Genomic DNA, 55,323 nt, shown 5'->3' with positions numbered 1-55,323 from the left:
ACCTTGTCGGTCTCACTGGCAGCGGCAAGAGCCTCGGCTAGCTTGTTGGAATACATGGACTTATCCTCCGATCGCGAAACGGGCCCAGAAACCGCCCAGCACCTCATAGCGGGCCAGAATGGCGACCAGCACCACCCAACCCAGCGACAGGGGCAGGAACACCTTCCAGCCGATCCGCATCAGCTGGTCATAGCGATAGCGCGGCACGATCGCCTTCACCATCGAGAACATGTAGAACCAGAACCACATCTTGATGACCATCCACCACCAGCCATCGGCGATGAACGGGACCGGCGACAGCCAGCCGCCAAAGAACAAAAGCGACAGCAGCGCGCACATCAGATAGATGGCGATATATTCGCCGGCCATATAAAGCAGATAGGGCGTCGAGGAATATTCGACCATGTGGCCCGCGACCAGTTCCGATTCCGCCTCGGCAAGGTCAAAGGGCGGGCGGTTGGTTTCCGCCAGCGCGCTGACAAAGAACAGCACCACCATCGGCAGATGCGGCAGCCAGTACCAGTTCAGCAGCCCGTAATCACCCTTTTGGGCATGCACGATCTCGGTCAGGTTCATCGACCCGGTCGAGATGATGATGCCGATGATGATCAGCCCCATCGACACCTCATACGAGATCATCTGCGAGGCCGAGCGCAGCGAGGCCAGGAACGGATATTTCGAGTTCGAGGCCCAGCCGCCCATGATCGCGCCATATACCTCGAGCGAGGAGGCGGCAAAGATGAACAGGATGCCTACGTTGATATTGGCCATGACCCAGCCTTCGTCGAAGGGGATCGCGACAAAGGCAAAGAGCGCCAGCATCATCGACAGAAACGGGGCCAGGAAAAAGATGAACTTGTCCGCGCCCGCCGGAACGACGATTTCCTTGAGGATGTATTTCAACGCATCGGCAAAGGTCTGAAGCAAGCCCCAGGGTCCGACGACGTTCGGCCCGCGGCGCATCTGCACCGCCGCCCAGATCTTGCGGTCAGCGTAAACCATGAAGATCAGCGACCCCATGACAAAGGCGATGATCGCCAGCCCCTGCAACAGCAGAATCAGCGCGAAACCATAGGCCGAGGCCCAGAATTCAGCCATGATCTTTCGTCCCCCTAATCACGCCGCGGGAATGCCGCGTGTCTTGCATTCCTGCAAGGTGTCTTGCGTTGTCATCACCGTCAGTCCCAAAGGCCGTTTCCCCGACAGGGTAAAGACCGAACCGACGGTCATCTTGCCGTCTCGTTCATTGCGTATGGTGCGGATGTGGCGCGCATATGGCGTTCCCTTGGCATCGGCCCAACTGGCCAGCGCGCATGTGGCATAGGCGAAGGCGGTGTCGGCGTCCACCCCGCCCTTGAGGTTCGCGGTCACCTCGACCAGGCTGTCGCCACCCTTGCGGTTGCTTTCATAGCTTTTGACCTCTGCCCCCTGAAAATCCTTGGGATTGGCCTCAAAGCTCGTGGGCAGGTTCAGCCGCAGGGGGCGGGTGCGGGCGGCGAAATCGGCCAGCGCCTTTTCCTGTGCCGTGGGCTCGCGTGGCTTGACCGGGGCCATGTCCGGCATGCCCGACAGATCCAGCCCCAGATTGGCGTTCAGCGCCATCAGATCGGCCTCGGTCACGGCGAATGCGTCGCGCCCCTCGGGGCTGTCCAGTTCCATCTCGGTGACCGAGCCGTCGGGTTCCAGAATCAGAATGTCGCCGGATTTGGTGGAAATGCGACCTCGCGTCAAAACCTGTTTGCCAGGCGCGCCGGCATCACTTTGCAGCACCGCAAAGCGCAACTCTTCGGGCTTGGCGGGCGGGCGCGAATCGCGCGCGCTGCCGCAGCCGGTCAGCATCGCGGCCGCGATGCCCAGTCTTGCCAGCGTGACGACGAAACGCTTTTGCATCGGGTCTACTCCGCCGCCATGGCATGCGCCTTGCGCGCCGCCGCCATTGCCGAAAGCTCCCCCATCAGCGGCGAGGACCGCGCAATGGGGTTGGTCAGGTAGAAATCCTTGATCGCATAGCGGAAGCTCGCATGCCCCAGATCGAACCGGGTCAGCGGCTGCCAGGCGTTTTCCGGCACATGGTCGACCTGTGCCAGATGCGGCACCGCCTCGACCAGCTTGCGGCGCAGCCCGGCGAGGCTGTCCCAGGGCTGGGTCTGGCCCAGTTCCGCCGAGAGCGCCCGCAGGATCGCCCAGTTTTCCTTGCCCTCGCCCGGGGCGAAATTCGCCCGCAGTGCCAGTTGCGGCCGGCCTTCGGTATTAACGAAAAGGCCGTTTTCTTCGGTATAGCAGGCGCCGGGCAGGATCAGGTCGGCGCGATGCGCGCCGCGGTCGCCATGGCTGCCCTGATAGATCACGAAAGCACCGGCCGCGATGTCCACCTCGTCCGCGCCAAGGTTATAGACCACCTCGGCGCCGTCGATGGCGGCATCCAGCCCGCCCTCGGTCACCGCGCCCACATCCATCGCGCCAACGCGGGCGGCGGCGGTGTGCAGGACCAAAAGCTTGGAATTGCTGTTTTCGCAAAGCCGCATCGCATGGGCCAGCACGGCCTCGCCATCGGCTTCGCGGATCGCGCCCTGCCCGACGATCACGATGGTCGGCTTGGCGCGGGTTTCGTCGGTGATCTCTTGCGCGGACAGCTTTGCCAGCGCCGCGCGGTCATTGCCCAGATGCGCGTAATCATAGGTCAGATCGACCGGCTCGCCGATCAGCCCGACCCGCGCCCCCTTGAGCCACGCCTTGCGGATGCGGGCGTTCAGCACCGGCGCCTCTTCGCGCGGGTTGGTGCCGATAAGCTGGATCATCGCGGCATTGTCGATATCCTCGATCCGCGCGGTGCCGACATAGGCCGAACGATTGCCGATCGGCAGGCGGGCATTGTCGACGCGGCATTCGACCTTGCCGCCCAGTCCCTCGATCAGCTGTTTCAGGCTGAAGGCGGCCTCGACCGGGACCAGATCGCCGATCAGGCCGGCCACTTTCTTGCCTTTGATCGCGCGGGCGGCGGTTTCCAGCGCCTCGGACCAGCTGGCCGAGCGCAGCTTGCCGTTTTCTCGGATATAGGGCCGGTCCAGACGCTGGCGGCGCAGCCCGTCCCAGACGAAACGGGTCTTGTCGTTGATCCATTCCTCGTTCACCGCGTCATTGTTGCGCGGCAGGATGCGCATGACTTCGCGGCCCTTGGTGTCGACACGGATGTTCGACCCCAGCGCGTCCATCACATCGACGGTTTCGGTCTTGGTCAGCTCCCACGGACGGGCGGTAAAGGCATAGGGTTTCGACACCAGCGCCCCCACCGGGCACAGGTCGATGATATTGCCTTGCAGGTTCGAGTTCAGCGTCTGGTCCAGATAGCTGGTGATCTCGCTGTCCTCGCCACGGCCGGTCTGGCCCATCTGGGTGATGCCGGCGACCTCGGTGGTAAAGCGCACGCAGCGGGTGCAGCTGATGCAGCGGGTCATGTGGGTTTCGACCAGCGGGCCAAGGTTCAGATCCTCGCTGGCGCGCTTGGGTTCGCGATAGCGGCTGAAATCGACGCCGTAGGCCATGGCCTGATCCTGAAGGTCGCATTCGCCGCCCTGGTCACAGATCGGGCAATCCAGCGGGTGGTTGATCAGCAGGAATTCCATGACCCCTTCGCGGGCCTTGCGGACCATGGGGCTGTTGGTGCGGATCTCGGAGGGCGCGCCATCGGGGCCGGGGCGCAGGTCCTTGACCTGCATGGCGCAGGATGCGGCGGGCTTGGGCGGGCCGCCGACGACCTCGACCAGACACATCCGGCAATTGCCTGCAATCGACAGCCGTTCGTGATAGCAGAAACGCGGCACCTCGACCCCGGCCTGCTCACAGGCCTGGATCAGGGTCAGGTTCGGATCGACTTCGATCACCTTGTCGTCGATCTTGATCTTGCGAAGATCTGCCATCACTTCACCTTTTTTGTCTTGCCCGACGTGCCGGTCCGGTCGCGCCGCATTGTCTAATCGCCACTCAGCCTGGGTGCGTCTTTGGCGCCGTCATTCATCCCGCCCAGCGAGCTGAGCGAGCTATCCATCGTCCCCGTTCCCGCCGCCACGCGCCGGAACGACCGGGGCACGACCTCGACGATATCGTTGATATCGTCGCCACGGGTCAGCACCACGGTCATCGCATCGCGGTCGCGGCTAAAGGTCACCGTCGCGCGCAAAGGCTCGGCGGTGTTGTAGAATTGTTCGCGATTGGCGTCGGTCACATAGCGGCTGCCATCGGGGCGCCAGCAGGTGATCTGCGCATCCCGCGCATTGCCGGTCAGACGCAGCACCGGCTTGCCGGCGATATCGCGCATCTGCTTGACCCGCACGCCCGGCCCGTCCGCATCGCAGGACAGATCGGCCGGCGCGAGCATGTCAAAGCCAAGATAGAATTTCTGCCCGGTCGGCGCGAAGGGGCGCGAGGGATCGCCGGCAAACGCATCGCCCGCGATCATCGCAGCCGCGGCCGCAGCCATCAGCGCCAGTCCGATCCTGTTCATCCAACCGCTCATTTCGCCACCAGAAGGCTGCCGATGATGGTCTTTTTCTGGATCTCGGCGCGGCCGATCCTGCAAAAGCTCTCGGGGTTGTCCTTTTTCGCACCGTTGCGGACAAGATAATCCTCGGCCACGGCATAGATGCGTTTCTTTTCCTGTTTATTGTCCAGGAATTCGTCGATCTGCTTGCTGGAATAGCCCTTTTGCTCGGCATAGCGCTTGAGCTTGCGGGCCTCGCCATAGGCGTAAAAGATGCGCGCATTGATCGTGGGGCAGCTGCGGCGCACACGGTCGGCGATGCGCGCGGCGATCAGCCGGTCGTTGATGTATTTTTCCTGCGACAGCGGTTCAAGCGCGGCGGCGGGCGCGGCAAGCGCCGTGACGGCCAGCGCCGCGACAGTCAGGGCTTTCAGGGTGTTCATGGCAAAGACCTTCTGCATGTTATGAAGCGGCTTCATAACATGGCGGGTTTGCCGGCTTTCGACACAGACTGGTGTGCGTTTCGTGAGGTCGCTCATGCGCATCCCCCGAAATACCAGACATGCGCCGTGCCGCCTTGCAGCCCATTCAGCCGCAGCTTGCCTGGCGCTTTGCCCTCTGCGGCGCAGAAATGCTGCGCGGCCTCTTGTGCGCGGCCCTCGTCCGTCTCGGTCGTGGGTTTGCCGTCGTTGCGCATCACGGCATAGCCACTGGTCAGGGGGATGGGCATGATCTGTACCCCCTCGCCCGTCGCGGGGTTCCGGTCAACGATCTCGACGTAATCCAGAACGTCATCGGCGTAATAGATCTTCATCGGGACGCCATCGACCGAAACGAACCTTGTCGGATGCTCGGCATCGGGCGCGGCGCAGCCCGCCAGACCGGCAAGGCACAGCAGTGCAAGGGCCTTGCGCCCCTGCCCCGCCATGATCCCATATGCCAGCCCGTGTTCCATCATCCCGGTCCTGCTGCCCTGTTCTTATTCGGCCGCCATGGCGCCCATGCGCCCGGTGCGCTTGGCCTTGATGCGGTCCTCGATTTCCTCGCGGAAGTTGCGGATCAGACCCTGAATCGGCCATGCCGCCGCGTCGCCAAGCGCGCAGATGGTGTGTCCTTCGACCTGCTTGGTCACATCAAACAGCATGTCGATTTCCTCGACCTCGGCCTCGCCCTTCACCAGACGGTCCATGACCCGCATCATCCAGCCGGTGCCTTCGCGGCAGGGCGTGCACTGGCCGCAGGACTCGTGCTTGAAGAATTTCGACAGCCGCCAGATCGCTTTCACGACATCGGTGGACTGATCCATCACGATCATGCAGGCGGTGCCAAAGCTGGATTTCAGCTCGCGCATGCCATCGTAATCCATGATGGCGTTTTCGCACATCTCGGCGGTCAGGACCGGACAGGACGCGCCGCCGGGGATCACCGCTTTCAGGTTCTTCCAGCCGCCGCGCACGCCGCCGCCATGCTTTTCGATCAGCTCGCGCATGGGGATCGACATGGCCTCTTCGACCACGCAGGGGCTGTTGATATGCCCGGTCATGCCGAACAGCTTGACGCCCGCGTTGTTCGGGCGACCAAAGCTTGCGAACCATTCCGGGCCACGGCGCAGGATGGTGGGCACCACGGCGATGGATTCGACGTTGTTGACGGTGGTCGGGCAGCCGTAAAGCCCGGCACCGGCCGGGAACGGCGGCTTCATCCGGGGCATGCCCTTCTTGCCCTCAAGGCTTTCCAGCAGCGCGGTTTCCTCGCCGCAGATATAGGCGCCGGCGCCGTGATGCAGGTAAAGATCGAAATCCCAGCCCGAGCCGGCGGCGTTCTTGCCCAGAAGGCCCGCGTCATAGCATTCGTCGATGGCCGCCTGCAGCGCCTCTTTCTCGCGGATGAATTCGCCACGGATATAGATATAGGCGGCATGCGCGCCCATGGCGAAGCTGGCGATCAGCGCCCCCTCGATCAGGGTGTGCGGATCATGGCGCATGATCTCGCGGTCCTTGCAGGTCGCGGGTTCGGATTCGTCGGCATTGATGACCAGATATGAGGGACGGCCATCCGATTCCTTGGGCATGAAGGACCATTTCATGCCGGTGGGGAAACCCGCGCCGCCCCGGCCGCGCAGGCCCGAGGCCTTCATCTCGTCGACGATCTTGTCGCGGCCGCGCTGGATGATGGCGGCGGTTCCGTCCCAGCAGCCGCGCTTTTTCGCGCCGGCCAGGCTGCGGTCGCCCATCCCGTAGATATTCGTAAAGATCCGGTCCTGATCGTTCAGCATCGTCTTATCCTTGTCCCTGCGACGGCCCGTTGCGCCGCCGCCAGATCCGCCAGGTCACCAACAGCGACCAGATCATCGCCCCGATCGCCGCAAGATCGGCGAGAAAGACGTATTTCCCGGGCCAGCCCATCTGGCCCCCAATCCATTGCACGCCCAGCCACAGCACCATGGTCGCGGCAATCACCACCGCCACCAGCCGCATCTGCCGCGCATCCGCCGCCTGTCCGGGCGACGCCATATCCTGTCTTGCCGGCGCGGGCATCAATACACCTCGCCGTCATCGACGCGGTGCGAAAACTCGGTCTCACCCCCCGCCGCCAGAAGCTTTGCCTGACCGACCCAGTCGTCGGCCTCGATCCGGCCCCCCATACGGCCCAGCCGTTCGGCATAATCCGCGATGGCGGCCCGATCCCATTCGGCGATCTGCGCGTAACGGGTCACGCCGTTCTCATGCAGCCATTCCGACAGTTTCGGACCGATGCCCTTGATCCGCTTCAGATCGTCGGGCGCGGTATCCGCCTTGGGCTTGCGCGTCGCGGCCTTGGGTTTGGCCCCGGCTTCCGTCCCGGTCTCGGCGCTGGTCTCGGCGCTGGTCTCGGCGCTGGTCTCGACGGGGGCCTTGGCTTTCGCCTTGGCCTTGGCCGGGGCTTCGGGTGTCGCCTGAACGGCGTCCCGGGCGGGGCTCATGGCGCCGGCAACGATCGGGATCGGCGGCGCCATCAAGGCCGGCTCGGGCCCAAGCGAGCCGCTGACCAACAGACTGCCGGGCTGGCTGTCGGCCGCCTCGCGCGCCCAGTCGGTCACCGTCTGGCTGTCGGCATCGCCGAAAAGCTCGGGCCGGTCGCTGCACGCCAGCCAGACCAGCAGCGCCCCCAGAAGCAGGGTCGCGATCACACCCAGAAACAGCCCAGCGAAAAAGCTCAGATCCCCGACGCCCCAGGTGAACAGCAAGACAAGAACGCCGGCGATGCCCGCCGCGATCCAGCAATTCCCGTTGCACTCCGCGTTCTTCATGGTGACCTGCCTTTCCGCCTGTTGTCAGTCGGCCAGCTTCCCCTTCATCTTGATCACGCGCCGTTTCCGTTGCCAAGCCAAGGCGTCGTCACCGGAACCTCGGTCCCGTCGATGCGCTTGATCGTATCATGCAGGCTCACTGCGCGCGCGACACTGCCATTATGCGCCTCGCCGCCCTTCAGATCGGCCAGCGCGGTCGGCCCGCCCAGAGCCTCGGACGAAAACCGGCCATTCTGCGGCCCCGGCACCGGCACCTCGCCGGCGGCAAAGCTGTCGATCAGCGCGGCCAGCTTTTCGGTGGTCAGATCCTCGTAGAAATCCTTGCCGATCTGGGCCATGGGCGCGTTGGTGCAGGCGCCAAGGCATTCCACCTCTTCCCAGCTGAAGCGGCCATCGGCCGACAGCGTATGCGGGGCTGCCGCGATCTTGTCCTTGCAGACGCGGATCAGATCCTCGGCCCCGCAGATCATGCAGGTCGTGGTGCCGCAGATCTGGATATGGGCAACCGATCCAACCGGATAAAGCTGGAACATGAAGTAGAAGGTCGCGACCTCGAGCGCCCGGATATAGGGCATGCCCAAAAGGTCGGCGACATATTCGATGGCGGGCCGGGTCAGCCAGCCTTCCTGTTCCTGCGCCCGCCACAGGACCGGGATGATCGCCGATTGCTGGCGACCCTCGGGATATTTGGTCATCTGGGCGCGCGCCCATTCCAGATTGGCGGGCGTGAATTCAAAGGATGCGGGCTGATCGGGGGACAGACGGCGAAGCATGAGTTATTCCCCATAAATCTTGCTGGAAAACCAGTAGGAAACCTGTCCGACGGGCAGGACATTTCTGGCGAAAGCGATCAGGCCCACAGGAATGCCCACGGCCATGCCGTGCACAGATGCCTGAACCCTGAACATGTCGAACGGCATCAGCGGTCAACCTCTCCGAACACGATGTCGAGCGTGGCGATGATGGCCGGCACGTCGGCCAGCATATGGCCCTTGGACATCCAGTCGATGGATTGCAGATGCGCAAATCCGGGCGCGCGCAGCTTGGCCCGCCACGGCTTGTTGGTGCCGTCCGAAACCATATAGACGCCGAATTCGCCCTTGGGCGCCTCGACGGCGGCATAAACTTCGCCCGCGGGAACCTTGAAGCCCTCGGTATAAAGCTTGAAGTGGTGGATCAGGCTTTCCATGTCGCGCTTCATGTCGGCGCGGCGCGGCGGCGTCAGCTTGCCGCGCGCCAGCACGTCACCGGCCGGCTCTGCGCGCAGTTTCTTGATCGCCTGCTGCATGATCTTGCAGCTTTCGCGCATCTCGGCCATGCGGACAAGGAAACGGTCATAACAGTCGCCGTTCTTGCCGACCGGGATCTGAAAGTCGAATTCGTCATAGCATTCATAGGGTTGCGAACGCCGCAGATCCCATGCAAGCCCCGAGCCGCGCACCATGACGCCCGAATAGCCCCAATCCAGCGCATCCTGTTCGGTGACGATGCCGATATCGACCAGACGCTGCTTGAAGATACGGTTTTCGGTCAGCAGCGTGTCCAGATCGTCGACCAGACGCGGGAAACGCTCGCACCATTCCTCGATATCGTCCAGAAGCTCGGGCGGCAGGTCCTGATGCACGCCGCCGGGACGGAAATAGGCGGCATGCAGCCGCGCCCCGCTGGCGCGTTCGTAAAAGATCATCAGCTCTTCGCGGGCCTCAAAGCCCCAAAGCGGCGGCGTCAGCGCGCCCACGTCCAGCGCCCCGGTGGTCAGCCCCAGCAGGTGGTTCAGAATGCGGCCGATTTCCGAAAACAGCACCCGGATCAGGCTGGCGCGGCGCGGAATCGTGGTCCCGGTCAGCCGCTCGATCGCCATGCACCAGGCATGTTCCTGATTCATCGGCGCCACATAATCGAGGCGGTCCAGATAAGGCAGGTTTTGCAGATAGGTGCGGCTTTCCATCAGCTTTTCGGTGCCGCGATGCAACAGACCGATATGGGGGTCCGCACGCTCGACGATCTCGCCGTCCAGTTCCAGCACCATCCGCAACACGCCATGCGCCGCCGGGTGCTGGGGACCGAAGTTGATGTTGAAGTTGCGAATGCTCTGTTCGCCCGTGAGGGTATCAACCGAGCCATCGTCATAGCTGTTCTTGCGGATGTCGCCGTCCATGGTCATCCCTCCAGCGCGGCCTTGGCGCGCTTTAGCTCTAGCCGGTCGTTGAATTTCGTGCTGTCGATCACCGCGCGGCGGTGACGACCGGCGCCGATCTGGTCGATGCCGTCATGGGCGACGACGCGGAACCACAGGAAACGGCCGTCGATTTCCTCGACCTCGGTTTCGACGGTCACCACCTGTCCGGGCAGGGTCGGCGCGCTGTGATCGACATCGACATGGATGCCCAGCGAATCCTCGCCATCCTCGTAATAGGGGCGCAGCTGTTCGACACAGGCCCATTCCATCAGCCCGACCATCTTGGCCGTGGCAAAGACGTCGGGCATGTCCAGAAATGCGCGGCGGTCGGCAAAGAGCGCCGGCACCGTGTCGCCGGCGGTGACCCGCATGCTGAAACTGGCCCGGTCGCCCGGTTTCAGGCCCGGCTTCATTTCTTGGCCTCCGCCGCCTTTTCGTCGCCGGGCAGCACATATTTCGCACCTTCCCAGGGGGACAGGAAATCGAACTGGCGATATTCCTGAACCAGGTTCACCGGCTCATAGACGACGCGTTTCTCGGCATCGTTCCAACGCACCTCGACATAGCCGGTGGTGGGGAAATCCTTGCGCAGCGGATGACCACGGAAACCGTAATCGGTCAGAATGCGGCGCAGATCCGGGTGGCCCGAGAAAAAGACCCCGAACATGTCGAAAATCTCGCGCTCGTACCAGTTCGCGGCGGGATAGACGCCGATCAGGCTGGGCACCAGCTCATCCTCGCGGGCCTTGGCCTTCACGCGAACGCGCTGGTTCTGGTACATCGACAACAGGTGATAGACCACGTCAAAGCGCGCCGGGCGCGCCGGATGGTCGACGGCGGTAATGTCGATCAGCGTCGAAAAGCGACAATTCGGATCGCTGCGCAGAAATTCCAGCAGCGGCACCAGACCCGAAAGCGTCGCCTCGACCGTCAGCTCGCCAAAGGCGACCGAGGTGCCGACGACCTCATTTGGGCGGCGCAGCGCGATATGTTCGGCCAGTTCCAGCAGGGCGTCATCAGACATGGCTTACCTCACCAGCGTGCCGGTGCGCCGGATCCGGCGCTGAAGTTGCAGGATGCCGTAAAGCAGCGCCTCGGCGGTCGGCGGGCAGCCGGGAACATAGATGTCCACCGGCACGATGCGGTCGCAGCCGCGCACCACCGAATAGCTGTAATGGTAATAGCCGCCGCCATTGGCGCAGCTGCCCATGCTGATCACATAGCGCGGCTCGGGCATCTGGTCATAGACCTTGCGCAGGGCGGGCGCCATCTTGTTGGTCAGGGTGCCGGCGACGATCATCAGGTCCGACTGGCGCGGGCTGGCGCGCGGCGCGGTGCCGAAGCGCTCAAGGTCATAGCGCGGCATCGAGCTTTGCATCATCTCGACCGCGCAACAGGCCAGGCCGAAGGTCATCCAGTGCAGGCTGCCGTTGCGGGCCCAGTTGATGATGTCTTCGGTCGTGGTCAGCAGGAAACCCTTGTCCTGCAATTCCCGGTTCAGCTCGGCGGTCGCGACCTCGCGATCCGCGCCGGCGGTATTGGCGCCGGTCTGGACGCCCCCGGTTTGCAGGCCGCTTTTCTCAGGCAGGATCAGGCCCATTCCAGCGCCCCCTTCTTCCATTCATAGGCAAAGCCCACGGTCAGCACGCCCAGAAACAGCATCATGCCCCAGAAGGCGGTATCGCTGAGCCCGGCGAAATTGACCGCCCAGGGGAACAGGAACGCGACTTCGAGGTCGAAGATGATGAACAGGATCGACACCAGATAGAAGCGCACATCGAATTTCATCCGCGCATCGTCAAAGGCGTTGAAGCCGCATTCATAGGCGCTGACTTTTTCCGGGTCCGGGTTGCGCACGGCGACAAGCGCGGCGGCCAGAATCAGGATAATGGCCAGAGCCGAGGCCATTCCCAGAAAGATCAGGATCGGCAGGTATTCTTGCAGCAGATATTCCACTGGGTGGGCTCCCTATCGTTCGCGGGAACCCTGGTGGCGCCCGCGATGGGTTTGGCTAAGGTTCGTTTAGTCCCGGCGCGCGGCAGGGTCAACGGTGCGCCCCGCTTTCGCCACCCGTTTCCGGCGAGGTCGCGGATGCCGTGCCACAGGTATCGCGATGCGGGACCGGCCTAGTCCCCGCGCCCGATCCGGCCCAGATGGGTGTCGCGAAAGCCGCTGTTTTCCTTGAGCCCGGACCCAAATAGCCGATCACAGCCCAGATGCACCAGCCACAGCCCGCCCCCGGCGATCGGCCCGGTCGCGCCAAGTGCGACGCCCAGCACGATCAAGAGCAGCGGCAGGGCGTAAATATGCCCGCAATTATAGATGAATGCCCCGATGCGCGGCCCGGCCAGATAGCCCAGCATGGTCAGATCCGGCGCAAGAAGAATGGCGATCCAGATCGGCGCACCCCATCCCGGCGCGGCCAGAATCGCGATCAAAAGCCCAGCCAGCGCAAGCCCGGCCCCCTCGACGCGCTGCCAGCGCACCGGGTTCATGCGTCCAGCCCCAGCATCCGGGCGGCGGCGGCAACCAACGCGCCATTTCCGGCGGCACGGCCATCGGGCAGGTACAGGCAATCTTCAAGCCCGATCCGGGTGTCGCAGCCCAGATCCCGCGCCGCCGCGACAAAATCCCATGCCGTTGCGTCAAAACCATGCAGCAGAATCGGCAGGTCCGGCGCCTCATGGCGCAGCCGGTCCAGAATCCGGCGCGCGACCGGCATCGCCCGATCCAGCGTGCCGGCATTCATTTCGATCATGATCCGCACCGCGCCGTGCCACAATGTCGCAGGCAGGGACAGCAGCCGGTCCAGATCGGCCCCGGTCGCCAGCCCAAGCTCGATCCCGATGCCCAACCGCCCCATAAGCGCAAGGACTTCGGGTGCATCGGCTTCTTCAAGATTGACCGAAACGTAATCCGGCAGCACCGTCCAACCGTGCATGTCCTCCAGCCGGCCGGCGTGGGGCAGGATCCAGTCGCCGGTCGAGATGCCGACCGCCATACCCGGCACCGCCGTCCGCACGGCGCTCAGATGGGCGGCCACATCCGGCGGCGCCAGCGATTCCCGCCCCATGGCGTCGCGCGGATGGATATGCAGGCAGGCCGCCCCGGCGGCACGGCTGGCCCGCGCATCGCCGGCGACGGCATCGGGCGTCAGCGGCAGGCCGGGCGTATCCGCAGCACGCGCTCCGTTCAGACAGGCCTGCAACATCATTCGGCGGCGCGACGGCGCGCCGCCGCAAGCATCGGGGCCAGATACCGTCCGGTATGGCTTTCCGCGACCTCTGCCACATCCTCGGGCGTGCCGGTGGCAACGATGCGCCCGCCGCCATCGCCACCTTCGGGGCCGATATCGATGATCCAGTCGGCGGTCTTGATCACATCGAGATTATGCTCGATCACCACCACGGTATTGCCCTGTTCGACAAGGGAATGAAGCACTTCCAGCAGTTTCCGCACATCCTCGAAATGCAGGCCGGTGGTCGGCTCGTCGAGAATATAAAGCGTCTTGCCGGTCGCGCGCCGCGACAGTTCCTTGGATAGCTTGACCCGCTGCGCCTCGCCGCCCGAAAGCGTCGTCGCCTGCTGGCCGACCTTGATATAGCCAAGCCCCACCTCGACCAGCGCATCCATCTTTTCGCGGATCGAGGGCACGGCGCGGAAAAATTCCTGCGCGTCCTCAACGGTCATGTCCAGCACGTCGGCAATGGATTTGCCCTTGAAATGCACCTCAAGCGTTTCGCGGTTATAGCGTTTGCCCTTGCAGGTTTCGCATTCGACATAGACGTCGGGCAGGAAATGCATCTCGATCTTGATGACGCCGTCGCCCTGACAGGCCTCGCAGCGGCCGCCCTTGACGTTGAAGCTGAAGCGGCCGGGTTTGTATCCGCGCGCCTTGGCCTCGGGCAGGCCCGCGAACCAGTCGCGGATCGGGGTAAAGGCGCCGGTATAGGTCGCGGGGTTGGAACGCGGCGTGCGCCCGATGGGGCGCTGGTCGATGTCGATGACCTTGTCCAAGAGCTCAAGCCCCTTGATCGTCTCGCAGGGCGCGGGGGTCTGGCGGGCGCCGTTCAGCCGCAGGCTGGCGGTCTTGAACAGCGTCTCGATGGTAAGGGTCGATTTGCCGCCCCCCGACACCCCGGTCACACAGACGAATTTGCCCAAGGGAAACTCGGCGGTCACGTTTTTCAGGTTGTTGCCGGTCGCGCCGACGACCTTGACCGCCTTGCCATTGCCCTTGCGCCGGGTCTCGGGCACGGCAATTTCGCGCGCGCCCGACAGATATTGCCCGGTCAGGCTGGAGGGATCGGCGGCGATTTCGGCCGGCGTGCCGCGCGCCACCACCTGCCCGCCATGGACCCCCGCCCCCGGCCCCATGTCAAAGACATAATCGGCATGGCGGATCGCATCCTCGTCATGTTCGACCACGATGACGGAATTGCCCTGATCGCGCAGGCCCTTCAGCGTCGCAAGCAGGCGGTCGTTATCCCGCTGATGCAGCCCGATCGAGGGCTCGTCGAGCACATATAGCACGCCCGTCAGCCCCGACCCGATCTGGCTGGCCAGCCGGATCCGCTGTGACTCACCGCCCGAAAGCGTACCCGCCGCCCGCGACAGCGTCAGATAATCAAGACCGACATTCACAAGGAAACCAAGCCTTTCGCGGATCTCCTTGAGGATCGCGGCAGCGATTTCGTTCTTTTGTTTCGTCAGATGATCGGGCGCGGCCTCGATCCAGGCCAGCGCCTCGCGGATCGACAGCTCGGTCACCTGCCCGATATGATGGCCTGCGATCTTGACCGCCAGCGCCTCGGGCTTGAGCCGGTATCCCTCGCAGGCGCCGCAGGGGCGGTTGTTCTGATATTTTTCGAACTCTTCGCGCACCCAGGTGCTGTCGCTTTCGCGCAAGCGGCGTTCCATGTTCGGGATCACGCCCTCAAACTGACGGGTGACCTCATAGACGCGGCCGGCATCGTCAAAGCGGAACGGGATTTCATCCGCGCCCGAGCCGCGCATGAACATGTCGCGCACCGATTGCGGCAGATCCTTCCACGGGGTTTTCCGGTCAAAACCATAGAATTTGGCCAGCGCGTTGATGGTCTGGGTCAGATAGGCCGATTTCGACTTGGCCCATGGCGCAATGGCCCCCTGCGCCACCGACAGGGCGCTGTCGGGCACCACCAGCCGCTCGTCAAAGAAGAGCTCGACCCCCAGCCCGTCACAGACCGGACAGGCGCCGAAAGGCGCGTTGAATGAAAACAGCCGCGGCTCGATTTCCGGGATGGTGAAGCCGCTGACCGGACAGGCAAAGTTTTCGCTGAACGTGATGCGCTCGGCCTCGCCCTCGCCCTCGGCAGGCGCGGTTTCAAGGACGGCGATACCGTCGGCCAGATCCAGCGCGGTCCGAAAACTATCGGCCAGCCGCGTCTCCATGCCCGCGCGCACCACGATCCGGTCAACGACCACATCGATATTGTGGCGGAATTTCTTGTCGAGCGTCGGCGGCTCGTCCAGTTCATGGAACTGACCGTTGACCTTGACGCGCTGAAAGCCCTGCTTGCGCAGTTCAAGGAACTCTTTCTTGTACTCGCCCTTGCGGTCGCGGACGATGGGGGCCAGCAGATAGGCGCGGGTGCCCTCGGGCATCTCCATCACCCGGTCGACCATGTCCTGAACCTGCTGCGCCTCGATGGGCAGGCCGGTGGCGGGGCTATAGGGCGTGCCCGCGCGCGCGAACAAAAGCCGCAGATAGTCGTAAATCTCGGTCACCGTGCCGACGGTCGAGCGCGGGTTCTTCGAGGTGGTTTTCTGCTCGATGGAAATCGCCGGGGAAAGACCGCTGATATGGTCCACATCCGGCTTGCCCATCATGTCCAGAAACTGACGCGCATAGGCCGACAGGCTTTCGACATAGCGCCGCTGCCCCTCGGCATAGATGGTGTCAAAGGCCAGGCTGGATTTGCCGCTGCCCGACAGGCCGGTGATCACCACCAGCTGGTCGCGCGGAATGTCCATGTCCACGCCCTTGAGGTTATGCTCGCGCGCGCCGCGCACCTCGATGAACTTCTGTTCCATCGTCACATCCCGATTCCGCCAAGCGCATGAGATAGGCATGACACGCGAAATGGCAACCGCTAATGAACATAACGCGAACATTTACCCGGTAAGGAAGGGATTGTCGAGCGTCGCGCGGGCTGATATCGCTTCGATATGCACAACCGTATATATCGAATCACCCCCCTTGCCCTGTCCCTGATCGCGCTCTTGGCGGCGGGCGGTGCGGTGGCGGCGGAAAAGGCGGCGATGAACGGCCCCGACGGGGTGACCGTCACGCTGGATGCCGCACGGCTTTCGGCCCTGCCGGCGACCGAGGCGGTGACCAGCTATCGCAGCTCAAAGGGCATCGAGACCGGCATCTACAAGGGGGTCCTGCTCTGGGATCTGTTGCAGGCCGAGGGGTTCGTCGATCAGGATCACAAATCCGCGCTGCGCCACACATTGCTGGCGACGGCCGGGGACGGTCATCAGGTCGCCTATTCGATCGGCGAGATCGCGCCCGATTTCGGCAACCGGCCGATCATGCTGGCCTATGAGATGAACGGCGAACCCATCGCCGACGGATTGCGCATGGTCGTTCCGGGCGATCTGCGCGGGGCGCGTCACATCAAGGATATCGTGACGCTGGACTATCGCTGATCAGCCGCCGGTATGGCTCATATGGCGGCTGACCTGACCCGAGACCTGGCGGCGCGAATAGTCGAAATCGTGGCCCTTGGGCTTGCGGGCGATGGCGTCGCGGATCGCCTGTCGGACCAGCGCGTCATCGGGGCTGTCGCGCAGGGGCGCGCGCAGATCGGCGCGATCCTCCTGTCCCAGACACATGAACAATTCCCCCGTACAGGTCAGCCGGACCCGGTTGCAACTTTCGCAGAAATTATGGCTGAGCGGGGTGATAAAGCCGATCTTCTGGCCGGTTTCCTCGATGCGGACATAGCGGGCGGGACCGCCGGTCCGCTCGGTCAGCGGGGTCAGGGTCAAGCGCTCGTCCAGACGGCGGCGCAGCTCGGTCAGCGGCCAGTACTGGTCAAGGCGTTGTTCCTCGCCCATCTCGCCCATGGGCATGACCTCGATGAATGTCAGGTCGTGACCTTCGCGCGCGCACCAGTCCAGCAGCGGGAACAGCTCGTCCTCGTTGAAGCCCTTCAACGCGACGGTGTTGATCTTGACCCGCATGCCGGCGGCGCGGGCGGCGGCGATCCCCTCAAGCACCTGCGGCAATCGGCCCCAGCGGGTGATCTCGGCAAAGCGCGCCACGTCCAGCGTGTCGAGCGAGACATTGACCCGCCGCACCCCGCATTCGGCCAGTTCGTCGGCGAAACGGGCCAGCTGGCTGCCATTGGTGGTCAGGGTCAGCTCGTCGAGACCGGGGCCGCCATCCTGGCCCAGATGGCGTGACATGGCGCGAAAGAACTGCATGATATTGCGCCGGACCAAAGGCTCGCCCCCGGTCACGCGCAGCTTGCGCACCCCCAGCCCGACAAAGGCCGAACACAGCCGGTCCAGTTCCTCAAGCGTCAGAAGATCGCGCTTGGGCAGGAACTGCATATGCTCGGACATGCAATAGGTGCAGCGGAAATCACAGCGATCCGTGACCGAGACCCGCAGATAGCTGATCGGCCGGGCAAAAGGATCGACAAGGGGCATGGGCGGCGTCATGCCCGATAGATATGGTCAGCGCGCCCTCGGCACAAGCCGGCCGATGGTAACGATACCCTAACCAATTCCCCAGCTTGCGGTGGACAGCGCCGCATCCCAGCCGCTAGCCTGCCCCAAACAGATGACGAGGCTCTTCATGACGAAGCCCATTTTCCGCATTGCATTCACGCTGTCCCTGCTGATCCTTGCGGCCTGTACCCAGACCGCCAAGACAACGGCCACGGCGCCGCCGCAGCAACTTGAAACCATGACCGATCCGGCCACCGGTCAACCGGTGATCAAGGGGCCAGTGCTGACCGGGACCGCGCCGCGCACGCCGGGCAAGACCATCGGCGCATCCTCGATCCCCGCCCCAACGGCCAGCACCGCGGCCGATTTCGACACCACCAGCAACGCCCAGAAGGCGGCGGCCGCGGCGCCGCCCGCCTCGGCCGAGCGGCGGCTGGGCACGACTGTCGCCTCGCTGGGCGACCCCTCGCAGCCGGGGTTCTGGATCAAGACGCCATTGGCGAAATCCGAAACCGGGGGCCGGATCGTCAATCCGGCCAATGGCAAATCCGCCAAGGTGCGGCTGATCCCGCTGGGCGGCCCGGCCAGCGGCGGCAGCCAGGTCTCGCTGCCTGCGCTGCAACTGATCGGGGTCAGCCTGACCGACCTGCCCACGCTTGAGGTTTATGAGGGCTGATCCCCTCGGACAGCAAAAGGTCCATTCTGCGAACGCATCATGTCGGCGTATCGCATCGGGCATTGCGCGGATTCGCCGCACTCACCCGTCGCGCTCGCTCCACCTTGCCCGCCCGACATACTTGCCCGCTGCATCGGCCCGCTGCGCAACACCCGTCGCACAGAACCCCGGTGTCGCCCCCTCGCGCCGGTCCTGAAACCACCCCGAAACCATGGGTCAATTCCGACCCATTTTATGCATTCCAGCATGTTCGTTAGCCTTTGCCGGAAACCGTGATACGGTCCCGCCCATGCGCGGATATCTTGCCCATTTCACGGCCATTCTGCTGGCGACGCTGCTGCCGGCCAAGGCTCAGGACCTGGCCATCCTGACCTCGTTTCCCGAACGGTTCTCGGCCGAATTCGTGGATCTTTTCGCCGACGAGTTTTCCGGCCGGGAGGCGGCTGGCGGTCGCGCGGGCGACGAAAGCACGGCGGAATCCGGCCATGACCCGGGGCGCGGGATCCGGGTGCTGAACAAGAACACCGTCGCGGCGCTGGACGAGATCCTGCGCGGCAATCCCCGCCGGTTTCAGGTCTTCTGGTCCTCATCCCCCGAAGCTTTCGAGATATTGCGCCGCGAAAACGCTTTTGCCCCCGAGGGGGTCTGCGGTGCGGACGGCCCGCCCTCGGTCGCGCCCTTTGCCATTTCGGCGGTCGGCTGGGCGCGCCGCCGCGACGCCGAGGTGTTCATGCCCGCCGAATGGAACGACCTTCTGGATCCCAGCTATGGCGGCAAGATCGCGATGGCGCGGCCGTCGCGATCCGGCACGACCCATCTGATGGTCGAGGAAATCCTTCAGGTGCGCGGCTGGGATGCGGGCTGGGCCTATTTTCTGGAACTGGCGGGCAATCTCTCGACGCTGACGGCGCGCAGCTTCGGCGTGCCCGAAGGCGTGATCGACCGCCGTTTCGACATCGGTTTCACCGTCGACTTTCTGGCGCAATCGCGGGCCGAGCTGCTGGATTTCCGCTATGGCCGCCCGCTGGTCCTGGCCCCGGCCCAGATCGGCATCCTCAAAGAGGTGGGCGACCCGGCGCAGGCCTGCGCATTCCTTCGCCTGATCCTGTCGCGCGAGGGGCAACTGATGCTGGTCCAGCCCGATATCGGCCGCGTGCCCTATGACCCCGCCATCCGGGAAGAGGTCCGAAACCAGCTGCCCGACGGCATCATTCAGGCGCTGCGCCTGCCCTGGCTGGATTACGACGCCCGCGCCTCGGCGGATCGGTTCTGGGCGGTGAACACGCTGTTCGACCTGACCATCACCGAGGTTCTGACCGAGCGGCGCGATCTGTGGCGCCGCCATCACGAGCTGCGCGGGCGCGTCCCGCCCGAGCGGCTGAACCGGGTCCGGCGCATCCTGACCGAGGTCCCGGTCAGCTGGGACGAGGCGCGCGACGCATCGCTGCGGATCGCGGGCGGGATGCGGGGGACCGCGCTGGTGACGCTGGGCGCGGCGGAACGCGAGATCGTCGCCAATTGGCGCGCCCGCGTCGCCGCGCAACTGGTCGCCGCCGAACGCGCGCTGGCCGCGCTGGAACGACCGGGCGGGCGATGAGGGCGATCTGGAACCATATCGCGCCGACGATCTGGACGCGGCTGTTTCTGCTGATCCTGACGGCGGTATTGTTGACATGGGCGGTGGTGGGGGTGGCGTTTTTATGGTTCGGCACCGCCCGCACCGTGGTCGACGAGCTGAGCGCAAGGCAGGTGCCGCGGCTGATGAATGCGACGCGGCTTTCCTCGCGCGCGGCCGAGCTTGCGATGCTCAGCAACCGCATCCTGACCGCCGAGGCCCCCGATCCGACCCTGCAAGAGGCCGAGCTGCGCCGCAGTGTCGCCGATCTTGAGGCGCTGCTGCGCAGCGGCGACGACACCGGTCTGGATGCCGATCTGTCGCAAAAGCTGCTGGCCAACCTGACCGGCGTCATCCACGCACTCGAGGAAACCCGCCGGATCGAGACCCAGCTGATCAGCCATGTTGAACGGCTGCGCTGGCTGAACGTGGATTTTCAGGACGAGATCACCGCCTTCAAGGCCGACACCGCCTATAATATCGAAACCATGACCCTGGCCCTGCAACAGGAACAGGGCGCGACCGGGCGGCGCTTGCAGGTGCGCAGCCTGCTGGATGAACAGGCCCGCAACGCCATGTTCGCCGATCTGGGCGATGCGGTGTCGGTCGCGACCACGCTGGGCATTCAAAGCGCATCCAGCCAGACCGCGCAGCAGCTGGACCAGTTCGCGGCGCTGCTGGCGGATGCGCAGCTGCGCGCCTCGGGGCATCTTGCGGCGTTGCAGGACAGGGCCGACGCGGTATCGCTGGTCCAGGGGCTGGCGACGCTGGACGAACAGGCGCTTGGCGAAAGCGGGGTCATCGCCAAGCGCCGGCATTGGCTGGAAACCCGCGACAGGCTGCGGCGGCTTCTGGAATCGAGCTTTGCCATCCTGAACGACGTTCAGCGGCATATGGGCCAGCTGACCGAGGATCAGCGCGACGAGATGATCGCCATCAGCGACGCGTTTTCGGCCCGCTCGGCCACCTCGGCGCGGTTCCTGATCGTGCTGACGGTTTTTGGCGCCGTGGCGGGGATCGCGATCCTGTTTCTCTATGTGCGCCCCTCGATCATCCGGCCGATGCAGCGTCTGACCAGCCAGATGCGCCAGATCGCGGCGGGCGAGACGGTGACCGTTCAGGCGCCCCCCGCCCGCAATGACGAAATCGCCGAGCTGTCGCGCGCGGTGCGCGCCTTTCAGCTGTCGGTCACCGAACGCGATCAGGCCATCGAGCGGCTGCGCCAGACGCAATCGGAACTGGTGCAGGCCGGCAAGATCGCGGCGCTGGGAACGCTGTCGGCAGGGATCAGCCACGAATTGAACCAGCCGCTGGGCGCCATCCGCCAGCGTCTGCATCTGGCCGAAAAGGCGCTGAACGGGCCCGATATCCCGGCGGCGTCGCGCCAGATCACCAAGATCGACGAGCTGATCGCCCGCATCGAACGCATCATCGAGCATCTGCGCCGCTTTGCCCGCCGCTCGGAATACACGCGCGAGCCGGTCGAACTGGCGCCGCTGATCGCCGAGATCGGCGAGCTGCTGCACGCAAAACTGGGCGACAGCCATGCCCGGCTGACGGTCGAGCCGGCGATCGCACAGCTGGTCTTTATGGGCGACGCGGTGCTGACGGCGCAGGTGCTGGTCAATCTGATCTCGAACGCAGCCGATGCCATCGCCGAAACCGGCCAGCCCGGCGAAATCCGCATCCGCCCCGAAGAGGCCCCGCCCGGCATGGTCGCCTTTAGCGTGGTCGATACCGGCGTGGGCTTTGGCGCGCTGTCGCCCGACCGCGCGGTCGATCCCTTTGTCACCACCAAGGATCCCGGCAAGGGCATGGGGCTGGGCCTGTCGATATCGCTGAACATCCTGACCGGGATGGGCGGCGGGCTGGCGCTGGCGCGGCGCGTGAACGGCCCGGGTGCGCGCGCCACCATCACCTTGCCCCGGGGGGAGAAGCTGCCGTGAAACGCGAAGCCGCCATCTATCTTGTCGATGACGATACCGATTTCCGCGAGGCCACGACCGAGTTTCTGGAAAGCGAAGGTTTCGCCACCCGCGCATTCGAAAACGGCGCGCGCATGCTGGAACGGCTGGACCCGGAATGGGACGGGCTGATCCTGTGCGATGTGCGCATGCAGGGCATGGACGGGTTCGCGGTGCTCAAGGCCGTGCGCGCCGCCGCCGCCAAGGTGCCCTTCATCATGATGACCGGGCATGGCGACATCCGCATGGCGATCACCGCGATCCGGGGCGGGGCCTATGATTTTCTGGAAAAGCCGGTTCAGCCCGACATGCTGCTTGGGCTGGTGCGGCGCACGCTGAACGCACGCAAGATGGTGATCGAGAACATGCGCCTGCGCCGCCGGGTGGCGCGTTACGGCGATCTGCGCGGGCGGCTGATCGGGACATCGGCCGCGATCCGGGAATGCCGCCGGCAATTGCTGGAAATCGCGCCCCTGCCGATAACCATCCTGTTGCATGGCGAGGCCGGCACCGGCAAAGAGGTGACCGCCCGCGCGATCCACGATTTTTCCGAGGTGGCGGGCGAATTTCATCCCATCAACTGTGCCAATCTGGACGATGCCACGCTGCGCGCCGAATTGCGCGCCATCCCCGATCAGGACACGGTGCATTTCCGCGCCCTGCACCGGCTGGGCGCGACCGGGCAAAGCATCGTCGCCGAATATCTGCGCCAGCCCCGGCGCGCGCGGGTGCTGGTTTCGGTCACCGGCGATCCGGCGAAATGCCACGCCTCGGGCCAGATCACGGACGAACTTTACTATCTGGTCGCGGTGGCGCCGATCCGGTTGCCGCCGCTGCGCGAGCGCGAAAAGGACGTCTTCACGCTGCTTGAGCTGTTCCTGCGCGACGCCGCCGGCCGGTTCGGCAAGCCCCTGCCTCCGGTCACGCGCGAAACGCTGGCCAGCTTTCGCAAATATCCGTGGCCCGGCAATCTGCGGCAATTGCGCGGGGTCGCGGAACGCATGGTTCTTGGCCTACCGCTGGGCCTGGATCACGTTCCGGCCGGCGATGGCGCCCCCGTCGCCAGCTATGACGAGGCCATGCAAAGCCACGAACGCGCCATTATTGAACGCGCGCTGATGGAGGCCGGCGGCCAAAAGGGCGCCGCCGCCGATCTTTTGCAGATTCCCCGCAAGCGGCTTTACCTGCGCATGAAGGCGACCGGGCTTCTGGAATAAGTCAAAACCGACCCAAAAGCCGTGTCAATACTGACCCAAAACATATATAAATACATGAAAAATCAGGAAATTTGACACAAGCCGAATCTGTCCCGGATAGTTCATCCAGCGCATTGAGGAGTGCGTGGCTCAACGGGAGGATAACATGAAACTGAAAACATCGCTTTGCGGCTCCATCGCCGCGCTGGCCCTGATGGCGGGCATGGCCCATGCCGACGGCAAGGTGACGGTGATCACCTCATTCCCCGATTCCATGACCGGGCCGATCGAAAAGGCCTTTGAGGCCGCGAATCCCGGCTATGATCTGGAAGTGCTGAACAAAAGCACCTCGTCGGCGGTGAAGTTTCTTGAGGAAACCACCGGCTCGAACACGTCGGACGTGTTCTGGGCCTCTGCGCCCGACGCGTTCGAGGTGCTGAAATCGGAAAAGCTGCTGACCAAGATCGAACCCAAAAGCGAGGGGATCCCCGACAAGATCGGCACCTATCCGATGAACGACCCCGACGGCACCTATTTCGGCTTTGCCGCCTCGGGCTACGGGATCATGTGGAACGAACGCTATATCAAGGCCAACAACCTTGAGCCGGCCAAGGAATGGAGCGATCTGGCCAAGCCCGAATATTACGGCCATGTCGGCATCTCGTCGCCCTCGCGTTCGGGGACCACGCACCTGACCGTCGAGACGCTGCTGCAAGGCGACGGCTGGGAAAAGGGCTGGTCGGAATGGAAATGGATGGCGGGCAATTTCGCCACCGTGACCGAACGCAGCTTTGGCGTGCCGGATGGCGTGAACACCGGCAATTTCGGCTTTGGCATCGTCATCGACTTTTTCGGCTTTTCGTCGCGGGCCTCGGGCTTTCCGGTCGATTTCGTCTATCCGACGGTCACCGCCCTGGTTCCGGCCAATGTCGGCGTGATCACCAATGCCCCGAACCATGACGGCGCCGTCGCCTTTGTCGAATTCCTGCTGTCGCTGGAAGGTCAGAAGGTGCTCTTCGAGCCCGAGATCATGCGTCTTCCGGTCAATCCGGCCGCCTATGCCGACGCCCCCGAGGGCTTTCCGAACCCGTTCGAGGACAGCTCGATCGGCGCGGCGGTCAAGTTCGACGTCGACGTCTCGGGCAAGCGCTATAATCTGGTCAACTCGCTGTTTGACGTGATGATCACCTATCGTCTGGACGATCTGCGCGCCGCCGTGCGTGCCGTGCAGCTGGCCGAGGAAAAGCACACCGCCGGCGACAATGCCGAAGCCAAGGCCATGATCGCCGAGGCCCGCGCCCTGATCGACGCCACCCCTGTCGATGACGCGCAAAGCCTTGATCCGGAATTCAACGCGATCTTCACCGCCAAGCGCGAAAAAGAGACCGACGAGATCGGCGAGCGTCAGGCCGAGGTGGAATCGCGCTGGGATGCCACCATCGTCGAAAACTACCGCAAGGCCAAGGAACTGGCCGATAAAGCGGCTGCCATGTAGTCCCCTTTGCGGCCGGGCCTTCGCGCCCGTCGCAAGCTGCCATCGCCCGCCCCCCCTTCCTCTCCGCGGGCGATGGCAGCACTTGTGAAAGAATCGAACATGTCGAACACACAGGAACCGCCCGTCGCGACGGGCCTTGCAGATCGTATGCCCGGATGGCTGTTTCCGCGGCTGAGCGGGCTGCACATGGTCGCGCTGTTCATCGCGCTGCTGCTGATCGGGCTGTTGCTGGTCCCGGTGGCGCAGGTCGTCTATGTGGCCTTTCAGAATCCGGCCACCGGGGCGCTGACGCTTCAGAACTTCGTCGACTTCTTCAACACATCGCTGTTCCGGGAAAGCTTCTGGAACTCGTTTTACGTTTCGGCCATGTCGGTGGTGGTGGCGACGCTGATCGCGCTGCCGCTGGCCTATATCACCACGCGGTTCCACTTCTCGGGCTCGCTGATCATTCAGAGCCTGGGTTTCATCCCGCTGATCATGCCGCCCTTTGTCGGCGCGGTCGCGATGCAGCTGATTTTCGGCCGCAACGGCACGGTGAACCTGCTCATGTCCGAGCATCTGGGCTTTACCATCCCCTTCATGGAGGGGCTGAACGGCGTGATCCTGGTCCAGTCGATCCACTATTTCCCGTTCATCCTGATCAACCTGTCGGCATCACTGCGCAATATCGACCGCTCGATGGAAGAGGCCGCGCAGAACCTCGGCTCGCACGGGATGCGGCTGTTTCGCAAGATCGTCTTCCCGCTGGCCATGCCGGGCTATGTCGCGGGCGCGGCGCTGGTCTTTATCAAGGTCTTCGACGATCTGGGCACGCCGCTTTTGCTCAACGTCAACAACATGCTGGCGCCCCAGGCCTATCTGCGCATCTCGGGCGTCGGGATCAGCGACCCGATGGGCTATGTGATTTCCGTCATTCTGGTCGCGTTTTCGGTGCTGTCGCTCTGGGCCTCGTTCCTGGTGATGCGCGGCAAGGATTACGCCACCGTGCAGAAAGGCGGCGGCGGCATGGCCAAGCGCGACCTCAAGCCCGCCGAAAAGGTGCTGGCCTACGGGGTGGTGATCTTCATCCTGCTTTGCGTGCTTTCGCCCCATATCGGGCTTGCGCTCTTGTCCTTTGGCACGATCTGGAGCTTTGCCCCCCTGCCCGACGCCTATACGCTGCAAAACTATGTCACCATGTGGGAAGGGTCCAAGACCTTCATCCTGAACACGGTGATCTATGCCGGCATCGCGGCCACGCTGGACGTGATCATCGGCACCGCCATCGCCTATATCGTGATCCGCACCAAGATTTTCGGGCGCAAGGCGCTGGACTATCTGGCGACCGCCGCGCTTGCGGTGCCGGGGGTGGTGCTGGGCATCGGCTATCTGCGCACCTTCCATTCCATCGAGCTGCCTTTCGTGGGTGAGCCGCTGGCAAGCTGGTGGGTGATCATCGCGCTTGCGCTGATGATCCGGCGCCTGCCCTATGCGCTGCGCGCCTGCATGGCGGCGCTGCAACAGGTCAGCCTTGCGCTGGAAGAGGCCGCCGAAAGCCTTGGCGCCACCAAGCGCCGCACCATCCAGAAGATCGTGGTGCCGCTCATGACCGGGGGCATTCTGGCCGGTTTCGTCACCAGCTTTGCCACCGCCGCGGTCGAGCTTTCGGCGACGATCATGCTGGTCAGTTCGAACAGCGACGCGCCGCTGGCCTATGGGATCTATCTGTTCATGCAGACGCCCTCGGGGCGCGGTGCGGGGGCAGCCCTTGGGATCGTGGCGGTTCTGGTGGTGGCGCTTGGCACCATCGCCTCGCAGATCATCATCGAGCGCGACAAGAAACTCAAAGCCTCTGGCGACGTCCATTAAGGAACAGACCAATGAAGAAAGCTGGCATCAAGATCGAAGACCTGCACCTGTCTTTCGGACCGACCGAGGTGCTCAAGGGTGTCAATCTGGACATCCAACCGGGCGAGTTCTTCGCCTTTCTGGGCCCGTCGGGCTCGGGCAAATCCACGCTGTTGCGGTCGATCGCGGGCTTTGGCCCGCAGCCGCGCGGCCGGATCATGATCGGCGACCGGGATGTGGTCGGGCTGGACCCGTGGCGGCGCAATGTGGGCATGGTGTTCCAATCCTATGCGCTTTGGCCGCATATGAGCGTGCGCGACAACGTGGCCTTTGGCCTGCGCGAAAGGCGGCTGCCCGCCTCCACCATCGGCCCCAAAGTCATGGAGGGGCTGGAACTGGTCGGGCTTGCGCATCTGGCCGACCGCATGCCCAACCAGCTGTCGGGCGGCCAGCAACAGCGGGTCGCGCTTGCGCGGACGGTGGTGACGGAACCGACCGTGCTGCTTCTGGACGAGCCCTTGTCGAACCTCGACGCCTCGCTGCGCGTGCAGATGCGGCGCGAGCTGCTGCGCCTGCAACGCAAGCTGGGCCTGACGACCATCTTCGTCACCCATGACCAGGAAGAGGCGAACACCACCTCGGACCGGATGGCGGTTCTGGATGGCGGCGTCATCCAGCAGATCGGCTCGCCCCAGGAATTGTATGACCGGCCGGCAAACCTGTTCGTCGCGCGCTTTCTGGGCACGGCCAATATCCTTGAAGGCCGGGTCGAAAGCGATGCCTCGGGCGCGCGGTTCCGCACCGCGACCGGCGACATGCTGGCACTGCCGGGCGGTCGCAATGCCGCGGGCAGCAACATCGTGCTGCGTCCGCAGAACATCTCGATCCAGCGCGAGGCCGGGGCGAACGCGCTCAGCGGAAAGGTGCTGCATCGCGAGTTTCTGGGCAGCCAGATCCGCTATCTGGTGGCGGCCGGCGGCACCGAAATCGTGGTCGACCAAAGCCACAGCGCTGGCCGGGACTGGTTCGAAACCGGCGCCGAGGTGCATCTGCAAGCCAATACCGAAAATGCCGTCGTGCTCTGACACGCGGCCGGGATCCCTTGCAGATGCCGCATGAGCTGTACCTGTTGCGCCATGGCGAAACCGAATGGAACCGCGAGGGGCGCATTCAGGGCAGCCAGGACTCGCCCCTGACCGCGCGGGGGCGGGCGCAGGCCACGGCTCAGGCGGATATCCTTGCGCGCGAGGTGCCGCAGATGTGGCAGCTTGCGCGCTATTGCAGCCCCTTGCGGCGGGCGCGGGACACGGCGCGCATCGCGCTGGACGGGCTGGTGCCGGTGATCGACCGGCGCCTGCGCGAGGTGGATTTCGGCGCCTGGGAGGGGCTGACCCCCGCCGAGCGCGGGGCCCGCGATCCGCAACTTGTGGCGGGCTGCGCCGGCGATCTCGACCTGTGCCGCAGCGCGCCGGGCGGCGAGGGGCTGATCGGGCTGGAAACGCGGTTGCGCGGCTTTCTGGCCGATCTCAGAGCGCCCAGCATCATCGTCAGCCACAAGATCGTGCTGATGGTGCTGCGCGGCGTGCTGACCGACAGGCCCGCCATGGAATGGGACCGGATCGATGTCCCGCAAGGCGTCGTCTTTCGCATCGGAAACGGCCGGGAAACCGTCCTGCACTAGGCCATTTTCCCCTTTGCGGCCCACCTCTTGCGACAAGGAAAAGCCCTGCGGTCACCCGCAGGGCTTTCGCTTTGGGGAACCGGGAACCGGCTATTTGATCTGGCCCAGACGGCCCGCCGCGATGGCGGCCATGTTCAGGATGTCGTTGACCGTCGAGCTGGTCGAACAGATCTGAATGGGCAGCGGCACCCCGGTCAGGATCGGCCCGATCACCGTCGCGCCCGCCATTTCCTGCAAGAGCTTGACCGAGATCGAGGCCGAATGCCGCGCCGGCACCACCAGCACATTCGCCGGCCCCGTCAGCCGCGAGAACGGATATTTCGCCGCCTGAACGGGGTTCAGCGCAACGTCCACGGTCATCTCGCCCTCATATTCGAAATCCGCGCCGCGCGCGTCCAGCACCTCGGTCGCATGGGCCATCTTCACCGCGCGTTCGCTCAGCGGATAGCCGAAGTTCGAAAACGACAGGAAGGCCACGCGCGGCTCAAGCCCAAGCCCGCGCGCGACATGGGCGCCGCGCGTCGCGATATCGGCCAGATCCTCGGCATCGGGCCATTCATGGACCAGCGTATCGCCGATGACGATGATGCGGCCATTGTGCAGCACCGCCGTAAGACCGACCGCGCCGTCATCGGGGGTCACGTCGAAAACCTTGCCGATCTGCGACAGCGTGGGCGCGTTCTTGCGCGTGGCCCCGGTCACCAACCCGTCGCCATGACCATGCATCAGCATCAGGGCGGCAAAGACATGGCGGTCGCGCGCTGCCAGCTTGAAGGCGTCCTCGCGGTCGAAACCCTTGCGTTGCAGGCGCGCATAAAGCGCGTTCTGATAGGTTTCCAGATGCCGGGTATTGGCGGAGTTGACCACGGTCAGTTCGCGCACCGCATCGCCCAGACCGGCGGATTCCAGGGCTTCCTTGACCTCGGCTTCGCGACCCACCACCAGCGACTGGCCCATGCCGCCGCGTTGCCAGGCCACGGCGGCACGCAAGACGCGCAGATCGTCGCCTTCGGCAAAGATCATCCGCGCCTGTGCCTGTCGGGCGCGGGCATGAATGCCTTGCAGGATCGCGGCGGTTGGGTCCATGCGTGCGCGCAGCGACTGGACATAGCCCTCCATGTCGATGATCGGGCGGCGGGCGACGCCGGTATCCATGCCCGCCTGGGCCACGGCCGGCGGCACGACATGGATCAGCCGGGGATCAAAGGGCGTCGGGATGATATAATCGCGGCCGAATTGCAACTTGCGGCCATAAGCCACCGCGACCTCGTCGGGCACATCCTCGCGCGCGAGTTCCGCCAAAGCATGCGCGCAGGCGATCTTCATCTCGTCGTTGATGGCCCGGGCATGGATGTCCAGCGCACCCCGGAACAGATAGGGAAAGCCAAGGACGTTATTGACCTGATTTGGATAATCGCTGCGGCCGGTGGCGACGATGGCGTCGGGACGGACGGCATGGGCATCCTCGGGGGTGATTTCGGGGTCCGGGTTCGCCATGGCGAAAATGACCGGATTTTCGGCCATCGACTGGACCATGGCCTGCGTCACCGCACCCTTGGCCGACACCCCAAGGAACACGTCGCAGCCCCGCATCGCCTCTTCCAGGGTGCGCAGGTCGGTTTTCACCGCATGGGCCGATTTCCACTGGTTCATGCCCTCGGTGCGGCCCTGCCAGATCACGCCCTTGGTGTCGCACATGATGCAGTTGTCATGCCGCGCGCCCATGGATTTCAACAGCTCCAGACAGGCGATCCCGGCCGCGCCCGCACCGTTCAGAACGATCTTGACGTCCTCGATCTTCTTGCCCGACAGCTCCAGCGCGTTGATCAGGCCCGCGGCACAGATCACCGCCGTGCCGTGCTGGTCGTCGTGAAAGACCGGGATATCCATCAGCTCTTTCAGCCGCTGCTCGATAATAAAGCATTCCGGCGCCTTGATGTCCTCAAGGTTGATGCCGCCAAAGGTCGGCCCCATCAGCCGGACGGCATTGATGATTTCGTCCGGGTCCTCGGTATCGAGCTCGATATCGATGGCGTTCACATCGGCAAAGCGCTTGAAGAGCACCGCCTTGCCCTCCATCACCGGCTTCGATGCCAGCGCCCCCAGATTGCCAAGGCCAAGGATCGCGGTGCCGTTCGAGATGACGGCGACCATATTCCCTTTGACCGTATAGTCGTAAGCGGTTTCGGGCTTTTCGGCGATGGCCTCGACCGGCACCGCGACGCCCGGCGAATAGGCCAGCGAAAGGTCGCGCTGCGTCGCCATGGGGGTCGAGGCCACGATGTCGTATTTGCCCGGTCGCGGCTCAAGATGATAGGCCAGCGCCTCTTCGCGGGTAATGCGGGATTTGTGGGGGGTGTGATCGTCGCTCATCGGGCTGTTCCTCCGCTCATCCTACATGGATAGAGCGGAGGCGTGCGGAACCGAAAGGGCAAAAACGCAAGCCCGCGCCGCGCTAGGGCAAGAGGGCCGCCCGGATCGCCTCTTCATGCAGGCTAAAAGACAGCGCCGCCGCAGCCAGCGCCAGAACGATCGCGATCAGATCGTGGCGCGGATCCCATGCATTGTGCTTGCGCGCCAGCCAGACCGTGACCGGATAGCACAGGACCTGTGACAGCGCCTGCCCGGCCAGCAACCCGGCCAGACCGAAGAGATAGGCCCCGCCCGCGACCAGCGCGAAATAGATCACCGCGCGCGTCGATTGCATGACGAAAAAGCCCCGCGAATCCGCCGCAGCCAGCGCCGAATATTCATAGCTGATCGGGATCACCTGAATCATCTGAATGCAGGCGATGGCGACCAGAATGCCGCCCGCCGTCGCATAGCGCGGATCGTAAAGCAGTTCGACCAGCCGCGGCCCCAGCCAGGCCAGCGTCACCGCCACGACCAGCAAAAGCGCTGTCAGCCCCGCGCGGGTGCGCGACAAAAGCCGCGCATCCTCGGCGCTTTCGCCGGGCGGGTGCTGGCGATACATCGGGATGAACAGCCGGCTTGCAATCGAGGATCCCAGCATCATCGGCACCGTGGCCAGAAACAGCCCGATATTATAGACCCCCAACTGATCCAGCGTCAGCACCCGGCCCAGCACGATCCGGTCGCCCTGAAACAGCAAAAAGCCGCAGATGGTGCTGAAAAAGATCCATTTGCCGAATTTCATCACCTCGGCGCGGGCCTCGGGTTCCATGCGCAGGCGGTTGCGATGGCCCGGCAGAAACAGCCGGAATGTGAGCAATTGCGCGAACGCGCCCAGCACATTGCCCCAGACCAGCGCCCAGACCGATTGCAGGATCAGCGCGGCCGCGATGGTGATCAGGATGCCGATCAGCTGGTTGCCCAGTTCGATCACCGTCAGCCGGCCCAGTTGCAGATGCCGCGCCGCCGAATCGATCCGCGTCGGAAAGAACCCGCCCACCAGCAGCGAACTGGCCGCGACCGGGAACACCCAGGCGAATTGCGGCGCGTCATAGAACCATGCCAGCGGCCAGGACATGGCCAGCGCGGCCAGAAAGATCACCAGTCCACGAATGATCTTGAGCGTCCAGATCGTGTCCAGAAAATCGGGATCGTCGCCCCGTTTGCTTTGCATGATCGAGGGGCCAAAGCCCATGTCGCTGAACATCGCAAGCCCGATCAGAAAGCTGGTGACCAGCGCCATCAGGCCGAAATCCTCGGGGCTGAGGATCCGCGTCAGGATCAGGTTCGAGCCAAGCCGCATGATCTGGCCCAGGCCGAAATTGGCCATCGACCAGGCACCACTGCCCAAAGCGCGCGAAGCAAGGCTTTTGCGCGGCGTGTCGGCGGCGTCCTGCCCGCTCATCACCCCATCCCGTCGGTGGGTGCCGGGGCCACGCCCGGCGAAGGCAGGCCGGGTATCGCGCCCACGATCCACAAAGCCAGCAGCGCCCCCACCACCAAAAGCACCACCAGATAGATATTGCGGCGGTGCCAGGCGACGATATCGGCCTCGGATTTGCGATAGGGCAGCGAGACGACGGGCCGGGTGCCGGTGACGCGCTCGAATTGTTTGCTGCGGCGCAGGACCGGGTTCATCACCTCAAGGATAAAGGCCGCAAGCAGGGCCAGCGCACCGCTGGCGCCGACGCTCATCACCGCACTTTTCTTGCGGTTCGACAGCACCGGATATTCCGGCGGCACCGCGTTTTCCAGCACCACGAAACGTTCGGCCTGATCGCTGTCCATCAGCATCTGCTGGGTTTCGACCTGCGCCAGCTGGCGCGAGATTTCCGCATAGCGATCCTGAAGGCGACGCTGTTCGCGGGTCATCGCCTCAAGCTCGCGCGCGACCTGGGGCGCGCGGGCGCGGGCGGCGTCGATTTCCTGTCGCCGCGTATCCAGCGCGACCTTTTGCTGGTTCAGCTGCGTCAACTGCGTATCGATCAGCTCGGCCTGACGGCGGGCGACATCCGAATCGGTTTCGGTCGCACCGCTGTTCAGCCGCGTAAGGTTTTCCTCCAGCCGCTTGATTTCCGGGTGGTCGGCGGCCAGCGTCCGGCGCGCCTGCGACAGCTCGACCTCGGCGGCGCGGATCTGTTGGACCAGCGAGGCCGAGGGCCGCGCCCCCGCCGTCAGATTGCCCGCCTCAAGCGCAAGGCGTTCGCGCTGCAAGGTCATGATATCGCGGTCCAGAACGCTTTCCGTCTCGTCCTGCCGGGCCAGTTCGGTTTGCAGGAATTCCTGCGCGGTGGGCAACGAATCCTCGTTGCGCGAGCTGAAGTCGATGATCTCGCGTTCCTGCGCGGCAAGCTGGTCGTTCAGACGCCGCTCTTCGGCGGTCAGAAAGTCGCGCGATTCCCCGATCCGCAGCCTGCGGTTGTCGCGGTCGCGGTTCACGACGCTGTCGGCGAAATCATTGGCGATCGCCGCCGCCGTGACCGCCGTTTCCGCGCGCGAGGTGATCACGATGGCGGCCAGCGACATCCGCGAATCCACCGAAACCCCCGGCGCCGAAATGCTTTCGATGCGGGTCGAGCTGCGCAGCGCCGTCAGCTTTTCGGCCTCGCTCAGCTGGGGGGTGTTGGAAAAGAGGTCCAGCCGCTCGATCACCTCGCGCAGGTTGGCGCGCGCCATCAGGCGCTGTTCGATCAGCTGCACCCGGCGTGCCGCCGGCAGCGAGCTGTCGGTGCCCTGGTCGATGGCGGCGGGCATGTCCAGCTGAATCACCGCCGACGCCTCATAGATGCGGGGCGAGGACACGATCAGATAGAATGAGGTCAGCACCCCCACGATCGAGATCGTCAGGACCAGCGGCAGCCGCCGCCAGATCATCGAAATCAGATCCTGCAAGGATTGTATCGGTCCCAAAGCTCGTCCTATCCTGCGATGTTCAAATCCGGGCTCAATCTTCGGCCTTGTTCAGGACGATGCCCATCACCGGCGGCATGCCGACCAGCAGGCGCTCGGCCTCGGCCATGTCGGCGGCGGTGCCCTTTTGCCCGTCCGCGACCAGAAGCAGCGCATCGGCCAGCGGCAAGGATGCCAGCGCCGCATCCGCCCCCAGCAGCGGCGCGGTGTCGAGAACCGAAATCTCGCTGGGATGACGGTGGTGCAGGCTGTTCATCGCCTCGATCAGCATATGATCCTGCAACAGCTCGGCCGCCTCGGCCTCGGGGCGGTCGGGCGCCAGCACCGACAGGTTGGGGACTTCGTGGATATTGAAGACCAGCCGTTCCAGCCCCTGCACGTCGCGCAGCGCCGCCGAAATCGCGCTGCATCCCGGCACGCCCATCAATTCGGCCACGCCCGGATTGCCCAGATTGAGGTCGATCAGCGCGACCTGGGTATGGGGCTGGCGGGCGATGGCCAGCGACAGGTTCAGCGCGACATAGGTGCCGCCGGCATCCGCGGTGACCGGCACCACGGCAAGCCGGGTCCAGCCGCGATTGCGCATTTCGCGCAGGATCCGCGTGCGCAGCAGCGAAAACCGCTCGGCGATGATTCTGGCGTGGTGGGCATCCGAGGCCGCCAGCGCCGCCTCGCGGCGGACGAATTTGCTGGATACCTTGCGGCGCACGATTTCAAGGGCGGTCGCCTGTGCCGGAAGCTTGTCCGGGCCTTGTCCTTTCACGGGCTTCAAAACCTTGGCCCCTCTACCTTTCATGACGGCAGGCCATGACAAGGCCGGCCTCTAGCCGGTGACATGCCCGGCCGGCGCATGGTAACGTCGCGGACATGGCCGCCACAACTGAAAACAGCCATGATCCGAAGAATGCCGCACATTTCCTTGCGCGTCACGGTGCCGGCACTAAATTACAGCAATTGCTTTACAAATCCAGACCCTGACAGATGACCCCCTGCACCATCATCCTGCCCGCCCATGACGAGGCCGACTATATCGGGGCCTGTCTGGCAAGCATCCTTGATCAGGACCATACCGGCCCGGTCGAGGTGATCGTCGCCGCCAATGGCTGTCGCGACGATACCGTCGGGCGCGCCGGCGCCATGGCCCCGGCCTTTGCGGATCGCGGCTGGCTTCTGCGGGTCGAGGATCTGCCCCGGGGCGGCAAGATCGGCGCGCTGAACCATGCCGATGGCTGCGCCCGGCCCGACGGGATCCGGCTTTATCTGGATGCCGATATCCGCATGGGTCGGCGCCTGCTTTCGGGCATCGTGGCGGTGCTCGATGTGGACATGCCGCGCTATGCCGGCGGCCGGCTGGTCGTCGCCCCGGCGAAAAGCGCCGTCTCGCGCGCCTATGCGCGGTTCTGGCAAAAGCTGCCCTTTGTCGCGCAGGGCGTCACCGGCGCGGGGCTGTTCGCGGTGAACGCCGCCGGGCGCGCCCGCTGGGGCGCATTTCCCCAGATCATTTCCGACGACACCTTCGCGCGCCTGCAATTCACCGAGGCCGAGCGTTTTCTGGTCGACGAACCCTATGAATGGCCGCTGGTCGAGGGGTTTTCGCCACTGGTCCGCGTGCGCCGGCGTCAGGATCGGGGCGTTGCCCAGATCGCGCAGATGTTCCCCGACCTGCCCGCGCGTCAGGGGCATGTCCGCCCCGGCCGGGCCGAGCTGATGCGGCTGGCGGCGGCCGATCCGCTGGGCTTTGCGACCTATGCCGCCGTCGCGCTGGCCGTCCGCACCGGGCGCAACAATCAGGAATGGGCGCGCGGCAGATAGCCGGCCCAATCGCCCGGCCCGTGCGGGTCAGGTCGCGCCCATCCCCGGTCCCGGCCCCGTTCCCGCACCTTGGATCAGCACCCCGTTCAGAAAAGTCGCAAGCGCGACCTCGACCGCATCCTCGCCGACCTTTTCGGGACGCAGCAGCCCATCCATTTCAAGCATGGTCAGCCCGTGCAGCTGTGCCCAACAGGCCCCGGCCAGACCGGGCACCGGGCCCGCGATGATCCGCCCCGCTGCCTGACCGCGCCGCAACAGATCGCCCAGCAGGTCAAAGGCGGCCATGGCGCGCGGCTCGCGATGCAGGCCATTGGCGCGCGCCACCTCGGCCCCGAACATCAGCCGGTAAAGCGCGGGATTGGCCAGACCAAAGCCCAGATAGGCCCGCGCCATCGCCGCAAACGCGCCCCCGATCCCGCCATCGCCGCCGGTCGCGGCCAGCCTCAGCGCCTGTTCCAGCCGCTCGAACCCCATCAGCGCCAGCTCGGTCAACAGCGCGGTCTTGTCGGCGAAATGCTTATAGGGGGCGGCATGACTGACCCCGGCCCGCCGCGCCACCTCGCGCAGGGTGAACTGCCAGTTGCCGTCCTGGACCAGCATGTCCATGGCCGTGTCCAGCACGGCACGGCGCAGGTCGCCATGGTGATAGGATCGCTCTGACTTGCCCTGCATGGCCCCCGGCCCGTCATGTGATGGATGCTGCATCATTCATGTTGACATCGTCTACTTTCATGATTTAGTCAAGGGTATGTTTCCACTGTCAACATTGGATCACGCCATGAACATGCCCGCCACAGCCCCTGATCCCGCCCCTGCCCCCGCTGAAATCCTGGCCCGACAGCGCGCGGCCTTTCTGCGCGACGGCGCGCCCGGCATCGCCGAACGCAAGGCCGATCTGAAACGGCTGCGCCGGACGCTGATCGCGTGGCGGCCGCGCATCGAGGCGGCGGTCAGCGCCGATTTCGGCCATCGCTCGCGCCACGAAACCGCGGTGATGGAGATCGTGCCCACGGTTCAGGGCATCGACTATCTGATCCGCAATCTGCGCCGCTTCATGCGGCCCCGGCGCCGGCATGTCGCGGTGACCATGCAACCGGGCCGCGCCCGCGTCGAATATCAGCCGCTGGGGGTGATCGGGGTGGTCGCACCGTGGAACTATCCGGTGTCGCTGGCCATCATGCCCATCGCCACGGCGATCGCGGCCGGCAACCGGGTCATGGTCAAGCCGTCGGAATATACCCCCGAAACCAGCGCGTTGCTGGTACAGATGCTTGGGACGGTGTTTCCCCCCGATCAGGTCGCGGTGATCCTTGGGGATGCGGCGGTCGGGGCGGCGTTTTCGGGGCTGGCCTTTGACCATCTGCTGTTTACGGGCAGCACGGCGGTGGGTCGGGCGGTCATGCGCGCGGCCTCGGAAAACCTGGTGCCGGTCACGCTTGAACTGGGCGGCAAATCGCCGGTGATCATGGCGCCCGGCACGGTCAACCCGGGCAATGCCGGCAAGATCGCCTTTGGCAAGATCGCCAATGCCGGCCAGACCTGCATCGCCCCTGATTACGCGCTGATCCATGAAAGCGACCTGGACGCCTTTTGCGCGACCTATGATCGGGCGGTGGCGGCGCTTTACCCCGATGGCCCCTCGGGCGCGGATTACAGTTCGGTCGTGAATGACCGCCATTTCGACCGCCTGACCGGGCTTTTGCGCGATGCCGAGGCCAAGGGCGCGCGCATCGTCCCCGTCGGCGCGACATCGGCGCAGCCGCGGCCAAGGGCGATGCCCCCGGTGCTGGTTCTGGACGCGACCGATGACATGGCGGTGATGCAACAGGAAATCTTTGGCCCGATCCTGCCGGTAATCGGCTATCGCGACATCGATGCGGCGATTGCCTATGTGAACGCCCGTCCCCGGCCGCTGGCGCTTTATTATTTCGGGGATGACGACGCCCAATGCCGCAAGGTGCTTGCCGGCACGACCTCGGGCAATGTGGGGATCAACAACACGCTGATGCATTACGCCCAGGACGATCTGCCCTTTGGCGGTGTCGGACCCAGCGGCATGGGCGCCTATCACGGCATCGAGGGGTTCCGCGCCATGAGCCACGCCAAGGGCATCTATCGGCAGGGCCGCTGGAACGGCGCGAACCTGCTGCGCGCGCCCTTTGGCCGGCTGGCCGATACCGTGCTGCGGGCGCTGCTGCGTTAGGATGCGCCCATCAGCCGGCGATAGGCGCGGATGACCTGGCTGTCGTCCAGCGCCCCGTCCCCCGCCGAAGCCGCCGCCAGAAACATCTGCAAGGCGGCCGCCGCCACCGGCAGGGGCGCGCGCGCATCGCGCCCGGTTTCCGCCACGATGCCCAGATCCTTGACAAAAATGTCGACGGTACTGGTAACCGCGCCCGGCTCGCGGATCATGCGCGGGCCACGGTCGCGGATCATCCAGCTTGCCGCCGCCGAGCCGGACACGATCTCAAGCATGACCCCGGTGTCGAGGCCCAGCTTTCCAGCCAGCGCCAGCGCCTCGGCGGCGGCGGCGATATGAACCCCGCAAAGCAGCTGGTTCACCGCCTTGGCGACCGCGCCCTGACCGGGTTCGGTGCCCACGACAAAGGTCCGCGCGCCCAGCACCTCAAGGACCGGCCCCAGCCGCGCCAGCGCATCGGCATCGCCGGCCGCCATGATCGACAGCGTGCCCGCCTCGGCGCCCACGACGCCGCCGGAAACCGGCGCATCGACCAGCACCCGGCCGGTCGCCGCCACCTCGCGACCCAGCGCCGCCACCTCATCGGCCAGACAGGTCGACATCAACACGACGATCCCGCCCGGCAACAACGCGCGGGCCGCACCCTGCGCGATCAGCACCTCGCGCGCCTGTGCGGCATCGACCACCATCAGGATCAGGATCCCGGCATCGCGCGCGGCATCGCATGCGGTGGCGGCCGCCTGTCCGCCCGCCGCGCACAGCGCGGCCATCGGCGTGGGGCGGATGTCATGACCCGCGACCTCATGCCCGGCCGCGACCAGATTGCGGGCCATCGGCAGGCCCATGGACCCAAGTCCGACGAAACCGATCCTTGCCTTGTCATGCATCGCAGGTACCTCAATAGATCGTCAAAGCGGGGATGAAAGTGAACAGCATCAACACGGTAAAGGCGACAAGGTAAAAGGGCCAAAGCTCGCGCACCACCGCGCCGATGGGTTGGCGCGCGATCGAGGACGAGATGAAAAGCGTCGTCCCGATGGGGGGCGTGAACAGCCCGATCGACAGGTTCACCGCAACGATGATGCCCAGCTGCACCGGATCGATGCCGATGGCCTGACCGATGCCCACGAGCGTCGGACCCAAAAGCAGGATCGCGGCGGGCAGGTCGAGAAACATCCCCACCACCAGCAACAGTGCGTTCATGACCAGCAGGATCAGCGCGGGCGAGCCCAGCGTATTCAGCGCCCATTGCGCGATGGTGTCGGGGATGCGTTCGCTGGTCAGCACATAGCCCACAAGGTTCGACCCCATGATCACCATCATCACCACGCCCGTGGCGATCCCGGTTTCCTTCAGCGCCGCCATCAGCCGATGGATCGTCATGTCGCGGTAAAGCACACTGCTGATCACCAGCGCATAGGCGACGGCGACGACGCTGACCTCGGTCGGCGTGGCGATGCCCGCACGCAAAAGGATCAGGATGAAGACCGGCATCAACAGCGCCGGCAGCGCCGCCCAGAAATTGTCCCGGATCAGCCCCGCCTGTTCGCGCGAGATGACCGGAAAGCCGCGCCGCTTGGCCGAGACATAGCAGACCACCATCAGCCCCAGCGCCAGCATCAGCCCCGGCAGAATCCCCGCGATGAACAGCGACGCGATCGAGGTATTCGAGACGGTCGCATAGATGATCAGCGGGATCGAGGGCGGGATCAGCCCCGCGATCACCGAGGACGAGGCGGTGACGGCGGCGGCAAAGGCCGGCGGATAGCCCTCGCGCTTTTGCCAGGGGATCAGCATCGAGCCCAGAGCCGAGGCCTCGGCCACCGCCGAACCCGACACGCCCCCGAAAACGGTCGAGCCCACGACCGACACCTGCCCCAGCCCGCCGGGATAGCGCCCGACCAATGCTGCGGCAAAGCCGACCAGCTTTCGGCCCAGAGATCCCGACATCATCAGGCTGCCCGCCAGGATGAAGAAGGGGATCGCCAGCAAGGGATAGCTTTGCGTCGGCGTGAACAGCTTGACGATCACCAGCGGCGCTTGCGCCATGTTTTCCGACAGCACCGCCACGCTGCCCGCGATGATCAGCGCATAGGCCACCGGGACCGATGCGAACATCAGGATGAAGAAGGTCACGGTCATCAGGATGGACATCAGATTTCCTCCGCCACATCGCGCGGGATCGCAGGTTTCTCGGCGCGGTAAATCAACGGCAGCGTCGTCAGCGCGGTCAGCGACAGCCCGACGAAGCCCGCGATCAGTGCGGCATAGGGGATATTCGCGGTCAGCCCGGTCACGGGATAGACCTCGCCGCCGGCGATTTTCATCACCTTCAGCCCGTGCCAGGTCAGAAAGGCGAATGTCGCCGCCGCCAGCAGCGCGCCGACAGCCATCAGCAGCCGCGCCACCGGCGAGGGCAGCGCATCGGCCAGGATCTGGACGGCGATATGGCGGCCATATTGCGCCGCCAGCACCGCGCCCGCCATGGTCAGCCATGGAAACAGCAGTGCCGGCGCCTCGTTGGGCCAGCCCAACCCCGCATTGGTGGCATAGCGGACGACCACCTCTGCCATCAGCGACAGAAACAGCCCGCCCAGCGTGGCAAGGATGACCGCCGTCGCCGCATTCGACAAAATGGCATCGATCAGCCGGGCAAGACGAAAGTCGCCTTGGGGTTCAGGGGTTGCGCTGACCATGGATCATTTCCCGGCGGCAGTGGTGATGGCCTCGACCATCTCGGGATATTTGCCGCGCCAGGCCTCGACGATGCCCGCCGTGGCCTCGATGAAGGGGGCCTTGTCGACCTCGTTGAACTGGACGCCGGCGGCCTCAAGCTTGGGGCGCAATTCGGCATCGGCCTTTTGCGACAATTCGCGATTATAGGCGCCGGCCTCTTTCGCGGCCTCCAAAAGGGCGGCCTGATCCTCGGGCGAGAGCCCGTCCCAGACGGCCTTGGATGCCAGAACCGGGGTGCTTTCATACTTATGCCCGGTCAGGCTGATATATTTCTGCACCTCGTACAGCTTCGAGCTGTCGATATTCATCAGCGGGTTTTCCTGCCCGTCGACCACGCCCTGTTGCAGCGCGACGTAAAGTTCGGAAAAGGCCATCGGCGTCGGATTGGCGCCCAGCGCGGTGAAAATCTCCAGCGTCATCGGGTCGGGCGGGGTGCGGATCTTGAGACCGGCCAGATCGGCAGGCGCGGCGATGGGGCGGGTGTTGTTCGAGATCTGGCGAATGCCGTTATCCCAGAAGGCCAGCACCTTCAGCCCCTGTTTCTGCGCCGCCTCGTCCAGTTTCGCGCCGACCTCGCCATCCAGCACCGTCCAGGCCTGGGTCAGGTCATCGAACAGGAAAGGCAGCCCGATCAGCGCGAATTCCTCGACCGCGCCCGAGGTCGAGCCCTGCGAATTCGCCGCCAGCGCCAGCGTGCCAAGCCGCATCTGGGTGATCGCCTCGACATCGTCGCCATATTGGGCCGAACCGCCCACATCGACGGTGATGCGGCCTTCGGTCTTTTCCGCGACCAGTTCGGCGAAACGCTTGGATGCCAGGTCCTTGGGGTTTCCGGGGGCGGCGTTATGCGCCATTTTCAGCACCTCGGCCGAGGCGCTGCCGGCCAGCAGGGCCAATGCGGTCAGGGCACCCGTGAACAGGTGTTTCATGTCTTTCCTCCTCTGCGATCGGACCGCTCGCCTCCTCTGGGGCGATCCTTGGGGCATAGCTTTGCACCGCGAGGCTTGAAAAAACAGAAACATCGCTTAACAGTCAATGAAGTTGAGCTAATGTTTCAGGTGCGGCCCGATGCTGAACGATATCAACCTGAACTCGATGGCCTATTTCGAGGCCGTGGCGCGGCTGGGTCAGGTGGCCAAGGCGGCGGCGGAACTGGGCGTCTCGCCGTCGGCGGTCAGCCAGCAGGTCCGCGCCATCGAACAGCAATTCGGGGTGAAACTGTTCCGCCGCGAGGGCCGCCGCCTGATCCTGACGATGGAGGGCGAACGGCTGTACCGCGCCGCCACCCAGGCCTTCCACACCCTGCGCGATGCCCGCGCCACGATCCTGCGCCAGCGCGAGCAGCGCCAGCTGATCCTGCGGGTCAGCCCCAGCTTCGGCTCGATCTGGCTGGCGCCACGGCTGACGGATTTCCTTGGCCGGCATGACGGCTGGGACATGCGCATCGACGCCACGCCCGACCTGTCGGATTTCCAGACCGAGGCGGTGGATTTCGACCTGCGCTATGGCACCGGTGATTGGGCCGGGCTCTATGTCGAGGCGATCATCGATGATCACGTCCTGCCGCTCTGCAGCCCCGGTTATCGCGACTGGCTGCGCGGGCTGACGCCCGATCCGCTGCAACAGGTGTCGCATGCGCGGCTGATCGACAATGTGAAGGGCGTGGTTCGTTGGGATCAATGGATCGCCGAACGCGATATCAGCCGGCCCGCCGATGCCACGCGGACCTTGCTGGACCGGTCGCAGATGTCGCTGCAACTGGCGCGCGACGGGCTGGGGCTGACGATGGATTCGATCACGCTGGCCTATGACGACCTGATGACGGGGCGGCTGGTGCCGCTGGACCCAAACCTTGGGGCGGTGCGCTTTCCGGCCTATTGGCTGGTCTGTCCGCCGCGCCACACCAATCGCCGGGTGGTGCGGCTGTTCTTTGACTGGATCAAGGCCGAGGCGGCGGTTTTCGAGGAAAAGACCGCCGCCCTGATGAAGGATCTGGGCCTGACCATCCAGGCCCGTCCCAAGCTTAGTGAATAAGCGAACCGCCGTTCACATCGACCTCGGAGCCGGTGACATAGGCCGACAGATCGGATGCCAGAAACAGCGCGCATCCGGCCACGTCGCCCGGCGTGCCCGCGCGACCCATGGGAATGCCGGCCAGGATCTGTTCCTTCATCGCGGGCGTCAGCTTTCCGGCGGTGATATCGGTGCCGATAAAGCCCGGACAGATCGCGTTGACGCGGATGCCGTCGGGCGCCAGTTCCCGCGCCATCGCCTTGGTCAGGCCCAGAATGCCCGCCTTGGCCGCCGAATAATGCGGCCCGCCAAAAATGCCGCCGCCACGCTGTGCCGACACGGACGAGATATTGACGATGCTGCCCGCGCCCTGCGCCCGCATCTGCGGGATCGCCGCCTGACTGGCGTAAAGCGTGCCGCGCAGGTTCACGTCCAGCACGGCGTCATAATTCGCCGCCGCGATCTCCATCAGTTTCAGGGGCTGGGTGATGCCCGCATTATTGACCAGAATGTCGATCCGGCCCCACCGCGCGATCAGATCGCCGATGGCGGCATCGCAAGCCGCCTTGTCGGTGACGTCGCAGGCAAGGCCCACATGATCCGGCCCTAGTTCGGCGGCCACCGCCTGCGCCTCGGCCGCATTCAGATCCAGAATGGCGACCGTCGCGCCATGTTCGGCAAAGATCTGCGCCATGGCCCGGCCCAGACCGCGCGGCCCGGCGGCGCCGGTGATGGCGGCAAAGCGCCCGTTCAGAAGTCCCATCGTTTCCTCCCTCGCTGGCGTCAGAGCCAGCCCTTGATCTGTTGCGCCACGCCGTCCACGGAAATGCCGTACATGTCATGCAGCGTCGGCAAGGCTCCGGCCTCAAGGAACTGATCGGGCAGGCCGATCATGCGGAAGGCCGGATGCACGCCCTCGCGCATCAGGATGCCCGCCACGGCCTCGCCCAACCCGCCGATGACGGTGTGGTTTTCCGCCGTCACGACCAGCCGGCCCCCCTTGCGCGCCTGCGCCAGGATCGCCTCGCGGTCCAGGGGCTTGACGGTCGGGCAATGCAGCACCGCCACATCGACGCCGTCGCGCGCCAGCTTTTCGGCGGCATCCAGCGCCCGCATGGTCATCAGCCCGGTCGAGACGACCAGCACGTCGCGCCCGTCGCGCAACAGCGCCGCCTTGCCAATCTGGAACTGGTAGTCGGGCTTGTAGCGGGTGATGACGCTTGGCACCTTGCCGCGCAGCAGGCGCGAATAGACCGGGCCGGGGTGATCCGCGATCACCGGCACCATCTGTTCGATATCGACCGCGTCGCAGGGGTCAATGATGGTCAGGTTGGGCAGGCCGCGAAAGATCGCCAGATCCTCGAAGGCCTGATGGCTGGGGCCATAGCCGGTGGTCAGGCCCGGCAGGGCGCAGACGATCTTGACCGGCAGGTTTTCCTCGGCGATCGCCATGCAGATGAAGTCATAGGCCCGGCGCGAGGCAAAGACGGCATAGGTCGTGGCAAAGGGAATGAAGCCCTCGCGCGCCATGCCGGCGGCGGCGGAAATCATCACCTGTTCGGCCATGCCCATCTGGAAGAACCGATCCGGGAAGGCCTTCGCAAACACATGCAGGTCGGTATATTTCGACAGATCGGCGGTCAGGCCGACGATCTCGGGCCGATCCTTGGCCAGCCGGGTCAGCGCATGGCCAAAGGGCGCATCGACCGTGTCATAGCCTTCGGCCGCCAGCGAGGCGATCATCGCCGAGGTGGCGACGCGTTCCGATTTCGGGATGACCCGGCGGGCCTGATATTTGCGGGCGATGGAATCGGCGGTCATTGCGGTTTTCCCTGTTCCAGAACGTCCAGCGCGCGCGCCCATTCATCGGGCTCGACACGGACGAAATGGGTGATTTCGCGGTTTTCCAGAAAGGGCACGCCCTTGCACATGCGGGTGTCGCAGATGATCACGCGCGGCTTGGCATCGGGCAGCGCGCGGGCGGCGTCAAAGGCCGCGACCAGCGCCGGAATGTCATTGCCGTCGACGCGCTGCGCATGCCAGCCGAATGCCTGCCATTTTTCCGTCAGCGGCTCCGAGCACAGCATCTTGGTCGATGGCCCGTCGGCTTGCTGATCGTTGAAATCGACGATGCAGATCAGATTGCCCAGATCGTGATGCGCGGCACTCATCGCCGCCTCCCAGGTCGAGCCCTCGCCCAATTCGCCATCCGACATCAGGTTGTAGACAAAGGATTTCGACCCCTTCTGCCGCAGCCCCAAGGCCATGCCGACGCCGATCCCCAGCCCATGGCCAAGGCTGCCGCCGGTGATCTCCATCCCCGGCGTATAGGCGGCCATGCCCGACATGGGCATGCGGCTGTCATCCATGCCATAAGTTTCCAGTTCCTCCTCGGGCAGGATCCCGGCCTCCATCAGCGCGGCATAAAGCGCGATGGCGTAATGGCCGATCGACAGCAGGAACCGGTCGCGGCCTTCCCATTCGGGATCATGGGGGCGGTGGTTCAGCGCGTGGAAATAGGACACGGCCAGCACATCGGCCACGCCAAGCGCCTGGCCGATATAGCCTTGCCCCTGAACCTCGCCCATCAACAGCGCCTTGCGCCGGATGTTCCATGCGCGCCGGTCCAGCGAAACATTGGACAGCGGCGCAGTTGCGGCATCGGACATCTTCCCCATCTCCTCCTGCGTCGGTTGCGAAGGTGAAGATGCCGATGCGCCGGCGATCAATAAATCATCTTTACTTTAGAGTTTATGAAGCAGGGCTTCACTATTGGCGCTGATCTTAGAGGCATATTGCCTGTGACGCGGGTGCTATCCGCGTCAGCGTCTTCGAAAGAAGGGGAGGCCCATAAAGTAGTGATCGTGGCCATCGCCAGACGCTTCATGACGATCACAAACGCGATCCTCAAATCAAGGCAGAACTGATGCGGTGAGAGATACAGTTGCTCGCCAGAGGCAAGGCTCAGAACTGCTGCTTTGCTCCCGAGGAGGCGTCGCGAGTCACGCTTTCCTTGATCAGCCAGGAGGTAACTCGTGCGAGCTTTGCGTTTCGCGCCGTGCTCATCGGGGTCGTGACGTAATAGCCGCGATGAGATTTCGCGGCGTGCTCGGATATGCGCAAGAGAGAGCCGGTCTCGAGATATTGGTCGAGAAGCCCCGACCAGCATAGCGCGATGCCATGCCCCGCAAGCGCCGCGCTGACCAATGTGCTGTAGCTGTCGAATTCAAGCGTATTGAGCTTTCCGGCCGGGGCTTGCTTGAGAGCGGCGAGCCATGTCGACCAGCGATACCAGCGACTGAGCGGGTCCGAGAGATCGAGGAGCGGGCCCTCCAGAATGGTCGCAATCTCGAGCGGCGCGGTTCGCGACGCAAGGAAAAGCGGGCTGCATACGGCAAAGACCGTCTCGCTCAGAATGATGTGCGATTGCCGTCCCGGCCAGTTTCCGTCCCCAAACCGAATATCGATATCGGACAGGATCTCGCCGCTGCCTTGATCGCCGGTCATCAGGCTGAATTCGAAATCCGGAAATGCGCTGCGCAGGGCGGTCAGGCGGGGCACCAGCCAGAAGGACAGAAAGCCGGGCGCGGCCGAGATTGAGATTCGCCCCGAATCACTTTGCCGCCGCAGCTCAAGAATGGTCGCTTCGATCTGCGAAAGGCTCAGACGCAGCGTCTCCATCAGCTGGCGTCCCTCGGGCGTCAATCTCGTGGGTTTCGTCGCCCGATCGAACAGTTTCAGACGCAGATCCGCCTCTAATGCTGCGATGCGGCGACTGATTGCAGGCTGGGTCACATTCAGCTCGCGCGCCGCGCGTGTGAAGGATCCATGACGCGCTGCAGCATCGAAAGCGAGCAGGTCGGCGAAGGGCGGCAAAGCGGCCATAATCATAACCTCAGCGAATGATAGCATGCTTTTAATCGGGCTTAACGAAAACCCCTTTCATCAGCAATCATTAAGCCAAGAGCCGAGAAAGGGAGATGGATCGAAGTGCCTGCTCATGCCAAAGTCTTATCTTTTCAAGACACAGATCATCATCGGCTGACGCCTCTGTTGGCGCCGCGGTCCATAGCCCTGGTCGGCGCCTCGCGCAAACGCAATACCGTCGGCAATGACATGATGCGCAACATCATAACCAGCGGCTATGCGGGCTCGGTCTATCCGGTGAACCCCGGCTATGCGACGCTTTACGGCTTTCCCTGCTATGCCGGGTTCAAGCAACTGCCAGAGGCGGTGGATCTTGCAATCCTCTCGGTTCCGAACCGTGTGCTGGAAGCGGTGGTGGACGAGGCAATCGCGGCAGGCACGCGCGCTTTGGTTATCTTTGCCAGCGCCGAGCTTGAGGGAGAGAGCGAAAGCGACTTCCCCCTGCGCGAGCGGATCGCACGCAAGGCCCGCGATGCCGGGGTGCCGTTATGTGGTGCGAATGGCATGGGTTTTTTCAACCTTGCCCATCCGGTTCGGGCCTTTTCGGCCTTTCACGCCGAGCCGCTGACGGCGGGCGGGCTGACCTGTATCGCGCAATCGGGGTCGTTGTTGCAGGCGCTTTTGTTCAATGACGAACGGCTGAAGTTCAACCTTGCCGTCTCTGCCGGGCAAGAGCTGGTGACGACCGCCGCGGACTTTATGGACTATGCGCTGGATCAGCCTGAAACCAAATGCGTCGCTTTGGTGCTTGAGGCGATCCGCGACCCGCAAGGCTTTGTTACCGCACTGGAAAAGACCAATCGCCGCAATATTCCCGTCATCGTTCTCAAGCTTGGCCGTACCGAGGCGGGCGCGCAGTTCGCGCTAAGCCATACGGGCGCGATCGCCGGAAACGCCGAGGTTTATGAGGCGCTTTTCAGGCGCTATGGGGTCATCAGCGTGCGCGATCTGAATGAGCTGGCGCAGACCGCCATTCTGCTCAGCACGATCCGCAAACCGCTTCGCCCCGGGGGATTGGCCGCCATTCTCGATTCCGGCGGTGAGCGTGAGCTGATCGTTGATGTCGCCTCGGATATGAATGTGCCCTTTGCACAGATCGGCCCGGCCACGACGCAGGTTCTGGTCGACAATCTCGACCTTGGCCTTAGCCCGGTCAATCCGGTCGACGCTTGGGGAACGGGCAAGGATTTCGAGGCGATCTTTGAGAAATGCCTGACGGCGCTGATGGCGGACCCGGATACGGGGATCGGGATGTTCGTGGCCGATCTGGCAGAAGAGCTGGATTTGCATGCCGCCTATATCGACATCTGCCAATCCGTTGCCAGAACCAGCGACAAGCCTTTGGTCATAATGACGAATTACAGCGCGTGGAGCCACCGCAAGCACGCGCTTCGCCTGTCGCGCGAGGGGGTTGCGGTGCTGGACGGCACCACGACCGCTTTGCGCGCACTGCGCCATGCGATGGATTACCGCGACTTTGCCGCCCGCGCCCCGGTCACCGAGGATGACCACCGGGAAAACCCACGCGCCGGCCATTGGCGCGCGCTTCTTGCCAGCCGGAGCGCCGCGCTGAGCGAAGACGAAGGATATGCCCTGCTTTCCGATTATGGCATTCCCGTCCCGGCCCACCGCATCGTCAACACACGTGCCGAGGCGATTGCGGCTGCCGCCGAGATTGGCTTTCCCTTGGTCGCCAAGACGGCGATGCCGGGTATCTTGCACAAAAGCGATGTCGGCGGCGTTGTGCTTGGGATTGCGGATGGCGAGGCCGCAGGCCGCGCCTATGACGATCTGGCACGCCGCCTTGGTCCGCGGGTTCTGCTTTCGGCAATGGCGCGCGGTCAGGCGGAAATGGCCTTTGGTCTTGTCCGGGATGCGCAATTCGGCAGCTTTGTGATGATCGCCTTTGGTGGCGCCTGGATCGAGATCCTCAAGGATAGCCAGCTTGCAATGGCGCCGGTTGACCGCGAGGTTGCGGCGCGCCGCATCGCCAGTCTCAAGATGGGCGATGTGCTCAAGGGTGTGCGCGGCGCGCCGCCCTGCGACATCACCGCGCTGATCGACGCCTATGTCAATCTGGGCGCGCTTGCCCGCGATCTGGGCGAGGTCATCGCCGAACTCGATATCAATCCGGTTCTGGTCAGCGAAAATGGCGTGATCGCCGTGGACAGCCTCATCCTTCCCGCTCAGTCCCAAGAGGTCAAATATGTCCACTGATCATGTCCTGTACGTCGTCAACGGCTCTATCGCGGAGATCACGCTGAACCGGCCGGACAAGCTGAACTCGATCACGGCAGAGATGGTCGGCGCGCTTCATCTGGCGCTGGATCAGGCCGAGGGCGATCCCGGGGTCCGCGCCATCGTGCTGCGCGCCGAAGGCAAATCCTTTTCGGCCGGGTTCGATCTGGGCGAGATGAACCCCAATCCCACGCGGCCCGCCATGCGCGCGGTATTGCAGGCCGATTACGACATCATCATGCGCTTTTGGCAGTCCCCGAAACCCACGATTTCGGCAATTCAGGGCTATGCGCTTGGCGGCGGTTTCGAGCTGGCCATGGCCTGCGATGTCAGCGTCGCGGCCGATGATGCGCGGTTTGGGGAACCAGAGCCCAAGTTTGGTTCGGGCATTGTCGCGCTGCTCTTGCCGTGGCTGACGGGGCCGAAACAGGCCAAGGAAATGCTGCTCTGTGGCAATGACCGGATCGACGCGCAGCGCGCGCTTTCATGGGGGCTGGTCAATGCGGTCGTCCCGCGCGCCAAGCTTGATGACGAAGTCAGGGCCATGGCCCGCAATGTCACGCTTTTGGATGCAAGCGCGGTGCGCCTGACCAAACAGGCGATCAATCGCAGCTATTACGCCATGGGGATGGAAGGCGCGCTCAGGCAGGCGCTGGAACTCGATCTGGAAATCGAGATGTCCCGGGACGAGGAATCCGTAACCTTCCGCCGCATCCTTGCCGAAGAGGGCGTCAAGCCCGCCATCGCCTGGCGTGAGGCCCGCTTTACGTCCCCAAAACCCCAAAGGAGCCAATCATGACCATTTCCGCTCTGGTCGTTCGCAAGGACGAAAACACCATCTCTCAAGCCATTGAGACGATTGATGAAAGCCAGCTTCCCGAAGGCGATGTCACCGTTGATATCGACTATTCCACCATTAATTACAAAGACGGGCTGTGCCTGACCGGCCAGGGCGGCCTCGTGCGCAGCTATCCGCATGTGCCCGGCATCGATTTCGCCGGCACCGTTGCCAGTTCCCAGCATCCGCGGTTCAAGCCGGGCGACAAGGTGATCCTGACCGGCTGGCGGGTCGGGGAATCGCGGTGGGGCGGCTATGCAACCCGCACGCGGATCAGCGGCGACTGGCTTGTGCCCCTGCCCGACAAGCTGACGACGCGTCAGGCCATGGCAATCGGCACGGCGGGTCTGACGGCCATGCTTGCCATCGACGCGCTTGAACGCCATGGGCTTGCGCCGAGCAAGGGCGAGGTCCTGGTGACGGGGGCCTCGGGCGGGGTCGGATCTGTCGCGGTGGCTCTTTTGCATGCCCTTGGCTACAAGGTCGCCGCCGTGACCGGGCGCCCCGAAAATGCGGATTATCTGCGCGATCTGGGTGCAACCAGCATCGTTGATCGCGCCGATCTGGCAGAGGTGAGCAAGCGCCCGCTGGAAACGGAAAGCTGGGCGGGCTGCATCGATGCCGTGGGCGGAGCGATGCTGGCACGGATCCTGGGGCAAATGAAATACGGCGCCTCGGTCGCGGCGGTCGGCCTTGCGGGGGGCGCGGCGCTGCCTGCGACTGTCATTCCGTTCTTGCTGCGCGGGGTGAACCTTCTGGGCATCGATTCCGTCATGCAGCCCATCCCCTCGCGCGAGGCCGCCTGGGCGCGTCTTGCCGACCTTCTTCCGCGCGATCTGCTGGAGAAAAGCGCGCGGGACGTGACCCTCGCCGAGGTCACGGCACTCGGCCCGCAGATCCTGCGCGGCGAGCTGACTGGCAGGACCGTGGTGGCCATTCGGGGATAGCCCCTCCCGCAACGCCCTGAGCGGCCAGGCAGGCCCAGGGCTGTGACATGCAAAACAACATGAAAACCTATCTGCTTGCGACGGCTGTCGCGCTATTTCTGGCCCCCATCACGATGACCGAGGCGCGGGCACAAGACAGTGCCTGTGGCGAGATCTCGATCGCGCAGATGGGCTGGACCTCGGCCGAGGTGATCACCGAGGTCGCCAAATTTCTGCTGGAACAGGGCTATGGCTGCAAGGTGACGCTGGTTGCCTCGGATACGATTGCCGCCATCACCTCGGTCACAGAAAACGGGCGCCCGGAGATTGTCACCGATCTGTGGCTCAACTCGGCCGGTGATCCCTATCGCAAGCTGGAGGAAAGCGGCCGCATGGTGCGGCTGGCCAGTGTGCTGGACCCCGGGGGTGTCGAAGGGCTGTGGATCCCGACCGCATTGGTCGAGAAAAACCCGGAACTGGCAAGCATCGATGGCGTCCTAAAGCACCCCGAGCTGGTCGGCGGTGTATTCAATACCTGCCCCGATGGTTGGGGCTGCCGGGTCGTTCTGGACAACCTTGTCCGGGCGATGGATTTCGAAGGCCACGGGCTCAAGATCTTCAGCCACGGCTCTGGCGAAACGCTTGCCTCGTCGATCGGCTCGGCGATTGAAAACGCTCAGCCATGGTTCGGATATTACTGGACGCCGACCGTGGTCATGGGGAAATACCCGATGACCCGCGTGAGTTTGGGGAAATATGACGAAGCGGCCTTTGCGGCCCTTCAAGTGCCCAATGCCGACGATCCCCGGCCATCGGAATTTCCCGTGGCGCCGGTGCTGACCTCGGTGACGGCCGAGTTCACCAAATCCCACCCGTCCGAGACCGAGTTTCTGCGGCAAATGTCGTTTCCGACCGATGCGATGAGCGAACTCCTGGCCTGGAAGGAAAAGAACGGCGCCTCGGCCGAGGAAGCCGCGGCCCATTTCCTGACCGAACAACCTGAAACGTGGTCCAGCTGGCTCAGTGACGATGCCCGGCAAAAGCTGTCGGCGCTGATCGCGAACTGAGGCCTGGCAGCGGGCAGGAATAGGCAAAGGGAGAGGGCGAATGGCAACCTATGACGGTCTGATCGACGGGCTTGGCCTGCGCGGCTGGTGCAATGGCAGCGGTGGTTCGGGCACGACCTCCATGGCGGATCTTCTGGCCCGGGCAAAGGGCGGCAGTCCTGGTGCCGCCGGGCAGGAGAAATCGGTTTGAGATATTCCGTTTCCATCGCTGAACGCCCTGGCCGACGCCTGTCCCGCGGTGCCACGCACGCGCGATCTGACCATCGGGCTTGAGCGCGGCTTTCTTGATATCCGTGATGTGCTGCGCGTCGTTGTTGACCCTTTGACGCAGCCACTAAGCTGGATGTTGCGCGAAATGCTGTGGCTCATGACCTCCACGCCGTGGTGGATCATGATCCCTGCCTTGATGCTGATCGCTTGGGTCGTGTCCCGGTCATGGTCGGTCGTCGTGATGGTCGGGGTGATCATCTGCACCTTGGCCTTCGTCGACCATTACACCGAAGCCATGCAGACATTGGCGATTATCTTTGTCTGTGCCTTTATCTGCGGGTTGTTCGGCGTCCCGATCGGTATCGCGATGGCCCGCAATGCGCGATTGCAGCGGTTCATGACGCCGGTTCTGGACATGCTTCAGACACTTCCGACATTCGTGTATCTGATCCCGCTGATCTTTCTCTTTTCGGTCACCGAGCCCAAACTTTACGGGATCGCGATCATTCTTTACGCGATTGTCCCGGTCATCCGCATGACCGATCTTGGAATACGTCTCGTGGATCGCGACGTGATTGAGGCCGCCGACGCCTTTGGCCTGACCTCGCGGCAAAAGCTGCTGAATGTTCAGATCCCGCTGGCTTTGCCCAATATCATGGCGGGCGTGAACCAGACGATCATGATGAGCCTTGCGATGGTCGTGATCGCATCGCTCGTTTCAGCGCCGGGCCTGGGTGTTCTGGTGCTGCGCGGTATTCGCAATCTTGAACTTGGAACCGGACTTGTTGCCGGGTTGGGGATCGTCTTGCTGGCGATCTTGCTGGATCGGGTCACCAAGGCCGCCCTGAACCGCATCTCATCCAGTCAATCGGGCCATTGAGGAACAGAGCCATGACCAGGAAGATCAAGGTCTCGATCCGAAACCTCTATAAAATCTTTGGCGGCGCGCCCGAACAGGCATTGGCTCAGGTCCGCGCCGGGATGGATAAAACCCAGCTTCTGAAAAAAGCGGGGCACGTTCTCGGGCTCAATGACATCAATATTGACATGCGCGAAGGTGAGATCACGGTCATCATGGGCTTGTCGGGCTCGGGCAAGTCTACGTTGATCCGCCATCTGAACCGGCTGATCGAACCCACCGCCGAAGAGGTGTTGATCGACGGCCGGAATATCGTCGCGTTCGATGGGGCCGAATTGCGAGAATTGCGCCGCAAAACGCTGTCCATGGTCTTTCAAAAGTTCGGCCTTTTGCCGCATCGCACCGTTCTGGACAATGTGGGGCTTCCCCTCAAGACACAGGGCAAGCCGCGCTCGATCTGGGAAGCCGAGGCCATGCCATGGCTCAAGCGCGTGGGTCTGGACGGTTACGCGGCCCATTACCCGCATCAACTGTCGGGCGGCATGCAGCAGCGGGTTGGCATTGCCCGGGCGTTGGCATCGAATACCAGCATCATGCTGTTGGATGAGGCGTTTTCGGCGCTGGATCCGCTCATTCGGACGGATATGCAGAATCTGCTGATCGAGCTTCAGAATGAACTGCATAAGACGATCGTGTTCATCACGCATGACCTTGATGAGGCGCTCAAGCTCGCCGATCATCTCGTCATCCTGAAGGATGGGGTGATCATGCAGCAAGGCGAACCACAGGAGATCCTCTTGTCGCCCAGCGATCCCTACATTGAAAACTTCGTCTCCGACGTCAATCTTGCCCGCGTGATCAAAGCTGGCTCGGTGATGGCACACGAGGTCTTGCCGGATCTTACGGGCGAAGTGATCCCGCACGACGCCACATTGGAGCAGGTGATCGCATCGTCGCAAGGTGATCTGGAAAAGCGCTTTCTGGTCGCTGACCAGGGCCAGATTGTCGGCCACCTTGATATGCCGACAGTCATCAGATCTCTGGTATCGAGGCATAAATCGTTGAAAGCGTAAGTATGTTCATTCGTGCATTGGTGCCGGCGCCGGTCGATATCGGTTTGGGTCGTGGCGTCGGCCCGCTCCATCCGTTCACGGACGTCGCGGATCACTTCGCTATTCTGGCTCGATCCGTTGAGGCGAGCTTGTTCCGCTAGCCATTCCTTAACTTCGGCAGGGAAGCGGATCGCTACCTGCACCTTCTCCATCAGCCTGACTCCATCATATCACATGGTGATATATCGCATATGGCGATGATTGTCGTCTATGGAAAATTATCGCACATGGCGATGATGGAGGTGAGAGATGACAGACGCTCCGAGCCGGAAGCAGGACCAGTTCATCGTGCGCCTTCCTGACGGAATGCGAGATCGGATCAAATATGCGGCGGAAGCCAACGGTCGAAGCATGAACGCAGAGATTGTCGCAGCACTTTATGACTGGTTCCCGGACCCAACAGCTGAGGAGTACTTGGCGTGGCTGCACCGCGAGCTAATTTTCCAGAAAGAGTTACTTAACAACCCTAAAGCAAAGGAAGAATTGCGGAAGGCTGTCGAAAATAGGATTGCGGAGATCAGACAGGACATAATCGATGTAATCGACGGAAAATCTAGTCCAGCGACGTTTCAAGAACGCATCGCTGCGATGTCAGACCACCATGCGGTCAAGCGTTAAAATCTATGAGCTATAATCTATCTGGAGACGGACTATATAACTCTCTTGTGGAGCCAATATACTATATTGTCTCGACAGGTCCTGAGACGAATTGGACTGCACTTGGAACCATCGCAAATTTAGCGCTGGCAGGCTTAACGCTAATTACTACAATTTGCGTACTTTGGGCGGGCATGTCTGCTCACCGCTCAGCGAAGGCCGCAACTGAAAGCCTCGCGCTTTCCCAAGATTCTGCTAAGAGGCAGCTTCGAGCCTACCTTGTTGCAGACAGCGGGAGCGTGACTGGACGCGAAATTAAGGGTCGGTCAGATTGTGTCTATGTGAAAGTGGTCATGGCAAACACCGGACAAACGCCTGCATCCAACATTAAATGTTTGATACTAGGCACCGAAACTCCAAATAGAGACATAGGGGCAGGACGTCTAATAGAGTTTGAGTTTGCTCAAGTGCGAGAATTATCATCAATTCCAACACCTATATCCGTCGACTTTAGTTACACGGATTGCTTCGGACAACCTCATAGCGCATCGATATCGTTTATTGTCAACCCCGACGCCCAAAAAGGCACCAGCCTCATGATCTATAATAATGGACGAGACCTGAGAGAGGTCGCGGGTGAGATGTTGGGAAAAACCTCATTGCCTCTTGACCAAATCAAGTCGTCACCAGAAGCCCTCTCCCAATAAATGGAGCCGGGCGCGCAGATCCCCTGCGCCATAGCGCCCCGGCAACGTGTAGAAGCCCGTCACCTCGGACGCCGTGCCGTCATCGGCCAGCGCCTCAACCGTGATCGGGTTCGCGGTCAGGCCAGCCGCATAGAGTGGGCCAATGGGCAGGGAGATGCGTTGCGTCCAGCGGTCCAGCGTCACCTCGATCTGTTGCGACAGCAGGGCCAAGGAGCAATGCGCCTCGGCCTCAAGCGCCGCTGCCATCGCCATCTGCGAAACGCCCATGTCGTCATCGTCAAGGCTGATGCGGCAAGGTTCTGCCAGCAGGCCCAGAGATACGCCTTGCACTCGCGACGGGTCGAGCACCGCGCCCATTCCGTCGCCTCGTGCATCAGGTCGATATTGTAGGACTTGGGCCAGCCGGGGCGGATCTTGACGAGGATCGTTTCGAGGAACAGCGCCCGATCTTCGGGGTCGCAGTCCAGCACTGCCTCGGCAACTTTGCTTGCATTGGCCTGGCGCTTTGCGTTACTCTCGGCCCAGCTCCAGAAGCTTTGTAACCGTCCGGTCTGGCCGCTATCCGTTCCAACGCCAGGGCAGCAGGTCGTCGACCTTGGTTATCTTGTAGTCGGGGATACGAGCGAGGGTGTCGG

General features: G+C 63.7%; 53 protein-coding genes and 2 pseudogenes (1 of these 55 only partly in view). 19 read left to right on the top strand and 36 right to left on the bottom strand.

All coding sequences use genetic code 11. The annotated features are described in order from the left end of the window. From ACFOMH_RS10910 to uvrA, 20 genes are all read right to left on the bottom strand, one after another. Positions 1-56, bottom strand: the start of a protein-coding gene (locus tag ACFOMH_RS10910; RefSeq protein WP_374422882.1) for a hypothetical protein. It extends 127 nt beyond the left edge of the window; only the first 56 of its 183 coding nucleotides appear in the window; it begins with the start codon at positions 54-56; its stop codon lies off the left edge, out of view. Between the two features lie 4 nt (positions 57-60). Beyond that, entirely contained in the window at positions 61-1,098 is a 1,038-nt protein-coding gene (nuoH, locus tag ACFOMH_RS10905; protein ID WP_374422880.1) for an NADH-quinone oxidoreductase subunit NuoH, read from the bottom strand. Positions 1,099-1,116: 18 nt separating this feature from the next. Continuing rightward, positions 1,117-1,890, bottom strand: coding sequence for a hypothetical protein (locus ACFOMH_RS10900; RefSeq protein ID WP_374422878.1), 774 nt, complete (start codon positions 1,888-1,890; stop codon positions 1,117-1,119). A gap of 5 nt (positions 1,891-1,895) precedes the next feature. Continuing rightward, entirely contained in the window at positions 1,896-3,917 is a 2,022-nt protein-coding gene (gene nuoG / locus ACFOMH_RS10895) for an NADH-quinone oxidoreductase subunit NuoG (RefSeq protein WP_377744473.1), read from the bottom strand. Between the two features lie 53 nt (positions 3,918-3,970). Next, a complete protein-coding gene (locus tag ACFOMH_RS10890) occupies positions 3,971-4,501 on the bottom strand; it encodes a hypothetical protein (protein ID WP_377744471.1) in 531 nt (176 codons plus the stop codon). 8 nt (positions 4,502-4,509) lie between these two features. After that, complete coding sequence (locus ACFOMH_RS10885; RefSeq protein WP_377744470.1) at positions 4,510-4,920, bottom strand: DUF5333 domain-containing protein; 411 nt, start codon at positions 4,918-4,920, stop codon at positions 4,510-4,512. A gap of 92 nt (positions 4,921-5,012) precedes the next feature. After that, complete coding sequence (locus tag ACFOMH_RS10880; protein ID WP_377744469.1) at positions 5,013-5,405, bottom strand: hypothetical protein; 393 nt, start codon at positions 5,403-5,405, stop codon at positions 5,013-5,015. Between the two features lie 51 nt (positions 5,406-5,456). Continuing rightward, complete coding sequence (gene nuoF / locus ACFOMH_RS10875) at positions 5,457-6,752, bottom strand: NADH-quinone oxidoreductase subunit NuoF (protein WP_377744467.1); 1,296 nt, start codon at positions 6,750-6,752, stop codon at positions 5,457-5,459. A gap of 4 nt (positions 6,753-6,756) precedes the next feature. Further along, on the bottom strand, positions 6,757-7,014 hold the full coding sequence (locus tag ACFOMH_RS10870; RefSeq protein WP_377744466.1) for a DUF5337 domain-containing protein: 258 nt from the start codon (positions 7,012-7,014) through the stop codon (positions 6,757-6,759). Continuing rightward, positions 7,014-7,766, bottom strand: a complete 753-nt coding sequence (locus ACFOMH_RS10865) for a hypothetical protein (RefSeq protein ID WP_377744464.1) — start codon at positions 7,764-7,766, stop codon at positions 7,014-7,016. Before ACFOMH_RS10865 ends, ACFOMH_RS10870 begins: the two co-directional genes overlap by 1 nt. 53 nt (positions 7,767-7,819) lie before the next feature. Then, positions 7,820-8,539, bottom strand: coding sequence for an NADH-quinone oxidoreductase subunit NuoE (gene nuoE / locus ACFOMH_RS10860; protein WP_377744462.1), 720 nt, complete (start codon positions 8,537-8,539; stop codon positions 7,820-7,822). Between the two features lie 3 nt (positions 8,540-8,542). Beyond that, positions 8,543-8,686 (bottom strand): hypothetical protein, encoded by a 144-nt coding sequence (locus tag ACFOMH_RS10855; RefSeq protein ID WP_377744461.1) that lies wholly within the window; start codon positions 8,684-8,686, stop codon positions 8,543-8,545. Next, complete coding sequence (locus ACFOMH_RS10850) at positions 8,686-9,924, bottom strand: NADH-quinone oxidoreductase subunit D (RefSeq protein ID WP_374422859.1); 1,239 nt, start codon at positions 9,922-9,924, stop codon at positions 8,686-8,688. The genes ACFOMH_RS10855 and ACFOMH_RS10850 overlap by 1 nt, the downstream gene beginning before the upstream one ends. A 2-nt stretch (positions 9,925-9,926) precedes the next feature. Continuing rightward, positions 9,927-10,358, bottom strand: coding sequence for a thioesterase family protein (locus ACFOMH_RS10845; RefSeq protein ID WP_374422857.1), 432 nt, complete (start codon positions 10,356-10,358; stop codon positions 9,927-9,929). Beyond that, on the bottom strand, positions 10,355-10,969 hold the full coding sequence (locus tag ACFOMH_RS10840) for an NADH-quinone oxidoreductase subunit C (protein WP_377744458.1): 615 nt from the start codon (positions 10,967-10,969) through the stop codon (positions 10,355-10,357). The genes ACFOMH_RS10845 and ACFOMH_RS10840 overlap by 4 nt, the downstream gene beginning before the upstream one ends. 3 nt (positions 10,970-10,972) lie before the next feature. Then, positions 10,973-11,545 (bottom strand): NuoB/complex I 20 kDa subunit family protein, encoded by a 573-nt coding sequence (locus ACFOMH_RS10835; protein WP_377744457.1) that lies wholly within the window; start codon positions 11,543-11,545, stop codon positions 10,973-10,975. Beyond that, entirely contained in the window at positions 11,536-11,901 is a 366-nt protein-coding gene (locus tag ACFOMH_RS10830) for an NADH-quinone oxidoreductase subunit A (protein WP_374422851.1), read from the bottom strand. The genes ACFOMH_RS10835 and ACFOMH_RS10830 overlap by 10 nt, the downstream gene beginning before the upstream one ends. Before the next feature lie 170 nt (positions 11,902-12,071). After that, entirely contained in the window at positions 12,072-12,440 is a 369-nt protein-coding gene (locus ACFOMH_RS10825; RefSeq protein ID WP_377744454.1) for a DUF4260 domain-containing protein, read from the bottom strand. Continuing rightward, positions 12,437-13,159, bottom strand: coding sequence for a 3-keto-5-aminohexanoate cleavage protein (locus ACFOMH_RS10820; protein ID WP_374422847.1), 723 nt, complete (start codon positions 13,157-13,159; stop codon positions 12,437-12,439). The genes ACFOMH_RS10825 and ACFOMH_RS10820 overlap by 4 nt, the downstream gene beginning before the upstream one ends. Beyond that, a complete protein-coding gene (gene uvrA / locus ACFOMH_RS10815; RefSeq protein WP_377744451.1) occupies positions 13,156-16,020 on the bottom strand; it encodes an excinuclease ABC subunit UvrA in 2,865 nt (954 codons plus the stop codon). Before uvrA ends, ACFOMH_RS10820 begins: the two co-directional genes overlap by 4 nt. Positions 16,021-16,155: 135 nt before the next feature. Between uvrA and ACFOMH_RS10810 the strand changes: the two genes are divergently transcribed. Then, positions 16,156-16,641 (top strand): molybdopterin-dependent oxidoreductase, encoded by a 486-nt coding sequence (locus ACFOMH_RS10810; protein ID WP_377744450.1) that lies wholly within the window; start codon positions 16,156-16,158, stop codon positions 16,639-16,641. Here ACFOMH_RS10810 and moaA read toward each other — a convergent pair whose 3' ends face one another. Next, positions 16,642-17,661 (bottom strand): GTP 3',8-cyclase MoaA, encoded by a 1,020-nt coding sequence (moaA, locus tag ACFOMH_RS10805; RefSeq protein WP_377744448.1) that lies wholly within the window; start codon positions 17,659-17,661, stop codon positions 16,642-16,644. 136 nt (positions 17,662-17,797) lie between these two features. Here moaA and ACFOMH_RS10800 point away from each other — a divergent pair, with 136 nt between their 5' ends. The 8 genes from ACFOMH_RS10800 to ACFOMH_RS10765 all read left to right on the top strand — a co-directional run bounded on the left by ACFOMH_RS10800 (position 17,798) and on the right by ACFOMH_RS10765 (position 28,124). Next, positions 17,798-18,346, top strand: coding sequence for a hypothetical protein (locus ACFOMH_RS10800; protein ID WP_377744445.1), 549 nt, complete (start codon positions 17,798-17,800; stop codon positions 18,344-18,346). A gap of 289 nt (positions 18,347-18,635) precedes the next feature. Continuing rightward, the gene (locus ACFOMH_RS10795; protein WP_377744444.1) at positions 18,636-19,943 is read left to right on the top strand and encodes an ABC transporter substrate-binding protein; all 1,308 of its coding nucleotides are present in this window, start codon (positions 18,636-18,638) and stop codon (positions 19,941-19,943) included. Beyond that, the gene (locus ACFOMH_RS10790) at positions 19,940-21,907 is read left to right on the top strand and encodes an ATP-binding protein (protein WP_377744442.1); all 1,968 of its coding nucleotides are present in this window, start codon (positions 19,940-19,942) and stop codon (positions 21,905-21,907) included. The genes ACFOMH_RS10795 and ACFOMH_RS10790 overlap by 4 nt, the downstream gene beginning before the upstream one ends. Beyond that, the gene (locus ACFOMH_RS10785; protein WP_377744441.1) at positions 21,904-23,142 is read left to right on the top strand and encodes a sigma-54-dependent transcriptional regulator; all 1,239 of its coding nucleotides are present in this window, start codon (positions 21,904-21,906) and stop codon (positions 23,140-23,142) included. The genes ACFOMH_RS10790 and ACFOMH_RS10785 overlap by 4 nt, the downstream gene beginning before the upstream one ends. 145 nt (positions 23,143-23,287) lie before the next feature. Beyond that, the gene (locus ACFOMH_RS10780; protein WP_377744438.1) at positions 23,288-24,616 is read left to right on the top strand and encodes an ABC transporter substrate-binding protein; all 1,329 of its coding nucleotides are present in this window, start codon (positions 23,288-23,290) and stop codon (positions 24,614-24,616) included. A gap of 99 nt (positions 24,617-24,715) precedes the next feature. Continuing rightward, on the top strand, positions 24,716-26,464 hold the full coding sequence (locus ACFOMH_RS10775) for an ABC transporter permease (RefSeq protein WP_374425552.1): 1,749 nt from the start codon (positions 24,716-24,718) through the stop codon (positions 26,462-26,464). 11 nt (positions 26,465-26,475) lie between these two features. Then, positions 26,476-27,528 carry an ABC transporter ATP-binding protein gene (locus ACFOMH_RS10770; RefSeq protein ID WP_377744437.1) on the top strand — a complete coding sequence of 351 codons (1,053 nt, stop codon included), beginning with the start codon at positions 26,476-26,478 and terminating at the stop codon, positions 27,526-27,528. Between the two features lie 23 nt (positions 27,529-27,551). Continuing rightward, positions 27,552-28,124 carry a histidine phosphatase family protein gene (locus tag ACFOMH_RS10765; RefSeq protein WP_374425550.1) on the top strand — a complete coding sequence of 191 codons (573 nt, stop codon included), beginning with the start codon at positions 27,552-27,554 and terminating at the stop codon, positions 28,122-28,124. 90 nt (positions 28,125-28,214) lie between these two features. On the opposite strand, the gene ACFOMH_RS10760 is transcribed toward ACFOMH_RS10765, so the two are convergent. The 4 genes from ACFOMH_RS10760 to ACFOMH_RS10745 all read right to left on the bottom strand — a co-directional run bounded on the left by ACFOMH_RS10760 (position 28,215) and on the right by ACFOMH_RS10745 (position 34,209). Then, positions 28,215-30,497, bottom strand: coding sequence for an NADP-dependent malic enzyme (locus ACFOMH_RS10760; RefSeq protein ID WP_377744433.1), 2,283 nt, complete (start codon positions 30,495-30,497; stop codon positions 28,215-28,217). A gap of 82 nt (positions 30,498-30,579) precedes the next feature. After that, positions 30,580-31,941, bottom strand: a complete 1,362-nt coding sequence (locus ACFOMH_RS10755; protein WP_377744430.1) for an oligosaccharide flippase family protein — start codon at positions 31,939-31,941, stop codon at positions 30,580-30,582. Continuing rightward, positions 31,941-33,428, bottom strand: coding sequence for a GumC family protein (locus ACFOMH_RS10750; protein ID WP_377744429.1), 1,488 nt, complete (start codon positions 33,426-33,428; stop codon positions 31,941-31,943). Before ACFOMH_RS10750 ends, ACFOMH_RS10755 begins: the two co-directional genes overlap by 1 nt. A gap of 52 nt (positions 33,429-33,480) precedes the next feature. Then, entirely contained in the window at positions 33,481-34,209 is a 729-nt protein-coding gene (locus tag ACFOMH_RS10745; protein ID WP_377744427.1) for a chromosome partitioning protein, read from the bottom strand. Positions 34,210-34,427: 218 nt separating this feature from the next. Here ACFOMH_RS10745 and ACFOMH_RS10740 point away from each other — a divergent pair, with 218 nt between their 5' ends. Beyond that, positions 34,428-35,258 carry a glycosyltransferase gene (locus ACFOMH_RS10740; RefSeq protein ID WP_377744426.1) on the top strand — a complete coding sequence of 277 codons (831 nt, stop codon included), beginning with the start codon at positions 34,428-34,430 and terminating at the stop codon, positions 35,256-35,258. Positions 35,259-35,285: 27 nt separating this feature from the next. On the opposite strand, the gene ACFOMH_RS10735 is transcribed toward ACFOMH_RS10740, so the two are convergent. Continuing rightward, positions 35,286-35,966 carry a TetR/AcrR family transcriptional regulator gene (locus ACFOMH_RS10735; RefSeq protein ID WP_377744424.1) on the bottom strand — a complete coding sequence of 227 codons (681 nt, stop codon included), beginning with the start codon at positions 35,964-35,966 and terminating at the stop codon, positions 35,286-35,288. A gap of 70 nt (positions 35,967-36,036) precedes the next feature. Here ACFOMH_RS10735 and ACFOMH_RS10730 point away from each other — a divergent pair, with 70 nt between their 5' ends. After that, the gene (locus tag ACFOMH_RS10730; RefSeq protein WP_377744423.1) at positions 36,037-37,461 is read left to right on the top strand and encodes a coniferyl aldehyde dehydrogenase; all 1,425 of its coding nucleotides are present in this window, start codon (positions 36,037-36,039) and stop codon (positions 37,459-37,461) included. Here ACFOMH_RS10730 and ACFOMH_RS10725 read toward each other — a convergent pair. Genes ACFOMH_RS10725 through ACFOMH_RS10710 form a run of 4 tightly spaced genes read right to left on the bottom strand, consistent with a single transcriptional unit; the run spans position 37,458 to position 41,123 of the window. After that, entirely contained in the window at positions 37,458-38,345 is an 888-nt protein-coding gene (locus ACFOMH_RS10725) for an NAD(P)-dependent oxidoreductase (RefSeq protein ID WP_377744421.1), read from the bottom strand. The genes ACFOMH_RS10730 and ACFOMH_RS10725 overlap by 4 nt on opposite strands. Positions 38,346-38,355: 10 nt before the next feature. Beyond that, entirely contained in the window at positions 38,356-39,612 is a 1,257-nt protein-coding gene (locus ACFOMH_RS10720) for a TRAP transporter large permease (protein WP_377744419.1), read from the bottom strand. After that, positions 39,612-40,154: a TRAP transporter small permease gene (locus ACFOMH_RS10715; RefSeq protein ID WP_377744418.1), complete on the bottom strand. Its 543-nt coding sequence runs from the start codon at positions 40,152-40,154 to the stop codon at positions 39,612-39,614. The genes ACFOMH_RS10720 and ACFOMH_RS10715 overlap by 1 nt, the downstream gene beginning before the upstream one ends. 3 nt (positions 40,155-40,157) lie before the next feature. Then, positions 40,158-41,123 carry a TRAP transporter substrate-binding protein gene (locus ACFOMH_RS10710; RefSeq protein ID WP_374425540.1) on the bottom strand — a complete coding sequence of 322 codons (966 nt, stop codon included), beginning with the start codon at positions 41,121-41,123 and terminating at the stop codon, positions 40,158-40,160. Positions 41,124-41,262: 139 nt separating this feature from the next. Here ACFOMH_RS10710 and ACFOMH_RS10705 point away from each other — a divergent pair, with 139 nt between their 5' ends. Then, a complete protein-coding gene (locus ACFOMH_RS10705) occupies positions 41,263-42,228 on the top strand; it encodes a LysR substrate-binding domain-containing protein (protein WP_377744416.1) in 966 nt (321 codons plus the stop codon). On the opposite strand, the gene ACFOMH_RS10700 is transcribed toward ACFOMH_RS10705, so the two are convergent. The 4 genes from ACFOMH_RS10700 to ACFOMH_RS10685 all read right to left on the bottom strand — a co-directional run bounded on the left by ACFOMH_RS10700 (position 42,218) and on the right by ACFOMH_RS10685 (position 46,098). Beyond that, a complete protein-coding gene (locus tag ACFOMH_RS10700) occupies positions 42,218-42,970 on the bottom strand; it encodes an SDR family NAD(P)-dependent oxidoreductase (RefSeq protein WP_374425538.1) in 753 nt (250 codons plus the stop codon). The genes ACFOMH_RS10705 and ACFOMH_RS10700 overlap by 11 nt on opposite strands. Positions 42,971-42,990: 20 nt before the next feature. Continuing rightward, positions 42,991-44,028 carry a transketolase family protein gene (locus ACFOMH_RS10695; protein WP_377744414.1) on the bottom strand — a complete coding sequence of 346 codons (1,038 nt, stop codon included), beginning with the start codon at positions 44,026-44,028 and terminating at the stop codon, positions 42,991-42,993. Next, complete coding sequence (locus tag ACFOMH_RS10690; protein WP_377744412.1) at positions 44,025-44,876, bottom strand: transketolase; 852 nt, start codon at positions 44,874-44,876, stop codon at positions 44,025-44,027. The genes ACFOMH_RS10695 and ACFOMH_RS10690 overlap by 4 nt, the downstream gene beginning before the upstream one ends. A gap of 295 nt (positions 44,877-45,171) precedes the next feature. Then, complete coding sequence (locus ACFOMH_RS10685) at positions 45,172-46,098, bottom strand: LysR substrate-binding domain-containing protein (RefSeq protein ID WP_377744410.1); 927 nt, start codon at positions 46,096-46,098, stop codon at positions 45,172-45,174. 162 nt (positions 46,099-46,260) lie between these two features. On the opposite strand from ACFOMH_RS10685, the gene ACFOMH_RS10680 reads away from it, so the two are divergent. The 6 genes and pseudogenes from ACFOMH_RS10680 to ACFOMH_RS10655 all read left to right on the top strand — a co-directional run bounded on the left by ACFOMH_RS10680 (position 46,261) and on the right by ACFOMH_RS10655 (position 53,345). Further along, positions 46,261-48,351 carry an acetate--CoA ligase family protein gene (locus tag ACFOMH_RS10680; RefSeq protein ID WP_377744408.1) on the top strand — a complete coding sequence of 697 codons (2,091 nt, stop codon included), beginning with the start codon at positions 46,261-46,263 and terminating at the stop codon, positions 48,349-48,351. After that, positions 48,341-49,171 carry an enoyl-CoA hydratase/isomerase family protein gene (locus tag ACFOMH_RS10675; protein ID WP_377744406.1) on the top strand — a complete coding sequence of 277 codons (831 nt, stop codon included), beginning with the start codon at positions 48,341-48,343 and terminating at the stop codon, positions 49,169-49,171. The genes ACFOMH_RS10680 and ACFOMH_RS10675 overlap by 11 nt, the downstream gene beginning before the upstream one ends. Further along, on the top strand, positions 49,168-50,157 hold the full coding sequence (gene acuI / locus ACFOMH_RS10670; RefSeq protein WP_377744405.1) for an acrylyl-CoA reductase (NADPH): 990 nt from the start codon (positions 49,168-49,170) through the stop codon (positions 50,155-50,157). Before ACFOMH_RS10675 ends, acuI begins: the two co-directional genes overlap by 4 nt. 59 nt (positions 50,158-50,216) lie before the next feature. Beyond that, complete coding sequence (locus ACFOMH_RS10665) at positions 50,217-51,203, top strand: glycine betaine ABC transporter substrate-binding protein (RefSeq protein ID WP_377744404.1); 987 nt, start codon at positions 50,217-50,219, stop codon at positions 51,201-51,203. Between the two features lie 40 nt (positions 51,204-51,243). Continuing rightward, positions 51,244-52,293 (top strand): annotated as a pseudogene (locus ACFOMH_RS10660) (ABC transporter permease). A gap of 11 nt (positions 52,294-52,304) precedes the next feature. Beyond that, entirely contained in the window at positions 52,305-53,345 is a 1,041-nt protein-coding gene (locus tag ACFOMH_RS10655) for a quaternary amine ABC transporter ATP-binding protein (protein ID WP_377744403.1), read from the top strand. 80 nt (positions 53,346-53,425) lie between these two features. Here ACFOMH_RS10655 and ACFOMH_RS10650 read toward each other — a convergent pair. After that, positions 53,426-53,536 (bottom strand): annotated as a pseudogene (locus tag ACFOMH_RS10650) (Arc family DNA-binding protein); the annotation flags it as partial. A gap of 97 nt (positions 53,537-53,633) precedes the next feature. Between ACFOMH_RS10650 and ACFOMH_RS10645 the strand changes: the two are divergent. Next, entirely contained in the window at positions 53,634-54,002 is a 369-nt protein-coding gene (locus ACFOMH_RS10645) for an Arc family DNA-binding protein (protein ID WP_374425528.1), read from the top strand. A gap of 662 nt (positions 54,003-54,664) precedes the next feature. Here the strand turns inward: ACFOMH_RS10645 and ACFOMH_RS10640 are convergent. Continuing rightward, entirely contained in the window at positions 54,665-55,045 is a 381-nt protein-coding gene (locus ACFOMH_RS10640) for a hypothetical protein (protein ID WP_374425527.1), read from the bottom strand. Positions 55,046-55,323 lie beyond the last annotated feature (278 nt).

It is taken from the genome of Paracoccus mangrovi (assembly GCF_042648425.1).
Classification (GTDB): Bacteria; Pseudomonadota; Alphaproteobacteria; order Rhodobacterales; family Rhodobacteraceae; genus Paracoccus; species Paracoccus mangrovi.
Note: the sequence above shows the minus strand (reverse complement) of the source record. Positions and strands in the feature narration are given on the sequence as shown.

Bases quoted from the DNA above. Each gene is read 5' to 3' on its own strand.
- nuoH (WP_374422880.1), bottom strand. From the start codon at position 1,098: ATGGCTGAATTCTGGGCCTCGGCCTATGGTTTCGCGCTGATTCTGCTG.
- ACFOMH_RS10900 (WP_374422878.1), bottom strand. From the start codon at position 1,890: ATGCAAAAGCGTTTCGTCGTCACGCTGGCAAGACTGGGCATCGCGGCC.
- nuoG (WP_377744473.1), bottom strand. From the start codon at position 3,917: ATGGCAGATCTTCGCAAGATCAAGATCGACGACAAGGTGATCGAAGTC.
- ACFOMH_RS10890 (WP_377744471.1), bottom strand. From the start codon at position 4,501: ATGAACAGGATCGGACTGGCGCTGATGGCTGCGGCCGCGGCTGCGATG.
- ACFOMH_RS10885 (WP_377744470.1), bottom strand. From the start codon at position 4,920: ATGAACACCCTGAAAGCCCTGACTGTCGCGGCGCTGGCCGTCACGGCG.
- ACFOMH_RS10880 (WP_377744469.1), bottom strand. From the start codon at position 5,405: ATGGCGGGGCAGGGGCGCAAGGCCCTTGCACTGCTGTGCCTTGCCGGT.
- nuoF (WP_377744467.1), bottom strand. From the start codon at position 6,752: ATGCTGAACGATCAGGACCGGATCTTTACGAATATCTACGGGATGGGC.
- ACFOMH_RS10870 (WP_377744466.1), bottom strand. From the start codon at position 7,014: ATGCCCGCGCCGGCAAGACAGGATATGGCGTCGCCCGGACAGGCGGCG.
- ACFOMH_RS10865 (WP_377744464.1), bottom strand. From the start codon at position 7,766: ATGAAGAACGCGGAGTGCAACGGGAATTGCTGGATCGCGGCGGGCATC.
- nuoE (WP_377744462.1), bottom strand. From the start codon at position 8,539: ATGCTTCGCCGTCTGTCCCCCGATCAGCCCGCATCCTTTGAATTCACG.
- ACFOMH_RS10855 (WP_377744461.1), bottom strand. From the start codon at position 8,686: ATGCCGTTCGACATGTTCAGGGTTCAGGCATCTGTGCACGGCATGGCC.
- ACFOMH_RS10850 (WP_374422859.1), bottom strand. From the start codon at position 9,924: ATGGACGGCGACATCCGCAAGAACAGCTATGACGATGGCTCGGTTGAT.
- ACFOMH_RS10845 (WP_374422857.1), bottom strand. From the start codon at position 10,358: ATGAAGCCGGGCCTGAAACCGGGCGACCGGGCCAGTTTCAGCATGCGG.
- ACFOMH_RS10840 (WP_377744458.1), bottom strand. From the start codon at position 10,969: ATGTCTGATGACGCCCTGCTGGAACTGGCCGAACATATCGCGCTGCGC.
- ACFOMH_RS10835 (WP_377744457.1), bottom strand. From the start codon at position 11,545: ATGGGCCTGATCCTGCCTGAGAAAAGCGGCCTGCAAACCGGGGGCGTC.
- ACFOMH_RS10825 (WP_377744454.1), bottom strand. From the start codon at position 12,440: ATGAACCCGGTGCGCTGGCAGCGCGTCGAGGGGGCCGGGCTTGCGCTG.
- ACFOMH_RS10820 (WP_374422847.1), bottom strand. From the start codon at position 13,159: ATGATGTTGCAGGCCTGTCTGAACGGAGCGCGTGCTGCGGATACGCCC.
- uvrA (WP_377744451.1), bottom strand. From the start codon at position 16,020: ATGGAACAGAAGTTCATCGAGGTGCGCGGCGCGCGCGAGCATAACCTC.
- ACFOMH_RS10810 (WP_377744450.1), top strand. From the start codon at position 16,156: ATGCACAACCGTATATATCGAATCACCCCCCTTGCCCTGTCCCTGATC.
- moaA (WP_377744448.1), bottom strand. From the start codon at position 17,661: ATGACGCCGCCCATGCCCCTTGTCGATCCTTTTGCCCGGCCGATCAGC.
- ACFOMH_RS10800 (WP_377744445.1), top strand. From the start codon at position 17,798: ATGACGAAGCCCATTTTCCGCATTGCATTCACGCTGTCCCTGCTGATC.
- ACFOMH_RS10795 (WP_377744444.1), top strand. From the start codon at position 18,636: ATGCGCGGATATCTTGCCCATTTCACGGCCATTCTGCTGGCGACGCTG.
- ACFOMH_RS10790 (WP_377744442.1), top strand. From the start codon at position 19,940: ATGAGGGCGATCTGGAACCATATCGCGCCGACGATCTGGACGCGGCTG.
- ACFOMH_RS10780 (WP_377744438.1), top strand. From the start codon at position 23,288: ATGAAACTGAAAACATCGCTTTGCGGCTCCATCGCCGCGCTGGCCCTG.
- ACFOMH_RS10775 (WP_374425552.1), top strand. From the start codon at position 24,716: ATGTCGAACACACAGGAACCGCCCGTCGCGACGGGCCTTGCAGATCGT.
- ACFOMH_RS10770 (WP_377744437.1), top strand. From the start codon at position 26,476: ATGAAGAAAGCTGGCATCAAGATCGAAGACCTGCACCTGTCTTTCGGA.
- ACFOMH_RS10765 (WP_374425550.1), top strand. From the start codon at position 27,552: ATGCCGCATGAGCTGTACCTGTTGCGCCATGGCGAAACCGAATGGAAC.
- ACFOMH_RS10760 (WP_377744433.1), bottom strand. From the start codon at position 30,497: ATGAGCGACGATCACACCCCCCACAAATCCCGCATTACCCGCGAAGAG.
- ACFOMH_RS10755 (WP_377744430.1), bottom strand. From the start codon at position 31,941: ATGAGCGGGCAGGACGCCGCCGACACGCCGCGCAAAAGCCTTGCTTCG.
- ACFOMH_RS10740 (WP_377744426.1), top strand. From the start codon at position 34,428: ATGACCCCCTGCACCATCATCCTGCCCGCCCATGACGAGGCCGACTAT.
- ACFOMH_RS10735 (WP_377744424.1), bottom strand. From the start codon at position 35,966: ATGATGCAGCATCCATCACATGACGGGCCGGGGGCCATGCAGGGCAAG.
- ACFOMH_RS10730 (WP_377744423.1), top strand. From the start codon at position 36,037: ATGAACATGCCCGCCACAGCCCCTGATCCCGCCCCTGCCCCCGCTGAA.
- ACFOMH_RS10725 (WP_377744421.1), bottom strand. From the start codon at position 38,345: ATGCATGACAAGGCAAGGATCGGTTTCGTCGGACTTGGGTCCATGGGC.
- ACFOMH_RS10720 (WP_377744419.1), bottom strand. From the start codon at position 39,612: ATGTCCATCCTGATGACCGTGACCTTCTTCATCCTGATGTTCGCATCG.
- ACFOMH_RS10715 (WP_377744418.1), bottom strand. From the start codon at position 40,154: ATGGTCAGCGCAACCCCTGAACCCCAAGGCGACTTTCGTCTTGCCCGG.
- ACFOMH_RS10710 (WP_374425540.1), bottom strand. From the start codon at position 41,123: ATGAAACACCTGTTCACGGGTGCCCTGACCGCATTGGCCCTGCTGGCC.
- ACFOMH_RS10705 (WP_377744416.1), top strand. From the start codon at position 41,263: ATGCTGAACGATATCAACCTGAACTCGATGGCCTATTTCGAGGCCGTG.
- ACFOMH_RS10700 (WP_374425538.1), bottom strand. From the start codon at position 42,970: ATGGGACTTCTGAACGGGCGCTTTGCCGCCATCACCGGCGCCGCCGGG.
- ACFOMH_RS10695 (WP_377744414.1), bottom strand. From the start codon at position 44,028: ATGACCGCCGATTCCATCGCCCGCAAATATCAGGCCCGCCGGGTCATC.
- ACFOMH_RS10690 (WP_377744412.1), bottom strand. From the start codon at position 44,876: ATGTCCGATGCCGCAACTGCGCCGCTGTCCAATGTTTCGCTGGACCGG.
- ACFOMH_RS10685 (WP_377744410.1), bottom strand. From the start codon at position 46,098: ATGATTATGGCCGCTTTGCCGCCCTTCGCCGACCTGCTCGCTTTCGAT.
- ACFOMH_RS10675 (WP_377744406.1), top strand. From the start codon at position 48,341: ATGTCCACTGATCATGTCCTGTACGTCGTCAACGGCTCTATCGCGGAG.
- acuI (WP_377744405.1), top strand. From the start codon at position 49,168: ATGACCATTTCCGCTCTGGTCGTTCGCAAGGACGAAAACACCATCTCT.
- ACFOMH_RS10665 (WP_377744404.1), top strand. From the start codon at position 50,217: ATGAAAACCTATCTGCTTGCGACGGCTGTCGCGCTATTTCTGGCCCCC.
- ACFOMH_RS10655 (WP_377744403.1), top strand. From the start codon at position 52,305: ATGACCAGGAAGATCAAGGTCTCGATCCGAAACCTCTATAAAATCTTT.
- ACFOMH_RS10645 (WP_374425528.1), top strand. From the start codon at position 53,634: ATGACAGACGCTCCGAGCCGGAAGCAGGACCAGTTCATCGTGCGCCTT.
- ACFOMH_RS10640 (WP_374425527.1), bottom strand. From the start codon at position 55,045: ATGGGCGCGGTGCTCGACCCGTCGCGAGTGCAAGGCGTATCTCTGGGC.